62 protein-coding genes and 1 tRNA gene (2 of these 63 cut by a window edge) are annotated in these 57,671 nt (G+C 28.9%); 49 read left to right on the forward strand and 14 right to left on the reverse strand.

Annotated features, from left to right (window positions below; all coding sequences use genetic code 11):
* From BN7997_RS03065 to BN7997_RS03150, 18 genes are all read left to right on the forward strand, one after another.
* Positions 1 to 587 carry the 3' portion of a formate--tetrahydrofolate ligase gene (locus BN7997_RS03065; RefSeq protein WP_071119417.1) on the forward strand. It extends 1,090 nt beyond the left edge of the window, so 587 of the gene's 1,677 nt are visible here — the last part of the coding sequence; its start codon lies off the left edge, out of view; the stop codon is at positions 585 to 587.
* Positions 588 to 668: 81 nt separating this feature from the next.
* Entirely contained in the window at positions 669 to 1,301 is a 633-nt protein-coding gene (locus tag BN7997_RS03070) for a cyclodeaminase/cyclohydrolase family protein (protein WP_071119418.1), read from the forward strand.
* 76 nt (positions 1,302 to 1,377) lie between these two features.
* Positions 1,378 to 2,250, forward strand: coding sequence for a bifunctional 5,10-methylenetetrahydrofolate dehydrogenase/5,10-methenyltetrahydrofolate cyclohydrolase (locus tag BN7997_RS03075; RefSeq protein ID WP_071119419.1), 873 nt, complete (start codon positions 1,378 to 1,380; stop codon positions 2,248 to 2,250).
* A gap of 28 nt (positions 2,251 to 2,278) precedes the next feature.
* The gene (locus tag BN7997_RS03080; protein WP_071119420.1) at positions 2,279 to 2,959 is read left to right on the forward strand and encodes a methylenetetrahydrofolate reductase C-terminal domain-containing protein; all 681 of its coding nucleotides are present in this window, start codon (positions 2,279 to 2,281) and stop codon (positions 2,957 to 2,959) included.
* Between the two features lie 35 nt (positions 2,960 to 2,994).
* Positions 2,995 to 3,876 (forward strand): methylenetetrahydrofolate reductase, encoded by an 882-nt coding sequence (locus BN7997_RS03085; RefSeq protein ID WP_071119421.1) that lies wholly within the window; start codon positions 2,995 to 2,997, stop codon positions 3,874 to 3,876.
* A 44-nt stretch (positions 3,877 to 3,920) separates the two neighbouring features.
* On the forward strand, positions 3,921 to 5,318 hold the full coding sequence (gene lpdA, locus BN7997_RS03090; protein ID WP_071119422.1) for a dihydrolipoyl dehydrogenase: 1,398 nt from the start codon (positions 3,921 to 3,923) through the stop codon (positions 5,316 to 5,318).
* A 59-nt stretch (positions 5,319 to 5,377) separates the two neighbouring features.
* Positions 5,378 to 6,148 carry an ATP-binding protein gene (locus tag BN7997_RS03095; RefSeq protein WP_071119423.1) on the forward strand — a complete coding sequence of 257 codons (771 nt, stop codon included), beginning with the start codon at positions 5,378 to 5,380 and terminating at the stop codon, positions 6,146 to 6,148.
* 19 nt (positions 6,149 to 6,167) lie between these two features.
* Entirely contained in the window at positions 6,168 to 7,112 is a 945-nt protein-coding gene (gene acsD / locus BN7997_RS03100; RefSeq protein WP_071119424.1) for an acetyl-CoA decarbonylase/synthase complex subunit delta, read from the forward strand.
* 28 nt (positions 7,113 to 7,140) lie between these two features.
* A complete protein-coding gene (gene acsC / locus BN7997_RS03105; protein WP_071119425.1) occupies positions 7,141 to 8,517 on the forward strand; it encodes an acetyl-CoA decarbonylase/synthase complex subunit gamma in 1,377 nt (458 codons plus the stop codon).
* Between the two features lie 82 nt (positions 8,518 to 8,599).
* Positions 8,600 to 9,412 (forward strand): carbon monoxide dehydrogenase/acetyl-CoA synthase methytransferase subunit, encoded by an 813-nt coding sequence (gene acsE, locus BN7997_RS03110; protein ID WP_071119426.1) that lies wholly within the window; start codon positions 8,600 to 8,602, stop codon positions 9,410 to 9,412.
* Positions 9,413 to 9,458: 46 nt separating this feature from the next.
* Positions 9,459 to 11,585 carry an acetyl-CoA decarbonylase/synthase complex subunit alpha/beta gene (gene acsB, locus BN7997_RS03115; RefSeq protein WP_071119427.1) on the forward strand — a complete coding sequence of 709 codons (2,127 nt, stop codon included), beginning with the start codon at positions 9,459 to 9,461 and terminating at the stop codon, positions 11,583 to 11,585.
* A gap of 23 nt (positions 11,586 to 11,608) precedes the next feature.
* Positions 11,609 to 11,983, forward strand: coding sequence for a glycine cleavage system protein GcvH (gene gcvH, locus BN7997_RS03120; RefSeq protein ID WP_071119428.1), 375 nt, complete (start codon positions 11,609 to 11,611; stop codon positions 11,981 to 11,983).
* A gap of 116 nt (positions 11,984 to 12,099) precedes the next feature.
* Positions 12,100 to 14,028, forward strand: coding sequence for a corrinoid activation/regeneration protein AcsV (gene acsV / locus BN7997_RS03125; RefSeq protein ID WP_071119429.1), 1,929 nt, complete (start codon positions 12,100 to 12,102; stop codon positions 14,026 to 14,028).
* Between the two features lie 355 nt (positions 14,029 to 14,383).
* A complete protein-coding gene (locus BN7997_RS03130; protein ID WP_071119430.1) occupies positions 14,384 to 14,581 on the forward strand; it encodes a CooT family nickel-binding protein in 198 nt (65 codons plus the stop codon).
* 4 nt (positions 14,582 to 14,585) lie between these two features.
* Positions 14,586 to 15,002: a DUF3842 family protein gene (locus tag BN7997_RS03135; RefSeq protein ID WP_071119431.1), complete on the forward strand. Its 417-nt coding sequence runs from the start codon at positions 14,586 to 14,588 to the stop codon at positions 15,000 to 15,002.
* 29 nt (positions 15,003 to 15,031) lie between these two features.
* On the forward strand, positions 15,032 to 15,328 hold the full coding sequence (locus tag BN7997_RS03140; protein ID WP_071119432.1) for a DUF8180 domain-containing protein: 297 nt from the start codon (positions 15,032 to 15,034) through the stop codon (positions 15,326 to 15,328).
* 270 nt (positions 15,329 to 15,598) lie between these two features.
* Positions 15,599 to 15,691: transfer RNA gene (locus BN7997_RS03145), tRNA-Ser, on the forward strand.
* A 106-nt stretch (positions 15,692 to 15,797) separates the two neighbouring features.
* Positions 15,798 to 16,445 (forward strand): FMN-dependent NADH-azoreductase, encoded by a 648-nt coding sequence (locus BN7997_RS03150; RefSeq protein ID WP_071119433.1) that lies wholly within the window; start codon positions 15,798 to 15,800, stop codon positions 16,443 to 16,445.
* 28 nt (positions 16,446 to 16,473) lie between these two features.
* Here the strand turns inward: BN7997_RS03150 and BN7997_RS03155 are convergent, their stop codons facing one another.
* A complete protein-coding gene (locus BN7997_RS03155) occupies positions 16,474 to 17,388 on the reverse strand; it encodes a ribonuclease H-like domain-containing protein (protein WP_071119434.1) in 915 nt (304 codons plus the stop codon).
* Positions 17,389 to 17,494: 106 nt separating this feature from the next.
* Here BN7997_RS03155 and BN7997_RS03160 point away from each other — a divergent pair, with 106 nt between their 5' ends.
* A complete protein-coding gene (locus BN7997_RS03160; RefSeq protein ID WP_071119435.1) occupies positions 17,495 to 19,537 on the forward strand; it encodes an ATP-dependent helicase in 2,043 nt (680 codons plus the stop codon).
* A 32-nt stretch (positions 19,538 to 19,569) separates the two neighbouring features.
* Entirely contained in the window at positions 19,570 to 19,920 is a 351-nt protein-coding gene (locus BN7997_RS03165) for a hypothetical protein (RefSeq protein ID WP_071119436.1), read from the forward strand.
* Between the two features lie 56 nt (positions 19,921 to 19,976).
* Here the strand turns inward: BN7997_RS03165 and BN7997_RS03170 are convergent, their stop codons facing one another.
* Entirely contained in the window at positions 19,977 to 20,969 is a 993-nt protein-coding gene (locus BN7997_RS03170) for an asparaginase (RefSeq protein ID WP_071119437.1), read from the reverse strand.
* 752 nt (positions 20,970 to 21,721) lie between these two features.
* On the opposite strand from BN7997_RS03170, the gene BN7997_RS03175 reads away from it, so the two are divergent.
* The 4 genes from BN7997_RS03175 to thiI all read left to right on the forward strand — a co-directional run bounded on the left by BN7997_RS03175 (position 21,722) and on the right by thiI (position 25,011).
* Complete coding sequence (locus BN7997_RS03175) at positions 21,722 to 22,072, forward strand: IS630 transposase-related protein (RefSeq protein ID WP_071119193.1); 351 nt, start codon at positions 21,722 to 21,724, stop codon at positions 22,070 to 22,072.
* Positions 21,985 to 22,566, forward strand: coding sequence for an IS630 family transposase (locus tag BN7997_RS03180; protein WP_143023134.1), 582 nt, complete (start codon positions 21,985 to 21,987; stop codon positions 22,564 to 22,566). Before BN7997_RS03175 ends, BN7997_RS03180 begins: the two co-directional genes overlap by 88 nt.
* 79 nt (positions 22,567 to 22,645) lie before the next feature.
* On the forward strand, positions 22,646 to 23,797 hold the full coding sequence (locus BN7997_RS03185) for a cysteine desulfurase family protein (protein ID WP_071119438.1): 1,152 nt from the start codon (positions 22,646 to 22,648) through the stop codon (positions 23,795 to 23,797).
* A gap of 41 nt (positions 23,798 to 23,838) precedes the next feature.
* Positions 23,839 to 25,011, forward strand: a complete 1,173-nt coding sequence (gene thiI, locus BN7997_RS03190) for a tRNA uracil 4-sulfurtransferase ThiI (protein WP_071119439.1) — start codon at positions 23,839 to 23,841, stop codon at positions 25,009 to 25,011.
* Between the two features lie 315 nt (positions 25,012 to 25,326).
* Here thiI and pflA read toward each other — a convergent pair whose 3' ends face one another.
* Positions 25,327 to 26,070: a pyruvate formate-lyase-activating protein gene (gene pflA, locus BN7997_RS03195; RefSeq protein WP_071119440.1), complete on the reverse strand. Its 744-nt coding sequence runs from the start codon at positions 26,068 to 26,070 to the stop codon at positions 25,327 to 25,329.
* A gap of 433 nt (positions 26,071 to 26,503) precedes the next feature.
* The gene (gene pflB, locus BN7997_RS03200) at positions 26,504 to 28,735 is read right to left on the reverse strand and encodes a formate C-acetyltransferase (RefSeq protein ID WP_071119441.1); all 2,232 of its coding nucleotides are present in this window, start codon (positions 28,733 to 28,735) and stop codon (positions 26,504 to 26,506) included.
* Between the two features lie 309 nt (positions 28,736 to 29,044).
* On the opposite strand from pflB, the gene BN7997_RS03205 reads away from it, so the two are divergent.
* The 10 genes from BN7997_RS03205 to BN7997_RS03250 all read left to right on the forward strand — a co-directional run bounded on the left by BN7997_RS03205 (position 29,045) and on the right by BN7997_RS03250 (position 36,495).
* The gene (locus tag BN7997_RS03205; protein ID WP_071119442.1) at positions 29,045 to 30,004 is read left to right on the forward strand and encodes a calcium/sodium antiporter; all 960 of its coding nucleotides are present in this window, start codon (positions 29,045 to 29,047) and stop codon (positions 30,002 to 30,004) included.
* A gap of 142 nt (positions 30,005 to 30,146) precedes the next feature.
* Positions 30,147 to 31,772 carry a DEAD/DEAH box helicase gene (locus BN7997_RS03210; RefSeq protein ID WP_071119443.1) on the forward strand — a complete coding sequence of 542 codons (1,626 nt, stop codon included), beginning with the start codon at positions 30,147 to 30,149 and terminating at the stop codon, positions 31,770 to 31,772.
* Positions 31,773 to 31,977: 205 nt separating this feature from the next.
* Positions 31,978 to 32,313, forward strand: a complete 336-nt coding sequence (gene spoIIAA, locus BN7997_RS03215) for an anti-sigma F factor antagonist (protein WP_071119444.1) — start codon at positions 31,978 to 31,980, stop codon at positions 32,311 to 32,313.
* 13 nt (positions 32,314 to 32,326) lie between these two features.
* A complete protein-coding gene (gene spoIIAB / locus BN7997_RS03220) occupies positions 32,327 to 32,755 on the forward strand; it encodes an anti-sigma F factor (RefSeq protein WP_071119445.1) in 429 nt (142 codons plus the stop codon).
* Between the two features lie 26 nt (positions 32,756 to 32,781).
* On the forward strand, positions 32,782 to 33,549 hold the full coding sequence (gene sigF / locus BN7997_RS03225) for an RNA polymerase sporulation sigma factor SigF (RefSeq protein WP_071119446.1): 768 nt from the start codon (positions 32,782 to 32,784) through the stop codon (positions 33,547 to 33,549).
* Between the two features lie 83 nt (positions 33,550 to 33,632).
* Positions 33,633 to 34,220 carry a stage V sporulation protein AA gene (locus BN7997_RS03230; protein ID WP_071119447.1) on the forward strand — a complete coding sequence of 196 codons (588 nt, stop codon included), beginning with the start codon at positions 33,633 to 33,635 and terminating at the stop codon, positions 34,218 to 34,220.
* Between the two features lie 12 nt (positions 34,221 to 34,232).
* Positions 34,233 to 34,649, forward strand: coding sequence for a stage V sporulation protein AB (locus tag BN7997_RS03235; protein WP_083334994.1), 417 nt, complete (start codon positions 34,233 to 34,235; stop codon positions 34,647 to 34,649).
* A 4-nt stretch (positions 34,650 to 34,653) separates the two neighbouring features.
* Positions 34,654 to 35,094 carry a stage V sporulation protein AC gene (gene spoVAC / locus BN7997_RS03240; RefSeq protein WP_071119448.1) on the forward strand — a complete coding sequence of 147 codons (441 nt, stop codon included), beginning with the start codon at positions 34,654 to 34,656 and terminating at the stop codon, positions 35,092 to 35,094.
* A 12-nt stretch (positions 35,095 to 35,106) separates the two neighbouring features.
* Entirely contained in the window at positions 35,107 to 36,120 is a 1,014-nt protein-coding gene (gene spoVAD, locus BN7997_RS03245; protein ID WP_071119449.1) for a stage V sporulation protein AD, read from the forward strand.
* Positions 36,121 to 36,132: 12 nt separating this feature from the next.
* Positions 36,133 to 36,495 (forward strand): SpoVA/SpoVAEb family sporulation membrane protein, encoded by a 363-nt coding sequence (locus tag BN7997_RS03250; protein ID WP_074010954.1) that lies wholly within the window; start codon positions 36,133 to 36,135, stop codon positions 36,493 to 36,495.
* An 87-nt stretch (positions 36,496 to 36,582) separates the two neighbouring features.
* On the opposite strand, the gene BN7997_RS15180 is transcribed toward BN7997_RS03250, so the two are convergent.
* Positions 36,583 to 39,186, reverse strand: a complete 2,604-nt coding sequence (locus BN7997_RS15180) for a transglycosylase domain-containing protein (RefSeq protein WP_071119450.1) — start codon at positions 39,184 to 39,186, stop codon at positions 36,583 to 36,585.
* A gap of 233 nt (positions 39,187 to 39,419) precedes the next feature.
* Between BN7997_RS15180 and yunB the strand changes: the two genes are divergently transcribed.
* The gene (gene yunB / locus BN7997_RS03260) at positions 39,420 to 40,097 is read left to right on the forward strand and encodes a sporulation protein YunB (protein WP_242873378.1); all 678 of its coding nucleotides are present in this window, start codon (positions 39,420 to 39,422) and stop codon (positions 40,095 to 40,097) included.
* A gap of 50 nt (positions 40,098 to 40,147) precedes the next feature.
* Here yunB and BN7997_RS03265 read toward each other — a convergent pair whose 3' ends face one another.
* Positions 40,148 to 41,137, reverse strand: coding sequence for a SpoIVB peptidase S55 domain-containing protein (locus BN7997_RS03265; protein WP_242873379.1), 990 nt, complete (start codon positions 41,135 to 41,137; stop codon positions 40,148 to 40,150).
* Positions 41,138 to 41,472: 335 nt separating this feature from the next.
* Positions 41,473 to 41,811 (reverse strand): hypothetical protein, encoded by a 339-nt coding sequence (locus tag BN7997_RS03270; protein WP_143023154.1) that lies wholly within the window; start codon positions 41,809 to 41,811, stop codon positions 41,473 to 41,475.
* A 187-nt stretch (positions 41,812 to 41,998) separates the two neighbouring features.
* Here BN7997_RS03270 and BN7997_RS03275 point away from each other — a divergent pair, with 187 nt between their 5' ends.
* The 4 genes from BN7997_RS03275 to BN7997_RS03290 all read left to right on the forward strand — a co-directional run bounded on the left by BN7997_RS03275 (position 41,999) and on the right by BN7997_RS03290 (position 45,800).
* A complete protein-coding gene (locus BN7997_RS03275) occupies positions 41,999 to 42,772 on the forward strand; it encodes an N-acetylmuramoyl-L-alanine amidase (protein ID WP_083334995.1) in 774 nt (257 codons plus the stop codon).
* An 18-nt stretch (positions 42,773 to 42,790) separates the two neighbouring features.
* A complete protein-coding gene (locus BN7997_RS03280) occupies positions 42,791 to 43,498 on the forward strand; it encodes a zinc dependent phospholipase C family protein (RefSeq protein ID WP_071119453.1) in 708 nt (235 codons plus the stop codon).
* Between the two features lie 96 nt (positions 43,499 to 43,594).
* Positions 43,595 to 45,145: an ABC-F family ATP-binding cassette domain-containing protein gene (locus BN7997_RS03285; protein WP_071119454.1), complete on the forward strand. Its 1,551-nt coding sequence runs from the start codon at positions 43,595 to 43,597 to the stop codon at positions 45,143 to 45,145.
* A gap of 25 nt (positions 45,146 to 45,170) precedes the next feature.
* Positions 45,171 to 45,800, forward strand: a complete 630-nt coding sequence (locus tag BN7997_RS03290) for a TIGR01906 family membrane protein (RefSeq protein WP_071119455.1) — start codon at positions 45,171 to 45,173, stop codon at positions 45,798 to 45,800.
* Positions 45,801 to 45,824: 24 nt separating this feature from the next.
* Here BN7997_RS03290 and BN7997_RS03295 read toward each other — a convergent pair whose 3' ends face one another.
* Entirely contained in the window at positions 45,825 to 46,088 is a 264-nt protein-coding gene (locus tag BN7997_RS03295; RefSeq protein ID WP_071119456.1) for a cysteine-rich small domain-containing protein, read from the reverse strand.
* A 130-nt stretch (positions 46,089 to 46,218) separates the two neighbouring features.
* Between BN7997_RS03295 and hflX the strand changes: the two genes are divergently transcribed.
* From hflX to BN7997_RS03315, 4 genes are all read left to right on the forward strand, one after another.
* Positions 46,219 to 47,502 carry a GTPase HflX gene (hflX, locus tag BN7997_RS03300; RefSeq protein ID WP_143023155.1) on the forward strand — a complete coding sequence of 428 codons (1,284 nt, stop codon included), beginning with the start codon at positions 46,219 to 46,221 and terminating at the stop codon, positions 47,500 to 47,502.
* A gap of 8 nt (positions 47,503 to 47,510) precedes the next feature.
* On the forward strand, positions 47,511 to 48,173 hold the full coding sequence (locus BN7997_RS03305) for a HEAT repeat domain-containing protein (RefSeq protein WP_071119458.1): 663 nt from the start codon (positions 47,511 to 47,513) through the stop codon (positions 48,171 to 48,173).
* 256 nt (positions 48,174 to 48,429) lie between these two features.
* A complete protein-coding gene (locus BN7997_RS03310) occupies positions 48,430 to 48,870 on the forward strand; it encodes an NUDIX hydrolase (protein WP_071119459.1) in 441 nt (146 codons plus the stop codon).
* Positions 48,871 to 49,113: 243 nt separating this feature from the next.
* The gene (locus BN7997_RS03315; protein WP_071119460.1) at positions 49,114 to 49,758 is read left to right on the forward strand and encodes a YigZ family protein; all 645 of its coding nucleotides are present in this window, start codon (positions 49,114 to 49,116) and stop codon (positions 49,756 to 49,758) included.
* A 204-nt stretch (positions 49,759 to 49,962) separates the two neighbouring features.
* Here BN7997_RS03315 and BN7997_RS03320 read toward each other — a convergent pair whose 3' ends face one another.
* From BN7997_RS03320 to BN7997_RS03335, 4 genes are all read right to left on the reverse strand, one after another.
* Entirely contained in the window at positions 49,963 to 50,340 is a 378-nt protein-coding gene (locus BN7997_RS03320) for a sulfite exporter TauE/SafE family protein (RefSeq protein WP_071119461.1), read from the reverse strand.
* A complete protein-coding gene (locus tag BN7997_RS03325; RefSeq protein ID WP_143023156.1) occupies positions 50,340 to 50,717 on the reverse strand; it encodes a sulfite exporter TauE/SafE family protein in 378 nt (125 codons plus the stop codon). Before BN7997_RS03325 ends, BN7997_RS03320 begins: the two co-directional genes overlap by 1 nt.
* A gap of 331 nt (positions 50,718 to 51,048) precedes the next feature.
* On the reverse strand, positions 51,049 to 51,405 hold the full coding sequence (locus BN7997_RS03330; protein WP_071119463.1) for a hypothetical protein: 357 nt from the start codon (positions 51,403 to 51,405) through the stop codon (positions 51,049 to 51,051).
* A gap of 5 nt (positions 51,406 to 51,410) precedes the next feature.
* The gene (locus BN7997_RS03335; RefSeq protein ID WP_071119464.1) at positions 51,411 to 52,688 is read right to left on the reverse strand and encodes a DUF1576 domain-containing protein; all 1,278 of its coding nucleotides are present in this window, start codon (positions 52,686 to 52,688) and stop codon (positions 51,411 to 51,413) included.
* A gap of 207 nt (positions 52,689 to 52,895) precedes the next feature.
* On the opposite strand from BN7997_RS03335, the gene nadE reads away from it, so the two are divergent.
* From nadE to BN7997_RS03355, 4 genes are all read left to right on the forward strand, one after another.
* Entirely contained in the window at positions 52,896 to 53,651 is a 756-nt protein-coding gene (gene nadE / locus BN7997_RS03340; protein ID WP_071119465.1) for an NAD(+) synthase, read from the forward strand.
* Between the two features lie 138 nt (positions 53,652 to 53,789).
* Entirely contained in the window at positions 53,790 to 54,512 is a 723-nt protein-coding gene (locus BN7997_RS03345; RefSeq protein ID WP_071119466.1) for a YebC/PmpR family DNA-binding transcriptional regulator, read from the forward strand.
* A gap of 109 nt (positions 54,513 to 54,621) precedes the next feature.
* Positions 54,622 to 54,987 (forward strand): MBL fold metallo-hydrolase, encoded by a 366-nt coding sequence (locus tag BN7997_RS03350; RefSeq protein WP_071119467.1) that lies wholly within the window; start codon positions 54,622 to 54,624, stop codon positions 54,985 to 54,987.
* A 35-nt stretch (positions 54,988 to 55,022) separates the two neighbouring features.
* Positions 55,023 to 55,847: a ComEC/Rec2 family competence protein gene (locus BN7997_RS03355; protein ID WP_242873426.1), complete on the forward strand. Its 825-nt coding sequence runs from the start codon at positions 55,023 to 55,025 to the stop codon at positions 55,845 to 55,847.
* A 136-nt stretch (positions 55,848 to 55,983) separates the two neighbouring features.
* On the opposite strand, the gene BN7997_RS03360 is transcribed toward BN7997_RS03355, so the two are convergent.
* Positions 55,984 to 56,304 (reverse strand): DUF1540 domain-containing protein, encoded by a 321-nt coding sequence (locus BN7997_RS03360; protein WP_071119469.1) that lies wholly within the window; start codon positions 56,302 to 56,304, stop codon positions 55,984 to 55,986.
* A gap of 136 nt (positions 56,305 to 56,440) precedes the next feature.
* Positions 56,441 to 56,761 carry a hypothetical protein gene (locus BN7997_RS03365; protein WP_071119470.1) on the reverse strand — a complete coding sequence of 107 codons (321 nt, stop codon included), beginning with the start codon at positions 56,759 to 56,761 and terminating at the stop codon, positions 56,441 to 56,443.
* A gap of 153 nt (positions 56,762 to 56,914) precedes the next feature.
* On the opposite strand from BN7997_RS03365, the gene BN7997_RS03370 reads away from it, so the two are divergent.
* Together BN7997_RS03370 and ruvC are read left to right on the forward strand one after the other, a co-directional pair.
* A complete protein-coding gene (locus BN7997_RS03370) occupies positions 56,915 to 57,517 on the forward strand; it encodes a hypothetical protein (protein ID WP_071119471.1) in 603 nt (200 codons plus the stop codon).
* Between the two features lie 150 nt (positions 57,518 to 57,667).
* Positions 57,668 to 57,671, forward strand: partial view of a crossover junction endodeoxyribonuclease RuvC gene (gene ruvC, locus BN7997_RS03375; RefSeq protein ID WP_071119472.1) — the start only. Its footprint extends 506 nt past the window's final position; only the first 4 of its 510 coding nucleotides appear in the window; its start codon is at positions 57,668 to 57,670; the stop codon falls past the right edge of the window.

Consider the following 57,671-nt stretch of genomic DNA (forward strand, 5'->3'; position numbering starts at 1 on the left):
AGCATGTTGAAAATATAACTCAAGTATTTAAGTTACCAGCAGTAGTTGCTATAAATGAATTCCCAACTGATACAGAAGCAGAAGTTAACTTAGTAAAAGAAAGATGTAAAGAACTAGGTGTTAATGTTGCCTTATCTCAAGTATGGGCAAAAGGTGGAGAAGGTGGAATTGAACTAGCTAAAGAAGTTATAAGATTAACTAATGAACCAAATGAATTTGAATTCTGCTATGAAGATGATTTAAGTATAGAAGACAAGATAAATGCTATAGCTACTAAGATATATGGAGCTGATGGAGTAGACTTTACTCCACAAGCTAGAAAAGAGTTAGAAAGATTAGAAAAGTTAGGATTCTCACATATGCCAATATGTATGGCTAAAACTCAATATTCTTTAACTGACGATCAAACTAAATTAGGTAGACCAACAGGATTTAGAATAACAGTTAGACAATTAACAGTATCAGCAGGTGCTGGATTTATAGTTGCTTTAACTGGTGCAATAATGAAAATGCCAGGACTTCCAAAAGTTCCAGCAGCTGAAAGAATAGATGTTGATGAAAATGGAATAATATCTGGATTATTCTAATAAATAATAATGTGGAGTGTAAAAATTTTGCACTCCACTACATAGTAATTTAGTATCTTTAAAAGATTTAAGGGGGAAATCATGAAGATATCTGAAAAAACTTGTGTTGAATTTGTAAATCTATTAGCTTCAAAGTCAGCCGTACCTGGTGGAGGTGGAGCAGCAGCTTTAGTTGGTGCTATAGGAATGGCTTTAGGCAGTATGGTTTGCAACTTAACTATAGGAAAGAAAAAATATGCAGAGTATGAAGATAGCGTAAAAGAAATATTAGTAAAAGCAGGAGAAATAGAAGAGAAATTATTGAGTATGATTGATGAAGATGCAAACAATTTCTTGCCTCTTTCAAAAGCTTATGGACTTCCGACTTCAACGGAGGAAGAAAAGAAAATAAAAGAAGAAATTATGGAAAATGCATTAAAGGTAGCTTGTGAAGCTCCAATAAACATAGTAAGAATGTGTTTCGATGCTATAAAATTACATGAGGATTTAGTTGATAAAGGTTCAAGGCTTGCTATAAGTGATGTAGGTGTTGGAATTCAATGTTTAAGATCTGCAATACTTAGTGGTCAGCTAAATATAGTAATAAATATAAACTCTATAAAAGATATGGAGTATGTTGAAAAAGTAAGAAATGAAGTAAACCATTTAGTAGAAGAAGGCGTAAAAATATGTGATGAAGTTTACGCTAAAGTAGAAAAAGCTCTAGGAAAATAATTATTTTAAAGTAGAAAATTAATACAAGCTATACTTGTATATTATATAAATTAAAATTTAAGGGGGCGTTTTTAAAATGGAAGTAACTGCAACTAAAGGTCAAATAATAAAAGGAAAGCCAGTAGCTGATCAAATAAGTGAGAATTTAATAAAAGAAGTTGATGAATTAGTTAAAGAGGGTATAAATCCTAAGTTAGCTATAGTTAGAGTAGGAGCTAGAGGAGACGATTTAGCTTACGAAAGAGGAGCATTAAAGAGATGTCAAACTATAGGTATAGAAACTGAAGTTGTAGAATTAGCAGAAGATATAACACAAGAAGATTATGAAAAAACTTTAAGAAGCTTAAATGAAAATAAAGATGTTCATGGTATATTATGTCTTAGACCATTTCCTAACCAATTAAATGAAGAAGCAATAAAATACGTTATATCTCCAGAAAAAGACGTAGATTGCTTTAGCCCAATAAACTCTGCAAAAATAATGGAAGGTGACAAATCAGGATTCCCACCATGTACCCCAACTGCAGTTGTAGAAATATTAAAACATTATGATGTTGAATTAAATGGTGCTAACGTAGCTGTACTTGGAAGAAGTATGGTAGTTGGTAAACCTGCATCAATGCTTTTATTAAACGAAAATGCAACTGTTACTATATGCCACTCTAGAACTAAAAATTTAGAAAAAGTAACTTCACAAGCTGATATATTAGTAGCTGCTGTTGGTAGAGCTAAAATGATAAAAGAAAACTTCGTAAAAGAAGGGGCAGTCGTAATCGATGTAGGTATAAATGTTGATGAAAATGGAAATTTATGCGGAGATGTTGATACAGCATCTGTACAAGATAAAGTATCTATGATAACTCCAGTTCCAGCAGGGGTAGGTTCTGTTACAACATCTATACTTGCTAAGCATGTAGTTAAGGCTTGTAAGAATCAAAACAATAAATAATAGATTGTAAGTTTTAGGGGGAATAGAGATGATAATTTCTGAAAATAAGCCTATAAATGAAATCTTAGGATTTTTAAAAAATGCAGAGAAAGTAGTTTTGATTGGATGTAATCAATGTGCTGCGATTTGTAAAAGTGGTGGAGAAGAAGAAGTCCTTAAAATGAAAGAAGCTTTAGAAATAGAAGGAAAAACTGTTTTAGGATACCGTATATTAGACCCAGCATGTAATTTATTAAAATCTAAGAAAGATTTAAAGGAATTAAAATCTGAATTAGCAGATGCAGATGCAGTTTTATCTTTAGCTTGTGGAGATGGAACACAAACTATAGTTAAAAACCTTAAGAATATACCTGTTTATCCAGCAAACAATACTATGTTTATAGGGGAAACAAAGAGAATTGGAGAATTTGAAGAAGCATGTAAGGCTTGTGGAGATTGTGAACTTGGATGGACTGGAGGAATATGTCCTGTAACTATGTGTGCTAAAGGATTAATAAACGGTGCATGTGGTGGAGCTAAAAATGGCAAATGTGAAGTAAGTCAAGATAATGATTGTGCTTGGGTAAAGATATATGAACGATTAAAAGATATAGATCAATTAGATAATCTCTTAGAAATAAGACCGATGAAGGATTATTCTAAACAAAATAATCCAAGAAGTCTAAATTTAAAAGAAAAACAAAATCAAAAAACTACTGCTAAAGCATAAGAATTTCTAAAAGGTTAAAAAGGAGGATATTTTTAATGAGCTTATTAAGAGAAACATTAGAAAGTGGAAAGTTTGCAGTTACAACTGAGATGGCACCTCCAAAGGGAACAGACCTTTCACATTTGATCGAATGTGCTAAACCACTAGTGGGAAGAGTGCATGCAGCTAATGTTACGGATTTTCAATCTGCAGTTATGAGAACCACTTCACTTGCTACATGTAAATTATTAAAGGATGTTGGATTAGAGCCAGTATTACAAATGACTGGTAGAGATAGAAATAGAATAGCTATACAAGGAGAAATGCTATCTGCTGGTGTATTTGGAATAAAAAATATGTTAGCTTTAACTGGTGATCATACAGTAGTTGGAGATCATCCACAAGCTAAGGGTGTATTTGATTTAGATTGTATAGGTATACTTCAAACAGCTGAAACATTAATGGGAGGAAAAGACTTAGTTGGAAATGAACTAAAAGGTTCTCCAAAATTTTATTTAGGAGCTTCAGTTACTCCAGAGTATGCTCCAATAGAAATACAATTAATGAAGATGCAAAAGAAAATAAATGTAGGGGCTAAGTTTTTCCAAACTCAAGCTGTATATGATATAGAGCATATGAGAGAATTTAGAAAATTAACTAAGCATATGGACTGTAAGGTATTAGCTGGGATAGTACCTTTAAAATCTCCTGGAATGGCTAAGTTCATGACTGCCAATGTTCCTGGTATATTTGTTCCAGATGAACAAATAGAAAGATTAAGAGCTGTAGGAAAAGAAAACTGGGTATCAGAAGGTATAAAGATGGCAGGAGAATTCATAAGACAATTAAAAGAAGAAGATTTATGTGACGGTGTTCATATAATGGCAATCGGAGCAGAAGAAAATGTTCCAGCTATATTAGATGAAGCTGGATTATAAAAAATAAAGAATTCTAAAATTAATTGTGATATGGGGGAATGGATATGAAAATAGCAGTAATTGGTGGAGGTCCAGGAGGATACGTTGCAGCAATAAAAGCAGCTATGCTTGGAGGAGATGTAACGGTTATAGAGAAAAAGAAAGTAGGAGGTACTTGCTTAAATGTAGGTTGTATACCGACTAAAGCGTTACTTGCATCTTCTTCAATGTTAATGAATATAAAAGAGGCAAAAAACTTTGGAATAAATATAGATGGAAAAGTTAATGCAGATTTTAGTGCTGTAATGTCTAGAAAAGATAAGATAGTAGATCAATTAATAAGTGGAATAGAATTTTTATTTGATAAAAGAGGAATAAATTTAGTAAATGGATTTGGTAAGCTTATAGATAAGAATACTATAGAAGTTACAAAAGAAGATGGAGAGATAGAAATTATAAAAGCTGATAAAATAATATTAGCTAATGGATCTGTTCCAATAGTACCGCCAATGTTTCCATATGATAAAAAGCGTATAATCACTAGCGATGAAGTGCTAGGACTTTCTGAATTACCTGAGTCTATGTTGATAATAGGTGGAGGGGTAATAGGATGTGAAATAGGTCAGTTCTTTAGTACTTTAGGCACTGAAGTTACTATAGTTCAAAGAGGAGAACAACTATTACCATTTGAAGATAAAGATGTTGTAAAACAGTTGCAGAGACAATTTAAAAAGGATAAAATTAAAGTATTACTAAATAGTGGAGTTGATTCTTGCGAAGTAGTGGGGGACGAAGTAGTATCAACTTTATCAGACGGAAAAAAAGTAAATACTCAATATGTATTAGTTGCAATAGGTAGAAGACCTAATATTGAAAACTCTGGAATTGAAGAATTAGGAATAGAGTTAAACAGAGGTAAAATAGTGGTTAATGAAAATCTTGAAACAAGTGTAGAAGGTATATACGCAATAGGAGATTTAATAAACACTCCAATGCTTGCACACGTTGCATCTAAAGAAGGAATAATTGCTGTAGAAAATGCTTTTGGTAAATCTAAAACAGTAGATTATACAGCAGTTCCAAGATGTGTATATACTGAACCGGAAGTTGCTGCTGTTGGAAAAACTCAAAAGCAGTTAGATGCTGAAGGTGTTGAGTATAATGTAGGTCAGTTTGAATTTAGAGGATTAGGTAAAGCTCAAGCTATAGGTCATACACAAGGATTTATAAAAGTTCTTGCAGATAGTGAAGATAAAATAGTAGGGGCATCAGTAGTAGGTCCTCACGCAACAGATTTATTAACAGAATTATCACTTGCAGTACATTTAGGATTAACTGTAGAGCAAGTAGGAGATGTTATACATGCACATCCAACATTATCAGAAGGTCTAATGGAAGCTCTTCATGATGTTCATGGTGAATGTGTTCATGCAGCTCCAAAATTAACTAAGGCAAAGGCTTAATACAAAACAGAGTAAATTAAAAGCTCTGTTTTGACAAATAAAAAGGGGGAAGTCTTAATATGGGATATAATATAGCAGTAGCAGGTAAAGGTGGAACTGGAAAGACTAGTCTTACAGGGCTTTTAGTTAATAACTTAACAACTAATAACAAAGGGCCAGTACTAGTTGTTGATGCAGATGCAAATGCTAATATAAATGAAGTATTAGGTATAGAAGTTGAAACTACTATAGGTTCAATCAGAGAAGAAGTTAACCAAAGAGAAAAACAAGGGAATGCTTTTCCAGGTGGTATGACTAAAGCTCAATACTTACAATATAGATTAAATACTTGTTTAGCAGAAGGTGACGGATATGATCTAATAGTAATGGGACGATCTGAGGGGGAAGGTTGTTACTGTTACGTAAATGGAATATTAAGAGAGCAAACTGATAAACTATCAGATGCTTATGAGTATTTAGTTATAGATAATGAAGCTGGAATGGAGCATTTAAGTAGAAAAACAACTAAACATATAGATAAACTTTTATTAGTTAGTGATTGCTCAAGAAGGAGTGTTCAGGCTGTTGCTAGAATTAGAGATTTAGCAAGAGAATTAAATTTAAGTGTAGGAGATATATACTTAATTGTAAATAAAGCTCCAAATGGAGAATTAAATGAGGGAATAAAAGAAGAAATAGATAAACATAATTTAAATCTTATAGGTGTAGTACCTATGGATGAAATGATATATGAGTATGATTCTTCAGGAATACCATTAGTTAACTTACCTGAGGATTCAAAGGCTAAGATAGCTATAAATGATATAATGGCTAAATTAGAGTTAAATTAGGCTTAAGGGGGAAAAAACTATGGCATTTAAGATGTCTGTTCAAAAATATTCTGGAAAGATATCAGAAGTAGAAATAGGGAAAGGGGAAAAAGCGATAAAAATAGGTGGAGAAAGTACTTTACCATTTTATAGCTTTGATGGAAATACTGGAAATACTCAAAAAGTAGGAGTAGAAATGTTAGACGTTTATCCAGAGGGATGGACTAATGAATTTAAAGAAATGTATAAAGATGTTTGTGATTGTCCAGTAAAATGGGCTAAATACATAGAGGAAAATTTAAAAGCAGACTTTATATGTTTAAAGCTTGAAAGTTCTGATCCAAATGGACTTGATAGAAGTCCAGAAGAATGTGCTGAAGTTGCTAAAAATGTAGTTGAATCAGTTAGCCTACCTGTTGTTATAGCAGGGTGTGGAAATCATGAAAAAGATGCTAAGGTATTTGAAAAAGTATCTCAAGCTGTTGATGGAAATAACTGTTTATTTTTAGCGGCTACAGAAGATAACTATAAGGCAGTTGGAGCTGCAACTACTATGGCATATAGTCACAAAGTAGTAGCTGAATCTTCTGTTGATATAAACCTAGCTAAACAATTAAACGTATTATTAACTCAATTAGGTGTTAAACCTGAGAATATAGTTATGCAAATTGGATGCTCTGCTGTTGGCTATGGATATGAGTATGTTGCATCTACTATGGATAGAATTAGACTTGCTGCATTTGGTCAAAATGATAAAACATTACAAATGCCTATAGTAACTCCGGTTTCATTTGAAACTTGGCATGTTAAAGAATCTATAGCAAGTATTGAAGACGAACCACAATGGGGTCCGGCAGAACAAAGAGGTATAAATATGGAAGTGTCTACTGCAACAAGTGCTTTAGTTGGTGGAGCAAATGCAGTTATACTTCGTCATCCAAAATCAGTAGAAACTATAAAAGAATTAGTTAGTGCATTATCTTAATTAAATTGTAAGGTTAGGGGGAAAAATAATGGCATTAAAAGCTTTAGATATATTTAAATTAACACCAAAGAAAAACTGTAAGGACTGTGGATTTCCAACTTGTATGGCTTTCTCTATGAAAGTTGCTTCAGGAGCGGTAGAAGTAAGTAAGTGTCCACATATGTCTGATGATGCAATAGCAAAATTATCAGAAGCAACAGCTCCTTTAATGAGAGCTTTAAAAGTAGGAAGCGGAACTTCTGAATATGAATTAGGTGCTGAAACAGTATTATTTAGACACGAAAAAACATTAGTAAATAGAAATAGATATGCAGTAGCATTTGATGATTCTATGACTAATGAACAAATAGATTTTAAAATAGCTAACATAAAAGCTGTTAACTATATAAGAATAGGCGAAGAAATGAAAGCTGAAATGATAGTTTTAGAATACCGTGATAATAAAGAAGGATTCTTAAACTTAGTAAATAGAGTTAATGAAAGTGGATTAGATGTAACTCACATAATAGTATGTGAAGACGTAGATATATCTAAAGAAGCTATAGAAATATTAAAAGATAAAAAACCAGTAGTTTATGGAGCTAATAAAGAAAACTACAAGGGAATGGTTGAATTAGTAAAAGACCTTAAATTAGCTTTAGGTGTAAAGGCTGCTAACTTAGAAGAGTTATATGCTACAATAGAAGCAATTCAAGGATTAGGATATAGAGAGTTAATATTAGATGTAACTGGAGAAAATATAAAAGATACATTTACAAATGCTGTTCAAGTTAGAAGAATAGCTTTAAAAGAACAAGACAGAACATTTGGATACCCATCAATAGTATTTGCAAATAAACTATCAAATAATGACCCACAAATGGAAGTAGCCCTATCATCAATGTTTACAATAAAATATGGATCTATAATAGTAATAGATGACATAGATTACTCAAAAGCATTACCATTATTCGCATTAAGACAAAATATATATACTGATCCACAAAGACCAATGAGAGTAGAACCAAAAGTATACCCAATGAACAATGCAGATGAAAATTCACCAGTAATGGTTACTGTTGACTTTGCATTAACCTACTTCATAGTATCTGGAGATATAGAAAGATCTAAAGTTCCAGTATATTTAGCAATACCAGATGCAGGAGGATATTCTGTATTAACTGCTTGGTCAGCAGGTAAATTTAGTGGAAGTAGCATAGCTAAATTTATAAAAGAAAGTAAAATAGAAGATATGACTAAGAATAGAGATTTAATAATACCAGGAAAAGCTGCTGTATTAAAAGGAGATATAGAAGATAATTTACCTGGATGGAATGTAATAATAGGAACAGAAGAATCTATGGAAATACCGAAGTTCTTAAAAGAGTATAAAGCTAAGCAAGATGAAGCTGTAGCAAATGCATAGTATATAAATTCTAATTGTAATTAAATATTATTTAACTACTGTTACAAAGTATAATAAGTAATTTATAGGGGGGATAAATCAAATGGAAAAGTTTATGATAATAGGTGAAAGAATACACTGTATATCACCAATAATAAGAAAAGCTTTAGCTGAGAGAAATCCTGAACCAATATTAAAAAGAGCTAAGGAGCAATTAGAAGCTGGAGCACACTATATAGATTTTAACATAGGTCCTGCCGAAAGAGATGGAGAAGAGTTAATGACTTGGGGAGTTCAATTACTACAAAAAGAGTTTAATAATGTTCCTTTAGCTTTAGATACTGCAAATAGAAAAGCTATAGAAGCAGGGCTTAAAGTATATAATAGAACTCATGCAAAACCAATAATAAACTCAGCTGATGCAGGCTCAAGATTAGATTTAATAGATTTAGCAGGCGAATATGAAGCTAAGGTTATAGCTTTATGTGCTAAAGAAGGTATACCAAAAGATAACGATGAGCGTATGGCTTACTGCCAAGAAATGTTAGAGAGGGGTCTAATGGCGGGATTAGAGCCTGAAGATATGCTATTTGATCCATTATGCTTAGTTATAAAAGGAATGCAAGATAAGCAAGTAGAAGTTTTAGAAGCTATAAGAATGATGACTGAAATGGGATTATTAACTACAGGAGGATTATCTAATGTATCTAATGGATGCCCAAAACATGTAAGACCAATACTTGATAGTGCATTTTTAGCAATGGCTATGGCAAATGGATTTAGTTCAGCTATAGCAAATCCTTGTGATGAACAATTAATGAGAACAGTAAAATCTTGTGACATAATAAGAGGAGCGTCTCTATATGCAGACTCATTCTTAGAGTTAAATGAAGGTTCATTTGCATTTAACGTATAAGATATAAAAATATAATTGAAGAAGTCTAAAAAGGGGGAAATATAGAGTGAACTTATATAATATAATTTTTACGGGATCAGAGCAAGCTTTAGAAGCTGCAAGGGGATTATTAAATCAAGCCATAGAATCAAATGGAAGAGATCATAAAGTAGCATTCCCTGATACTGCATACTCATTACCTTGCATATATGCAGCTACAGGAAAAAAAATGAACTGTTTAGGAGACTTAGAAGGTGCTCTTGAAATAGTAGAAAGCTTAATAAATAAAACTCATTTATTAGAACATGCATTAAATTCAGGTTTAGCTACAGCGCTTGCAGCTGAAGTTATAGAAGCTATAAAATATGCAACTAGTGATGCCCCATACAGTGAGCCGTGTGCAGGTCATATAACTGATCCTATAATAAGATCACTTGGTGTTCCACTAGTTACAGGAGATATACCAGGGGTTGCAGTTATTCTTGGAGAATGTCCAGATTCTGAAACTACAGCTAAAATAATAAAAGATTACCAATCTAAAGGTTTACTTACTTTCTTAGTTGGTAAAGTAATAGATCAAGCTATAGAGGCTGGAGTAAAAATGGGGCTAGAACTAAGAGTTATACCTTTAGGTTATGATGTAACATCTGTTATACATGTTGTATCTGTTGCAGTAAGAGCAGCATTAATATTTGGAAATTTAACTCCAGGAGATTTACCAGGATTATTAGAATATACTGCTAAGAGGGTTCCAGCATTTGTAAATGCATTTGGACCACTAAGTGAATTAGTTGTATCTGCTGGAGCTGGAGCTATAGCTTTAGGATTCCCAGTTATAACTGATCAAACAGTTTCAGAAGTACCAATGAAATTATTAACTCAAAAGGATTATGATAAGTTTGTAGCGACTTCATTAGAAGCTAGAGGAATAAAAATAAAAATAACAGATATACCAATACCTGTATCATTTGCAGCTGCATTTGAAGGTGAAAGAATTAGAAAGAACGACATGTTTGCTGAATTTGGTGGAAATAAAACTGAAGCTTGGGAACTTGTTATAAAGAGGGAATTAAGTGAAGTTGAAGACCATAAAATATCAGTAATAGGTCCTGATATAGATGAAGTAGAAACAAATGGAGTAGTAAGACTACCACTTGCTATTATAGTTAACATAGCTGGTAAATCAATGCAAGATGACTTTGAACCAGTTCTTGAAAGAAGATTACATTACTTCTTAAACTATATAGAAGGTGTAATGCATGTTGGTCAAAGAGATATGTCTTGGATAAGAATATCTAAAGATGCTTATGAAAAAGGATTTAGATTAGAGCATATAGGAGAAGTTTTATATGCTAAAATGAGAGATGAATTTGAGTCTGTTGTTGATAAGTGCGAAATAACAATAGTAACAGATGCTCAAAAAGTTTCTGAATTAAAACCTCAAGCTATAACTAGATATGATGCTAGAGATGAAAGATTAGCTTCATTAGTAGATGAAAGCGTTGAAGAATTTTATTCTTGTAACCTTTGCCAATCTTTCGCACCAGCACATGTTTGTGTTGTCACTCCTGAAAGACTTGGACTTTGTGGAGCAGTTAGTTGGTTAGATGCTAAGGCTACTAAAGAATTAGATCCAACTGGACCTTGCCAACCTATAGTTAAAGGACAATGTCTAGATGATAGATTAGGAAAATGGAAAGCAGTTAATGATACAGTATCTAAAATATCTCAGGGAGCTGTTGAAAATGTTACATTATACTCTATACTTGAGGATCCAATGACTTCTTGTGGATGCTTTGAATGTATTTGTGGTATAATGCCTGAAGCTAATGGATTTATTATAGTAAATAGAGAATTCTCTCAAATAACTCCTGTTGGTATGACATTTGGTGAACTTGCTTCTATGACAGGTGGAGGGGTTCAAACTCCAGGATTCATGGGGCACGGAAGACATTTCATATCTTCTAAAAAGTTTGCTTATGCAGAAGGTGGACCAGAAAGAATAGTTTGGATGCCAAAAGAATTAAAAGACTATGTAGCTGATAAATTAAATGCTACAGTTAAAGAAATGACTGGTATAGAAAACTTCACAGATATGATATGTGATGAAACTATAGCTAGTGATTCAGAAGGAGTATTAGCGTTCCTAGAAGAAAAAGGTCACCCAGCATTATCAATGGAATGTGTAATGTAATTTAGTATACTAGGAGGATTACTATGAAAGTTATACCAAACTTAAAATATACTGACAAACATGAATGGGTTAAAATTGATGGAGAATTTGCCTACATAGGAATAACAGCTTATGCTCAAAATCAATTAGGAGAAGTATTATTTGTTGAAATGCCAGAGGTTGGGGATGAATTAAATCAAGGTGAAGAGTATGGAGTAGTTGAATCTTCAAAAGTAGCATCAGATTTAATAGCTCCTTTATCTGGAGAAGTTGTTGAAATAAATGAAAGATTAGATGATGAACCAGAATATATAAATGAAGATCCATATGATGCATGGATAGTAAAAGTTAGGGTAGCTGATGAAGATGAGTTAGAAAACTTATTAAATTCAGATAGTTACGAAGCTAGTATAGACTAATTTAAATAAGAGTATGAAAGGGTTGAGTGCACACAAACCTTTTATGCTCTTTCTTGATACCTGTGATATAACATATGCTAAAATTATATTAGAAAAGCATATTGGGGGATTTAGATATGGTGAAAGTGACTTTTACATCACATAATAAAGAGATTTATTGTAATAAAGGGGATAAATTACTAGATGTTGCAAGGAATGCAGATATATTTATAGATGCACCTTGTAATGGAAATGTATCTTGCGGTAAGTGCAAGGTAAGGCTAATTAAAGGTAAAGTTGATACAGAGAAAACTCATCATATAAAAGATGAAGAATGGAATCAAGGATATATATTAGCATGCAATACAAAAGTAATAGAAGATATTGATATAGAAGTACCTTCAAAACTATCATCATCTATGTATGGAATGAAAATAGAAGGTAGTGATAATAGAAAAGATAAGGAAGTTTTTGATAGAGCAAAAAAAATAATTAAAGAAAATAATTTTAAATTTGAGACTAATATTGAAAAAACTTACATAGAGTTAGATGAACCAACACTAGATGATAATATAAGTGATATTGATAGAATAGAAAGACATATAAGAAACAGTTTGGGATATAATGAAATAGACTTTACTATAGATTTATTAAGAAAAGTACCAACAGTTATAAGAAAAGATAATTTTAAAGTAACTATAACCTACATTAAAAAGAAAAATAAAATAACTATACTTAATATAGAATCAGGAAACACAGAGAATAAACTTTATGGAGTTGCTATAGATATAGGAACAACATCTGTAGTTGTATGTTTAGTTGATTTATATACAAAAGAAATTTTAGATAAAGCTTCATCTGGAAATGCACAGATAAAATATGGGGCAGATGTTATACATAGAATTGTATACTCAACAAAGAAAAATGGATTAAAAGAATTAAATGAAGCTATAGTAGAAGATACTATAAATCCATTATTAAATTCTATATATACTAAACATAATATAGATAAAGATAATGTGGTTAGCCTTGTAGTAGCAGGTAACACTACTATGAGTAGTTTATTTTTAGGTGTATACGCAGATTTCTTAAGACAAGAACCATTCATACCACCATTTTTAAAATCTCCTAAATTAAGAGGAAAAGATGTAAGATTAAATATTAATGACAGTGCACAGGTATTTTTATCACCTTCTGTAGCAAGTTACTTAGGAGGAGATATTACAGCAGGTGTATTATCTTCTGGTATTTGGTCTAGCGAAGAAAATGTGTTATTTATTGATTTAGGTACTAATGGAGAAATAGTATTTGGAAATAAAGACTATATGATGAGTTGTGCTTGTTCTGCAGGTCCTGCATTTGAAGGTGGAGGAATAAGTTGTGGAATGAGGGCTTCCAATGGAGCTATAGAAAAGGTAAAAATAGATGAAAAAACTTTGAATCCAACTCTTACAACGATAGGTGATACGGATCCAATAGGAATATGTGGCTCAGGTATAATAGATTTAATATGTCAAATGATACTTACAGGAATAATAGATAGAAGAGGAAAAATACATAGAGATATAGACAATAGAAGGATAAGATTTAATGAGTATGAAATGGGAGAATATGTATTAGCATTTAAAGAAGAATATAACTTAGAACAGGATATAACTGTAAATGAAGTTGATATAGATAATTTTATAAAAGCTAAAGGAGCTATATACTCAGGGGCTTCAGTTTTAATAGAAAGTTTAGGCATGGATTTTAGCGTAATAGACCAGCTATATATAGCTGGTGGAATAGGAAATAACTTAAATATAGAGAACTCGATATTAATAGGTTTACTTCCAGATATAGAAAGAGAAAAGTTTGTATATATAGGTAATAGTTCATTAGTAGGTTCTTATCTTGCATTAATAAGTAAAGATGCAAAACAAAAACTTCAGGATATAGGTAATGAAATTACTTATGTAGAATTAAGTGTATACCCTACATATATGGATGAATTTATATCAGCATGTTTTTTACCACATACAAACATAGAACAATTTCCAACAGTTAAAGCAATACTAGGAGAGTAAATTTTAAAAATACGGTTGAATTATAAATGGTTAAATTTGATTGACTTTTTATAAAATAGGGTGCTATACTCAAGGTATAAATGAATAATAAAAACGAAATCATGAAGGTTTCTTTAGTGTATGGAAATACCTGAAGAAACCTTTTTTGCTTACTATAACTTTTTATGCATCAAAGAGGTGTAAATGGTTTTAGAGGAGTGAAAAAATATGTTTTTGAGTGACGGATGTATCCGAAATGATTCACCAACACGTTGCTCAAAGTGAGAGCGAGGATATATCGTTGGTGAAATGAATTGTTTCGTCGACACGTCGCTCAAGCGAAGCGAATTTTAGTATAATTTAAGGGGGAAAAAATATGTGTGAATCTGCAGCTTATATTTTAAAGGAAGATGGAATGGAGAGGATAATGGATAATGTTGTTAGTGTAGATCCATTTGAAGGAAAGGTATATCTAACAGATTTATTAGGAGAACAAAAAATAGTGGATGGAGAAATAAAAGAAATAAGGCTAATGGATCATAAGATAATAATAAAAGAAAATAATAGGGGATAAATATATGGTAATAGCAGTTATAGATGGTATGGGTGGAGGAATAGGCGCTCAGATAGTATCAAATCTTAGAGAAGAACTACCTACATATATAGATATATATGCACTTGGAACAAACTCTATTGCAACTAGTGCTATGATGAAAGCACATGCAAATAAAGGTGCAACAGGAGAGAATGCTATTATAACATCAGTGAAGAAAGCTAATATAATTGTGGCACCAGTTTCCATAACTATGCCAAATTCGATGATGGGAGAAGTAACAAGTAAAGTTAGTGAAGCTGTCGTTGAATCTGAGGCTTTAAAAATACTTTTACCAATTATGCCAGAAAATATAGAGTTAGTAGGACTTGAGAATAAACCACTAGCATTACTTATTAAGGATTCAATAAAACTAATAAAAAATGAATTTAATATAAAATAAATAGAGTATAAATAATGGGGGATAAATAAATGATATTTAGGAAAAAAAGGGTAAGATATCATCATGGACATGATCATAATAGTGATCATATACATGAAAGTAATCATTCTCATGGCGATTCTATAGAAAGTAAAGATGAGAAAACTTTAAAAATTCTTCTAGTTCATTGGGTAAATCATAATGAATCGCATGAAGAAGGATTTAGAGAATGGGTAGATAAAGCTAGAAATATGGGAAAAGATGAAACGGCAAATAATATTGAAAAAGCTATTGAGTACTTACAAAAAGCTAATGAAATGTTAATAGAAGCTAAAAAACATATGTAAAAAATTTATGCCATGAAGGTAAAATATTAATATACTTCATGGTTTTTTGATGCATTTTATATATTATATTTTAAAAAGATTTTTAATAACATTATCTATAGAAGGAAGTGACCATAAGAAGTTAACAATCATCATTAGTAGGATCAATATTTTTAATATGGTCAGATGTTTTATCTAGAACTTTATAAGTGTAGTAAAATTTTAAAAAAATTATATAAACTATTGACTATATTGTGATTAGATTGTATAATTAAATTGTAAATTAAATAAGGAGAAGTACTCAAGTGGCTAAAGAGGAACCCCTGCTAAGGGTTTAGGCTGGGTTATACTGGTGCGAGGGTTCGAATCCCTCCTTCTCCGCCAGTTAAAAGACTATGAATTTCATAGTCTTTTTTATTTATAACGAATAAAAAAGTATCTTACAGAAAAACTATATCAATAGATATAATATATGAAGGAAGGTACTATTATGAAAAAGTTATTATATATAAGTGTAAACTCTAAGCCTGAAGATTTATCTGCAAGTAAAACAGTAGCTAGAAAATTTATAAATAAATTCTTACAAAAAAATAAAGATTTTCAAGTAGAAGAAATAGACTTATATAAAGAACATATACCTAGACTTGAGTATCAATACTTTGAAAAGAGAAATTGTATAGTAAATGAAGATGATGCTAAGAAATTAAATGATAAAGATCAAAAAGAAGTGCAAAGAATAAGAGCGTTATGCGACCAATTTATAAGTGCAAATGTTTATGTAATTGCAGCACCTATGTGGAGTTTATCATTTCCAGCACCCCTTAAAGAATATATAGATTGTATAATGCAAGATCAAAAGACGATAAAATTTGAAGGTAAGAAAATAGAACCACTTTTAAATGATAAACCAAGAACAATGGTATATATTCAATCTTCAGGTGGAAATGTACCTTGGATGTTAAGACCAATTCTTAATAAAGGTCTTAACTATGTAGAAGATATAATTAAATTTATGGGAATTAAAAAGTTTGAAGAATTATTAGTTGATGATACTGGATTTACAGAAGAAGAAAAACAAGAAGCGATAAATAAAGCATCTGAAAAAATAGATGATATTATAGATTCAATGAAATTTTAAATGAATACTAAAAGGGCTATAGTCCATATTACAAGGACGATAGCTCTTTTTTTAATATATAATTGCATAAAGAATATATATTATCTTCTAAATATAAATCATTAAATTTTAATGGAATTATTTTAGATAAATTATAAAATAAAATTATATTATTATTTGAGTCAGTACCTTTATTTAATAATATATCTAATGTTATATTATTTTCATCAGAGATTATAGAGTAAGAATCACTATATATATTTATATTAGATATATTACCTTCAAAAGCTATATATTTAATGGACAGTGTATTTTTAGATATTTTAAATGATATTGGAACTAATTCTAATGATAAATTATTTGTACTTATGCATAAAACATTTAACTTACCTTTTAAAATATCTTTTATTTTAAAAATAATACCTAGATAATAAATATCTTCATAATTATGAAGAAGTATTTTTTCTTTTAAGTCTATATCCTGACTAACAGAGTATTCTTTATATAAATCAATACTTTCTTTACCGGAAATGGTATCTTCTCTATAAATACCAAGGTATTTTTCTATAGTTTTTAGTTTACAATCAGATAGAGAGAGTTTTTCCTTAAAGGGTCTTATTAGTTTAAGTATATCAATATCATCATTTTTTGATAGAGAAAAATCGATATTATGCTTTTTTAGTCTAGTATTTAAAAATGGAATATCAAAAGTTAATCCATTAAAAGTAATATGATTTTTATAATTTTTTATATCATTAATAAAAGAAAGTAGAAGTTCTTTTTCGTCATCTTCTGTATTAGCAAAATATTGCTTGATAACTGTTTTATTATCTTGATTAAACAGAATTCCTATCAAAATAACTTTACAATAATTTGAGTTAAGACCTGTAGTTTCTATATCAAATACAAAATGATTAGGAGGAATATCTATTAATTCATCTAAAACTTTAGTTATTACTTCCATAAAATTTCTCCTTTTTTAGATTATATATTATAATAATTATTAGGTTAAGCGAAGATGCTTAACACTATTATAAATGAAATAAATAATACTTCAAGGTAGGTAGTATATGATAAGTATAGATAAATTAAATGAAAATCAATTAAAGGCTGTAAATCATTTAGATGGACCTTGTATGGTGCTTGCAGGACCAGGTTCGGGAAAGACTAGAGTTATAACATATAGAATAGCTAATATGGTTGTAAATAAAAATATAAAGCCTACAAGCATACTTGCAATAAGTTTTACAAAAGCTTCATCTATAGAAATGAAAAATAGAGCATTATCTTTAAGTAATGACTTTAGAATGAATAAGGTTACATATGGGACGTTTCATTCTGTATTTTTTAGGATATTAAGATATTTTGAAAATTATAATATTGAAAGTATCTTAGATGAAAAGACAAAGAGAATAGGGTTAAAGAATATATTAAAAGGATTGAATATAGAAAATGCCGATGATGATGAAACCATTGGACAAGTTATAAATGAAATTTCATATGTGAAAAATGAATTGATGGATAAAAGAGACTTTAAATCAGAGGTATTAACTAACGATGAGTTCATAAAGGTATATAATTTTTATGAAGAGTATAAGCAACAAATGAATAAAATAGACTTTGATGATATGTTAATTAAAACATATGAATTATTAAAAAATAATAAGGCAGCTTTAGATAGAGTTAGAAGTGTATATAGATATATTCTTGTAGATGAGTTTCAAGATATAAACAAGGTTCAATTTGAGGCATTAAAGTTAATAGCAAATCCAAGTAATAATATATTTGTAGTAGGGGATGAAGATCAAAGTATTTATGGATTCAGAGGATCTAGGCCAGATTTTCTATTAGAATTTGAAGAGTATTTTTCTAATACAAAAAAAGTATTGTTAGATATTAATTATAGATCTAAAGGTGAGATAATAAACATAGCTAATAGATTAATAGAGAAAAATACAAATAGATATGAGAAAGTTATAAAATGTGGACAAGGTAATGGAGCTAAGGTAAATTATATTTCACCTGAAGATTCAGAAGAAGAAGCTGTATATATAGCAAAAGATATAAAAAATAAGGTTCAAGAAGATTATACGGAGTATACTGATTTTGCTGTAATATATAGAACTAATATACAATCAAGAGCTTTAGTTGATGTATTTATGGATATGAGAATTCCGTTTGTAGTTAAAGATTCAATAGTTACAATATATGATCATTGGGCTGCCCAAGACATACTTGCTTATTTAAGAATAGGAGTCAATCCAAATTCTAATAAAGATTGGATAAGAATTATAAATAAACCTTTTAGATATATTTCTAAAGATAATTTAAATTTGATAAAGGATGAACCTGATTTTATAAATTCATTGATTAATAAATGTGACTTACATCCTAAACAAGTTAAAACTATAAATGATTTAGATATAGATATAAGTTATGTAAAAGGGTTAAATCCTAAAAATGCAATATCCTATATAAGAACTACTTTAGACTATGATAGATATATTTTGGATTATTGTGCAAATAGAAAAATAAAGACAAATGGTCTTATAGAAATATTAAATGAACTAGAAAGTTCAGCTACAAATTTTAAAACGATACAAGAATATTTAGAGCATATAGAAAGAGTAAAATCTGAGATAGTAGATAATAAAAACAATAAAGAAACAGATGGTGTTATTTTTACAACTATGCACAGTGCGAAAGGATTAGAGTTTAAAAATGTTTATATTATAGGTGCTAATGAGGGGACAATACCACATGAAAAATCCTATGAAATAGATGATGAAGAAAAGAAAAACGATCAAATTGAAGAAGAAAGAAGACTTATGTATGTAGCAATAACAAGAGCGGAAGAAAATATATGTATAAGTTCGCCAATTAATAAATATGGTAAAAGAGTTTCAAAATCAAGGTTTGTAGAAGATATAAAAGCTCCAACAAAAAAAGAAATGGACAGTATAACTATAGGAGATAGAATATATCACAAAAAATTTAAAGAAGGTACCATAGTAGAAAAGAATGGTGATTCTATCGAAATAAGATTTAAAGATAGAGATAGAGCTCTAAATTCAAAGGTATGTTTAACAAAACGAATAATATGGAAAATATAGAGAAATAGTAAAATATAATTAAGGGGAGATTTATGAAAAATACAGTTATTAAAGGGGACTATAAAAATTGGTATTTATCCATACATAAAGAGATGGATAAATTAATATTAGAAGGAATAAATGATAATATTGAAATTTCTAATAATACAATAATTGATTATGATATAAAATATACTGAATTTAAAAGAGATATAATAGATATAGTTATAAGAATTATTATAGGAGTTTTGCTTATTGGACCAATTGGAATATTAGCAGGATTTACAGCCAATAAAAGTTTTATATCGTATAGATTAATTTCTATAGAGTTTAAGAATGGAAATAAATCTTTGGTTAAAATTGATAATAGAACATTTAAGTATTTAGTAGAAAAAGTATATTAAAAATTAATATGAAAATAATAAACCTCTCTATTTTAAATATTAGAGAGGTTTTATAATTAATAATATATTCCTTTTTCAAAGAAATCTTTTATTTCGTCTAAATTATCAGTTTTTCCAAGCGCTAACATAAGTTTTATTCTAGCTTTTTGCCCTGGAAGTTCTCCACCAAATATACAACCTATATTTCTTAAATCTCTACCAGAACCTAAATAACCGTAGCTATCAAAAACTCTACCTGAATGGCATCTAGAAACTATAACAACGGGGATATCTTTTTCTCTAGCATATTTAACACCTTCATACATTTTAGGAGGCACATTACCTCTACCCATTGCTTCAATTATAATTCCTTTATAACCACTGTCAGCTGCAAACTTTATAAAGTCATCATTCATTCCAATTCCAGATTTAATTAAAGAAACTTTTGTTTCAACTTTATCAGTATCTATTATTGTTCTTTCTTCAGTACTCTTAAATAGTACTAATTCATTGCAGTCAATTAAACCTAATGGGCCTTTACTTAATGATTTGAAAGTATTTAATGCTAATGTATCAGTTTTAGTTGCTTCAGAAGCTAATAAAACCTCATTGTTTAAAACTATAAGTACACCCTTTCCAACAGCTTTATCAGATATAGCTGTACAAACTGCTGCAGATAAATTGCTAGGCCCGTCATATCCAAGTTCAGAGCTACTTCTCATAGCTCCTGTAACGATAACTGGTTTTTGACTAGAAATAGTTAAATCTAAGAAGTAAGCAGTTTCTTCTAAACTATCAGTACCATGAGTTATGACAGCACCACAAATATCTTCTCTTTCAAGTAAATTATTAACATAATGTTTTAATTCTATCAATCTTTCTGGTGTCATATGAGGTCCAGGTATTTCAGCAAAATTACATACTTCGATATCAGCAACTTTGTCTATGTTAGTAACCATTGACATTATTTGTTCTCCTGATAGAGTAGGAATTGCTGCACCGACCTTTTCATCTACTGTCATAGAAATAGTACCACCAGTAAATATTATAGCGACTTTTTTCTTGTTCATTACAATATCACCCACCTTTTATATTAAAAAACAAATACAATTGTTTTACACTTTACTATTTTAAAACATTTATATATATATTTATATAAATTATATCAAAAAAAAACTATGCAAGTCTAGATTTAAAAAAATATAAAAAAAAAGAGCTTGGGGAAGCTCTTTTTTCGTTAAATTGACTTCCGTTGTCAACTTAACAATAATGGATATAAAGTCTATCCGTTCAAAAGGGGTATTGGGAATAGAGATTTTAATTAAGGTTATCAGGGGGATAACCATGTATTAATAATAACAATATTCGACATTAAAATCAATAGTTTTTTTAAAAAAAATATAAAAAATATAAAAATGTAAAATAAAAAACCTACTTCGCATCCGATCGTGAAGTAGGCTATAAATGAATATAAATTATTCATTTAAAGGGGTATTGGGAATAGAGATTTTACTAAGGTTATCAGGGGGATAACCATGTATTAATAATAACAAAGTTCGACAGTTTAATCAATAGTTTTTTTACAAAAACATCAAGAATATTACATTTTAACGGTATAAATAATTTTTTATGTAGTGAAAAATTTAATTTATACTATTAAGCTATTATATGTTAAAAAATAAAAAAATTAATGATATAATAAATAGATACTATTTTATAAATAATATTTATAGATATTGAATTTTTAATCTTTTTGATAATTATAGTAAACGAACTTAATAATAAAGGTATGAAAATTATTAAATAAGTTAACAAATATAATATGAGTTATGATATAAAGTTTAAACAAAGAGCAGTAGAATACCAAAGAGAAGGCCATACTTACAAAGAAACTTGTAAAGTATTTAAAATATCTGAAACAACACTAACTAGGTGGATAAATAAAGAAAAGGAAGGTAAATTAGGTGAAGTAAAAATACAGGTTAGAAAACCAAAAAAGATTTATCCAGAAAAGTTAATTAAATATATAGAAAAACATCCAGATGCATATTTAGTTGAGATTGCAGAGGAGTTTAATTGTAGTGAGTGTGCAATAAGAAAAGCATTAAAGAAATTAAATATAACACGAAAAAAAAGACAACTTCATACAAAGAACAATGTAAGGAAAAAGTAAATAAATATTTAAATGAGATAAAAAACTTTAGCGAAGAAGATATAGTATATATTGATGAAACAGGAATACAAGGTTATATTTATAGAGAATATGCAAGAGCTATAAGAGGTAAAAAAGTTTACGATAAAATACCAGGTAAAAAATACAAAAGAACAAATATAGTAGCAGGAAAATGTGGAGATAAGATTATCTCTCCTTTAGTGTACGATAAAATAATGGATAGTAAGTTTTTCGAAAAATGGTTTAAAGAAATGTTTTTAAATGAAGTAGAAAAAAATAAAGCTATTGTAATGGATAATGCAACATTTCATTGTAAGAGTAGATTATACGAATTATGTAAAAATGCTAATAAAAATCTAAAACTAATATTTTTACCACCATATTCTCCAAATTTAAATCCTATAGAAAAGTATTGGGCAACATTAAAGAAAAATTTGAAAAAAATAACTAAAAATAACAAGAGCCTTGAAGAATCTATTTACGAACTTTTTTAAGTTCGACTACTATAATAGATGAAGTTGGTAAAAATAGAATAAATAATAAAATGTACATAATAGAAAGTTGGTGAAATGTATGGAGATATATTTAGATAATAGTGCTACAACGAAGCCGTATAAAGAGGTTATAGATAAAATGGTTTATGCACTTGATACAGACTATGCAAATCCATCTTCTTTACATAGAAAAGGTGTAGAAGTTGAAAAAAATATAAAAAATATAAGACAAAGTATAGCGAAAACATTAGGTGCAAAAGATAAAGAAATATACTTTACATCTGGAGGAACAGAGTCTAATAATACTATAATAAGAGGTATTGTTGCTTTAAATAAAAAAAGAAAAAATCATATAATATCAACTACTATAGAGCATCCATCGGTATTAAATACTCTAAAGGATTTAGAATCTGAAGGTTGCGAAGTTACATATTTAGAAGTTGATAAAAATGGTAAAATAGATATAGAGGAGTTTAAAAATGCATTAAAGCCTACAACTTGCTTAGTTACAATAATGCATGTTAATAATGAGATTGGTAGCATACAGCCGATACAGGAGATAAGTAAGCATCTTAAAACATTAAAAGATAAAGTATACTTACATGTAGATGCCGTTCAATCTTATGCTAAGATAAACTTTAGACCATCAAGATACAATATAGATTTTATGAGTGTTAGTGGACATAAGGTACATGGACCAAAAGGAATAGGATTTATATATGTTAAAGAAAATAATAGAATAAAGCCTATTTTAACTGGTGGAGGACAAGAAATAGGAATAAGATCAGGAACAGAAAATACACCAGGTATATATGGCTTAGGAGAAGCTATAAGAATAATAAATGAAGACTTAGATGGTAAAATAGAAAAAATGAAAAATCTAAGGGATTTATTAAAAAAAGAAATAATCGAAAATATAGAAGAAATAAAGATAAATTCTCCAGAAGATGGAGTTTGTCATATATTAAATGTTACTTTTTATGGAATAAAGGGAGAAGTGCTACTTCATTACCTTGAACAAAAAGGTGTGTATGTATCTACTGGATCAGCTTGTTCATCTAAGAAAAAAGGTAGCCATGTATTAAATGCTATAGGACTTTCTCCACAAGAAATAGAAGGAGCAATAAGATTTAGTTTATCTGATTTAAACACAGAAGAGGAAATAAAAGAAGCAGTTAAAATAGTCAAAGAATCAGTAAGTGATTTAAGAATGATAATGAGAAGAAGATAATCAATTTAAGAATGACAAAATTAAGTTAAGAGGTGGAAAAATTGTACAATATATTAATTGTTAAGTATGGAGAAATAGGTGTAAAGGGTAAAAATAGATATATATTTGAAAACAAACTTATAAAAAATGTAAAAAATATATTAAAGCCTATAGGAAAGTTTAATGTATATAAAGAATATGGAAGAATATACGTTGATTTAGATGGATATGATTATGAAGAAGTAGTAGAGGAAGTTAGAAAGGTATTTGGTATAGTTGGAGTTTGCCCAGCTGTAAGAGCAGAAAAAGACTATAATTTATTAAAAGAGTTAGCATTAAAAATGTTAGAAGAAAAAATAGAGCAGGGATATAAGTCTTTTAAGGTTGATTCAAGAAGAGGAGATAAAGATTTTAAATTAACTTCTCAAGAGATGAGCTTAGATATAGGTGGATACTTAGTATCTCAAGTAAAAGATAAAATAGCAGTAGATGTTAGAAATCCAGAAGTAAAAATACACTGTGAATTAAGACAAAATCATGTAATGGTATATAGTGATACAATTCCAGGTTATGGTGGATTACCTCTAGGAACTAATGGTAGAGCAATGTCACTTTTATCAGGTGGTATAGATTCTCCAGTAGCATCATGGATGGTAGCTAAAAGAGGTATGGAGTTAGAATGTATACACTTCCATAGTTATCCTTTCACTAGTGAAAAATCACAAGAGAAGGTTAGAGATTTAGCTCAAATTTTAGCTAAGTACTGTGGTAGAGTAAGATTACACAAAGTAAATATGTTAGAGATACAAAAATCTATAGGTTTAAATTGTAAAGATGAAGAGATGACTATAATATCAAGAAGATTTATGATGAGAATAGCAGAAAGAGTAGCTGAGAGCAGACACTGTGATGCATTAGTTACTGGAGAAAGTATAGGACAAGTTGCATCTCAAACAATACAAGGTTTAACTTGTACAAATGCTTCGGTAAAAATGCCTGTATTTAGACCACTTATAGCTATGGATAAAACTGAAATAATAGAAGTAGCTCAAAAAATAGGAACATTTGAAACATCTATATTACCAGAAGAAGATTGCTGTACAGTATTCTCTCCTAAAAAACCAGTTACAAAACCTAAATTAGATAGAATAGAGAAGTCTGAAAATAAATTAGATGTAGAAAAATTAATACAAGATGCAATAGATAATATAGAAGTTGAAGATATAGAGTTTTAATATAAATAAAATCCGTTATAATGGTAATTCATTATAGCGGATTTTTTCGTATAAGGAAACTATAGCATGAATATATTTGTGGATAACCTATGAATATAAATAATATCAATAACTTTATAAATGAAAAAATGACATTTTGAGTAACGGATATGTGCATAACGATAGCCTGGATATATGATTGGCTAAATGAGTGAAGCGAATTTTTTATTATAATAATTATATCATGAAAAATTATAAAACTTAATAGTAGTTTATAGTAAAGAAAAGTATATTATAAAAGACTATCTTAAGTTCAAGATAGCCTTTTATTGATATTTATTTAGATTTACTGTTAAATACTTTAACACCGAATTTTTCTACTATTTCACTAGCTTTAGCAACATCTTCACTAGTAGCATCTTCAATATCCTTTAATTCATAATTTAACCCCATACTTTCCCATTTATGAACACCTATAGAATGATATGGTAAGAACTCAAATCTTTCTACGTTGTTAAGTTTAGATACAAATTCACCTAGAGCTTCTAAGTTTTCTTTATTATCTGTTATACCTGGAAGTAATACGTGTCTTATCCAAACTGGTATATTTCTTTCATCTAAATGTTTAGCTAACTTAAGCGATTTTTCAACTCCAACACCAGTTAACTCTTTAGATTCTTCTTCTATCATATGTTTTAAATCAAGTAATACAAGATCAGTATTATCTAATATAGGATCTATAACATCAATATTTACGAATCCAGATGTATCTAGACAAGTGTGTATTTTATTTTCTTTAGCTTTAATAAATAGTTCATTTAAGAACTCAGGTTGTAAAGTTGCTTCACCACCAGATACAGTTATTCCGCCACCTGAAGCATTCATATATGATTTGTATTTTAAAGCTTGAGTAATCACTTCATCTGTTGTATATTCTTTTCCTGACTTTGTATCCCAAGTATCTCTATTGTGACAATACTTACATCTTAATGCACATCCTTGCATAAATAATATAAATCTTATTCCTGGACCATCTACTGTTCCAAATGTTTCTATTGAATGAACTCTTCCTTTTACCATAATAGTCACCTCTAAGTTGATTTTAATTAAGTTTATTCCGCTATAATTTAATATACTGTATACAAAACAATATAATTAAATTATATGATATTCCTTATTTTAAGTCTATATAATCTATATAAATTGATAATTAATTATTTCATTTTTATATTATAATAATACCCAAAATAAAAAAGGCTAAAAATAAATTTAAATATTTTACAAAAATATTAATTATATAATGTGATAAATAGAGAAGTAGAAGAGAAAATATAAAATAATAAAGGATAAATATATTAGATTTGGATAGAATAAGATTATAAGAATAAAAAAGAGAGTGTAAGTTGATGAGACTTACACTCTAAAAAATATATATACTTTGATTGTTGATGATTAAATCTTACTAGTGAGCGGGGGTAAGATTTAATTAATAAAATTTATTTTTAGTTATAAATTAAGCCATTTTTCCGTGGAATGTTCTGTTTATAACGTCTAATTGTTGTTCTTTAGTTAATTTTATAAAGTTAACAGCGTATCCTGAAACTCTTATAGTTAATTGAGGATATTTTTCTGGATGTTCCATAGCATCTTCTAGAGTAGCTCTATCAAATACGTTAACGTTTAAGTGATGAGCTCCATCTGTGAAGTATCCATCCATCATGCAAGAAAGATTTCTAACTCTTTCATTCATATCTTTTCCTAAAGCACCAGGTACTATAGAGAAAGTATTAGATATACCATCTTGAGAATGCTCATATGGTAATTTAGCAACAGATGATAATGAAGCTAAAGCACCGCTATTATCTCTTCCGTGCATTGGGTTTGCTCCTGGAGCGAATGGAGCACCAGCTCTTCTACCACATGGAGTGTTACCAGTTTTCTTACCGTAAACAACGTTTGAAGTTATTGTTAATACTGATTGAGTATGAACTGAATTTCTATAAGTTTTGTTCTTTCTTATTTTGTTCATCATAGACTCAACTAAGTATATAGCTATATCGTCAACTCTATCATCGTTGTTTCCGTATTTTGGATAATCTCCTTCTATTTCGAAGTCAACAGCTACACCAGCTTCGTTTCTTATAGTTTTAACTTTAGCGTATTTTATAGCAGATAATGAGTCAGCAGCAACTGATAATCCAGCTATACCACAAGCCATAGTTCTGAATACATCTCTATCATGTAAAGCCATTTCTAATGCTTCATAAGAGTATTTATCATGCATGTAGTGGATTACATTTAATGTATTTACATATAAGTTTGCTAACCAATCAGTGAATGGTTCGAATCTTTCCATTACTTTATCGTAATCTAAGTATTCATCCATTATTGGTTCGAATCTTGGTCCTACTTGAGCACCTGATTTTTCGTCAACCCCACCGTTTATAGCGTATAATAAAGTTTTAGCTAAGTTAACTCTAGCTCCGAAGAATTGCATTTGCTTACCTATTCTCATTGCAGATACACAACAAGCTATACCGTAGTCATCTCCCCAGTAAGGTCTCATTAAGTCGTCGTTTTCGTATTGAACTGAACTTGTATCTATAGATACTTTAGAACAGAAATCTTTGAATCCTTGTGGGAAATCTTTTGACCAAAGTACTGTTAAGTTTGGTTCTGGAGAAGGTCCTATAGTGTAAAGAGTATTTAAAACTCTGAATGAGTTTTTAGTTACTAATGTTCTACCATCTACACCCATACCACCGATTGACTCAGTTACCCAAGTTGGGTCTCCAGAGAATAATTCGTTGTAATCAGGAGTTCTTAAGAATTTAACCATTCTTAATTTCATAACGAAGTGGTCCATTAATTCTTGAACTTCTTCTTCAGTTATAGTTCCAGCTTTTAAATCTCTTTCGAAGTATATATCTAAGAAAGTAGAAGTTCTACCTATTGACATAGCAGCACCATTTTGGTCTTTTATAGCTGCTAAGTAAGCAAAGTATAACCATTGTACAGCTTCTCTTGAGTTAGTAGCTGGCTTAGATATATCGAATCCGTAAGATTCAGCCATTCTCTTTAATGCTTGTAAAGCTTTTATTTGATCAGATATTTCTTCTCTTAATCTTATTGTATCTTCATCCATGCAAGAAACTTCTAAAGAAAGTTTTTGCTCGTTTTTGTCTTCTATTAATCTATCAACACCGTATAAAGCAACTCTTCTGTAGTCACCTATTATTCTACCTCTTCCGTAAGCATCTGGAAGACCAGTTATTATACCAGATTTTCTAGCAGCTCTCATTTCAGTAGTATAAGCATCGAAAACACCTTGGTTATGAGTTTTTCTATACTTAGTGAATATTTCACTTACTAATGGGTCACACTTGAATCCATAAGCTTCACAAGAACTTTCAACCATTCTTATTCCACCTTCTGGCATTATAGCTCTTTTTAAAGGAGCATCAGTTTGTAAACCTACAACTGTTTCCTTATCTTTATTTATATATCCAGGTGCATAAGCATCTATAGCTGATACTGTTTTAGTATCAACATCAAGAGTACCACCATTTTCTCTTTCTTTTTTGAATAATTCCATTACCTCTTCCCATAATTGCTTAGTGTTTTCAGTAGCACCAGCTAAGAAAGAGTCATCTCCTTCATATGGAGTGTAGTTTGCTTGGATGAACCCTCTAACATCTATTTCCTTAGTCCATCTACCTTCTTTAAATCCTTGCCATGCATTCATTTGAATAGCCTCCTTAGTTAAGGTTTTAAAATTTTTTATTTGTTATATTTATATTAAATCTAGCTAGATAATTTTTAACAATATAATAATAACATATGAGTCGTATTTTGTATACATAAAAAATATATAGTATTATTTTATAATGATTAAATTTATTAAGTGTTCTTATATTGAGATATATACCAGAGTATTATATCTTTAAACTCATAATTATAAAAAAATATAAATTATTTTTAAATTTTTAAAAATTAAAAGATAGCATATATATCTATCAACTGAATACTTATTAGTATAAGGGGGTGCTTGTATATGTTTATTACAATAATATTATTTTTAATTGGATTTGTATTGATTACAAAAGGGGCTGATATTTTTATAAACTGTACAGTAGATATAGGAAAGAAAACAAATATATCAGAAATTATATTAGGAGCTACTATAGTAAGTTTTGCGACCACATTACCTGAACTTACAGTATCATTATTTGCATCTTTAGATGGTCACACTACAATGAGTTTAGGAAATGCGGTGGGGTCTATTATTTGTAATACAGGATTAGTTTTAGGGCTAGTAGCGTTTATAAGTCCTTTTAGAGTTGATAAAAATATGTTTTTCTCTAAATCTGTATTGCTACTAATTTGTGTTGTATTGTTGCTTTTATTAGGAATAGATAAGAAGATAACAAAAATAGATTCAATACCACTTTTAGCTATGCTTGCTATATATATGTATTCAAACTATAGAAGTGCAGTTGGAAATGGGAGTAGATCTAGAGGAAATAATACATTGAAAGTTAAAGGAAATAATGATTTTAGAGAATGGGCGAAGATAATTTTAATTTTTGTTTTAGGACTAATTATGATGGTGATAGGTTCTAGGTTATTAGTAGATAATGGTGTAATAATAGCTGAGTGGATAGGAGTACCTCAAGGGGTTATAAGTCTTACAGTTATAGCACTTGGAACGTCTTTACCAGAATTAGTATCATCATTAACAGCAATAAAGAAAAATCATCATGCTATATCTGTTGGAAATATATTAGGTGCAAATGTATTAAATATAGTATCTGTAATAGGAATATCTTCTATACCAAACGATATACCTATACTATCTCAAAATATGAATATAGATTTTCCATTTATGATACTTTTATTACTTACATTAATATTACCAACTATTAAAAATAACAAGTTATATAGATTGCAAGGTTTAATAATGCTTATTATTTATTTCATTTATATAGGAACTTTATATACTATGTATATATAAATAGGTAAGAAATATATTTTATATCATCTTGAATATTATACATATGTGAAGGGTAAAATATTAATTGCATATTATCTCAAATAAATATATAATGGATAGGATGGATAGGTTAGATAAACTGATAACGGAAAGGAAACAACATATGAATATAATAAAATTTGAAGATTTACCAATAAGTGATGATATAAAAAGAGCTGTAATAGAAATGGGATTTGAAGAACCATCTCCGATACAATCACAGTCTATACCTGTGATTTTATCGGGAAAAGATGTTATCGGACAAGCTCAAACAGGAACGGGAAAAACAGCAGCATTCAGTATACCACTATTAGAAATGATTAATCCTGAAGAGAAAAATGTACAAGCGGTAGTACTTTGTCCGACTAGAGAACTTGCAATACAAGTTTCAACTGAAATAAGAAAAATAGGTAAATACATGCACGGAATAAAAAGTTTACCTGTATACGGTGGACAACCAATAGAAAGACAAATAAAAGCATTAAAGAGTGGAGTTCAAATAGTAATAGGTACTCCAGGGCGTGTTATAGACCATATAAACCGTAAAACATTAAAAATGGATAATGTAAAAATGGTTATACTAGATGAAGCTGATGAAATGTTAGATATGGGATTCAGAGAAGATATAGAAATGATTCTAAGTAAAACTCCAGAAGAAAGACAAACTACTTTCTTCTCAGCAACTATGCCAAAGGGTATATTAGAGTTAACTAAAAAATATCAAAAGAATCCAGAACATATAAAAGTTGTTAGAAAAGAACTTACAGTTCCTAATATAAAGCAATACTATATAGAAACAAGATCGGCTAACAAATTAGAAGTATTAAGCAGATTAATAGATGTATACAATCCTAAGTTATCTGTAGTTTTCACAAATACTAAAAAAGGTGCAGATGAGTTAGTTAGTGATTTACAAGCTAGAGGATACTTTGCAGATGCATTACATGGAGATTTAAAGCAAACTCAAAGAGATATAGTAATGGATAAGTTTAGAAATGGAACAATAGATATATTAGTAGCTACAGATGTTGCAGCTAGAGGTATAGATGTTGATGATGTTGAAGCTGTATTTAACTATGATTTACCACAAGATGAAGAATACTATGTACACAGAATAGGTAGAACTGGTAGAGCAGGTAGAAGTGGTATATCATTCTCATTTGTATTCGGAAAAGAAATGAGAAAAATGAGAGATATAGAAAGATATACTAAAACAAAATTAATTAAGCATGATATACCATCAGTTGCAGATGTTGAAGAAAAGAAAGTAAATACATTCTTCAATCAAGTTAAAGAAGTTATAGAAGCAGGTCATTTAACTAAGCAAATACAATGGTTAGAAAACTTCTGTTCAGAATCAGAAACTGAGTATGGTGTAGTAGATATAGCAGCAGCTCTTTTAAAGATAGCTTTAGGAGATGAAGAAAAACAAGAAATAGTTGAAGAACCATCAAGATCTCGTAAAGAAGGTCGTTCTAAGTCAAAAGATACTGGAGCTAGTGAAGGTATGATAAGACTATTTATAAATGTTGGTAGAAACCAAAGAGTTCAAGCTAAAGATATATTAGGAGCTATAGCTGGAGAAGTTGGAATACCTGGTAAATTAGTTGGAACAATAGATATATATGATAAATATACTTTCGTTGAAGTACCTAAGCAAAATGCTAAAAAGGTATTAGAAAAAATGAAAGACATAAAGATAAAAGGAAATAAGATAAATATAGAAAGAGCCAACAGAAAAAGAAAGTAATTAATTAGGAGCACCTATTTTAGGGCTCCTTTTATTTTGCAAAGATACAATTGGAGAAAGGTTGTATAGGTATTTAAGTAACATACAATTAAACCTTTATAGACACAATAAAACAAAAGTAGTTAAATTTCATTGAAGGATAAGAGTTAGTTCTATAGAATTCATAATATGTTAATACTTTTATAGAAGATAAGGGGGAATACTAATGATAAGATGTTCTTTAGAAGAAAAAAATTTAATCATAGAGTTTTTGACTAGTGAATTGGATCATCATATAACTAATGAAGTTAGAGATGAGATAGATATAATATTAGATTCTAAATCAATAAAGAATATAGTATTTGATTTTAAAAATATTAGATTTATGGATTCATCTGGTATAGGTGTAATTATAGGAAGATACAAGAAAATTTCCAGTGAAGGTGGAAAAGTATCAGTAGTAAATGTAAATGACAGAGTAAAAAAAATATTCAATTTATCAGGTATGAACAAAATAATTAACATTTACGATACATATGAAGAAGTAGCAAGTTCTTTGTAAGGGGGAATATATTATGAATAATATTATGGAAGTAAAATTTTCTGCCAAGTCTGAAAATGAAAGCTTAGCAAGAGTTATAGTTGCATCTTTTGCTGCTAAATTAGACCCGACATTAGATGAACTAGCAGATATAAAAACTGCTGTGTCAGAGGCTGTTACAAATTCTATTATACATGGGTATGATGAAGATGATTCAAAGTTTGTATATTTAAGATGTGAAATAAATGAAAATACTATAAAGGTAGTAGTAGAAGATAGAGGACATGGTATAGAAGATATTTCGATGGCTATGCAACCACTTTATACATCAAAACCAGAACTTGAAAGATCAGGAATGGGGTTCACTGTTATGGAAAGTTTTATGGATGATATAACGGTAAGTTCAATAAAGGATGAAGGGACAAAAGTAGTTATGACAAAAAAAATAAACTTGCCTGAATAAAGACCAAAAAGAATAGAGGTTTTATTATGGGGATAACTGCAAAGAAACAAGAAAAAAGAACATTACTTAGCCATGAAGAAACGCTTGATTTGATAGATAAAGTTCAACGTACAGGTGATGAACAGGCTAAAGAAATATTAATAGAAAATAATTTAGGTTTAGTTAGAAGTGTTGTATCAAAATTCTTAAACATAGGTTATGATAGAGATGATTTATTCCAATTAGGATCTATAGGATTAATTAAAGCTATATATAAATTTGATCCAAGGTTTAATGTAAAATTCTCTACATATGCAGTTCCTATGATTCTAGGTGAAATAAAAAGATATTTAAGAGATGATGGTATGGTAAAAGTATCTAGATCTCTAAAGCAAATAGCAATAAAAGCAAAAACAACAAGTGAAATTTTAAGTAAAAAGCTAGGAAGAGAACCAAGCATAGAAGAATTAGCAAAAGAATTAGACGTAGAAAAAGAAGATTTAGTAATGGCGATGGAATCTAATTTTTCTGTTGAATATTTACATGGCGTAATTCATGAAGAAGAAGGGTCTCCGATATGCCTTATCGATAAGATAAGTCAAAAAGGTGAAAGTGAAGAAGAGAAAGTTGTAGAAAATATCTTACTTAAAGAAGTACTTGGAAAACTAGAAAAAAGAGAAAGACAAATAATAATGTTAAGATATTTTGAAGATAGAACTCAAAGTGAAATTGGCGAATTATTAAATATATCTCAAGTGCAAGTTTCTAGAATAGAGAAAAAGGTATTGTCTAAGTTAAAATCATATATTAGTTAGTTAAAATAAATCCTTAATTTAAGTTTAGATTAAGGGTTTATTTTTTTTTATTTAAGAAATAATAAATAAAAGGGAGGTTTTATATGGAAGATATTTACTTAATACCCATAAGGTTAAAGCCGCTTAACTTTACTATTCAAAATATTTATTTAAAAGATATTTATTATATATATCCAAAAGAGTATGAAGAAAAAATAGGAAATATATGTATAAGAACCTATAAAGAAAAAGATTCAAATTATGATGTTATCCATATAGGTGAAGTAATCGATAAAATAAAGGAAAAGCTATCTACAGCACATATAACATTTTTAAAAACTGATGATGTAGTAATATTTTTCAATGAAAATAAAAAAGATAGAACTAAGTATCTAAGGGTTTTACTAGTCTCTATAGTTGTCCTTATGGGGTCTATAATGGGAATAATGAACTTTCATGCAGATGTAAATATGATACATTCTCAAAGTACTATGGTAAACGCATTAACTAAAAATCCTAAAAAGTATCTACCGTACTTTCAAATACCATATTCTATTGGTATAGGATTAGGGGTTGCCCTTTTTTTTAACAAATTTATTCCTACATATGCAAAAAATGAACCTAGCCCTTTAGATTTAAAAATGAAATCTTTAAACAAAGAAATTGAAAATGAGTTACGTAATACTAAGTAAAGAGGATTAAACGTGAAATTATTTTTAATTATCTTTGGATTATCATCAGGAATAATGGTTGGTGCAGGAGTGATTTCACTATTAATATTAGTTGGAATCATACCACGAATGGCACAACTAAGTAATACAAGGTCATTTATAAATTTTTATGAAAAAATACTAGTTATAGGTACTTTCCTTGGAGCTTTAATATCGATTCAAAATATATCAATATCAATAGGTAAAATTGGTGTTATAGTATTTGGATTATCATATGGTATATTTGTAGGATTTTTAAGTTCAGGATTAGCTGAAATATTAGATTATATACCAATAGCCTCGAGAAGATTAAAGATACCAACTCTATACTTAAAATATATAATAATATCTTTGTTGATAGGAAAAGTTATAGGTTCCTTTATAGGATGGGAAATAATACAAGGAGGGTAAAAGCGTGGGTGAAAATTATAAAAAATATGTAGATGAAATTAGCCCTAAGCCAAAATATTTAAAAAATTATACATTAGCATTTATAGTTGGTGGAATTATTTGTGTAATAGGACAAATAATAAATGATTTATATTCAAAAGTTGTTAATTTAGATAAAATACCAGCATCAACTGCGACTTCTATAACACTAATATTTATAGGTGCTTTTTTAACTGGATTAGGAGTATATGATTTGATAGGCAAGAGAGCAGGTGCTGGATCAATAATACCTATAACAGGATTTGCTAACTCTATAGTATCTCCAGCAATGGAGTATAAAAGAGAAGGATTTGTTTTAGGTGTTGGAGCTAATTTATTTAAAATTGCAGGACCAGTATTAGTATATGGAATAGGATCATCTATTATATGTGGATTTATCTATTATATTTTTACTCTTATAAAATAAGGAGATGAAAATATGGCAAATAAGAGAGTAGGAAAAAGAACTGTAAAGTTACAAAATAACCCGACTATAATATCAGCAGCATCTGTAGTAGGTCCTAAGGAAGGACAAGGACCTTTGAAAGAATACTTTAATCTTATCTTACAAGATGATTTATATGGAGAAAAATCATGGGAATTAGCAGAAAGTAAAATGGTTCAAACTGCGATGCACATGGCAGCACAAAAAGCTGGTAAAAAACTAGAGGATATAAACTATCTTATTGGTGGCGATCTAATAAATCAAATTGTTCCATCATCTTTTGCAGCTAGAGAGTTAGGTATACCTTTTTTTGGTATATATGGAGCTTGTTCAACTATGGCAGAAGGAATGTGCTTAAGTGCAATGCTTATTGATGGAGGATTTGCAGATTTAATTTTATCAGGTGCATCAAGTCATTATTGTACAGCAGAAAGACAATTTAGATTTCCACTAGAATTAGGAAATCAAAAACCTATGACAGCACAATGGACTGTAACAGGTGCAGGATCAGTATTAATTGCTCCAAATAAAGAAGGTCCAAAAGTTAAGTATGTAACAGTTGGAAAGGTAATAGATGAAGGAATCGATGATGGAAATAATATGGGACCAGCTATGGCACCAGCAGCTGTAGATACAATATATTCTTATTTTAATGATACTAAGGATGACCCAAATAGTTTTGATTTGATTATAACAGGGGATTTGGGTAAAATAGGAAAACAGATAACAGAAGACTTTTTAAAGAAAAAAGGTATTGATATATCAAATGTATATACAGATTGTGGTTTAAAAATATTTAATTTAGAAGAACAAGATGTTCATTGTGGAGGCAGTGGATGTGGTTGTTCTGCTACTGTATTTGCTGGATATATATATCAGAAGTTATTAAAAAAAGAATTTAATAAGGTGATGTTAGTATCTACAGGAGCATTACTATCTCCAACTAGTACACTACAAAAACAAACAATACCATGTGTTGCACATGCAGTAGTTATTGAAAATGATTAGGAGTGAATTAAAGTGCTATTAGATTATGTAAAGGTATTTTTTGTAGGAGGCATTATTTGCCTAATTGCACAAATAATGATGGATTACTTTAAAGTGCAAACACCTTATGTAATGGTTACTTATGTTACAAGTGGTGTAATTTTAACTTTCTTAGGTATTTATGAACATATTGTTAATTTTGGAAGGGCAGGTGCAACTGTACCTATAATAGGATTTGGATATTTATTGGCTAATGGAGTAAAAACAGCAATAGCTAAAGATGGACTATTGGGTGTTTTTACAGGAGGAACAGTAGCTGGTGCAGGAGGGATAGCAGCAGCTATATTCTTTGGATATATTATGGCAGTAGTATTTACTCCAAAGGCAAAGCCTTGATGAAAGATAATATATAAACTTTATACATTTTAAGTAATAAAAAATGGGCAAGCTTAAAATATAAGTTGCCCATTTTTATATTTAATTTTATTGAACTGGAGCTTCCGGTGTAGCCGGAGCTTCCGGTGTAGTTGGATTTACTGGTGTAGTTGGAGTCTCCGGTGTAGTTGGAGTCTCCGGTGTAGTCGGAGTCTCCGGTGTAGTCGGAGTTTCCGGTGTAGCCGGAGTTTCCGGTGTAGTTGGAGTTTCTGGTGTTGTGTTTTCTGTTTGTGAATTATTATTCTCAGTTTTTGATGGCTTAGTTGATTGAGAAGTGTATCTACTTGGTCCTGTACCTTTTATAAAAGCAGCATTAGAACCAGAAGAAGATCTTCCACCATCTATTAAGTTTATTTTTGCAAAGTATATATTTTTAGGTACTTTAAAATCAGTTTTAGTTAAATTCTTGTGTATTTTATTCATTACTGTAGACCATAACTTCGCTGCAGATGAACTACCACCAGAAATACTTTTTCTAGAAATTGTATTACCATTTGTATCTTTTCTACCAGCATCATCTCCAATATAAGTGGCACCAACGTAGTAAGGAGTATATCCTACAAACCAAGCATCTAAAGACTTATTAGTTGTACCTGTTTTACCAGCAACAGGCATACCATTTGATAAGGCTGCTCTTCCTCCAGTACCTTCTGTAACAACTGCTTGTAACATATCAGTTAATACATAAGCTACTTCAGAATCTACAACTTTATGTTCTTCTGGTGTATTTTTTACTATAAGTTGACCATCATAACTAGATATTGTAGTAAATATTGTTGGTTCAATATAAGTACCTCCATTAGCTAAAGTACCATAAGCTGCAGCCATTTCAAGTGGAGAAACACCTTGAGACATACCTCCAAGAGTTAAAGATGCGAATGATCTATCTTTTGAATCTGATTGAAGAGTTGTTATACCAAAGTGTCTTAAATAGTCAATCATTATATCTACACATTCTTCATAAGTGCTACCTAACATTTCAGCAGTTTTAGCAGCAATTGTATTAGAAGAATACGCTAAAGCTTTACGTAAACTCATAGAACCTGAACCACTTGTAGTAGTGTTAGGATTCCATCTATTATTATCTTTAAACTTATATCCACCCTTAGCATCACTTACAGCTGTAGATTGAGTTATTTTTAAAGTATCTATAGCTGGAGTATAAACTGATAGAGGCTTTATAGTAGAACCAGGCTGTTGAGGTGTAGTTGCTCTATTTAAAGTTTTTCTACCTGTAATATGTCTACCACCTACTAAAGCTTTTATTTGTCCTGTTCTATAATCTAAAATAACCATAGAAGATTGAGGTTGATGCGACCCATCAGAATCAACTCTACTATTAGGGAAGTTACTATCATTTTCATATTCTTTTTCTAATATTTCTTGCATAGTTGGATCTATTGTAGTGTCTATTCTTAATCCACCATTATAGAACATGTTATAAGCTTCATCTCTTGTATTTCCTTGTTCAACTAAAGCATCTATTACGTTATATTCTATAAGGTCTTCTACTGAAGAAGCTACCTTATCTGCAGCCTTAGGAAGCTTTATATTTATAGGTTCAGCTATTGCTTCACTATATTCTGATTGAGAAATATATCCAAGATCTAACATTTTCTTTAAAACAATGTTTCTTCTTTCTATTGCTTTTGGATTACTAACGGCTTTTCTTACAACCATAGATCCAGACTTTAATTGTTTATATGTATCTTGATTTGGTATTAATCCCCATTTATTTAATTTATCAATCATATCAAGTTCAACTTGCGTAGGATCATCAAGATTATCATCAGGAGTATTTATAAAGTATAAAAGTCTATTTTCTACATCACTTTTCTCTTCTGTTCCATCAAGTTTTGAACTTATATAAGCAGCATAACGTGATGGATTTTTTGTAGCTCCTGCAAGTAATGCACATTCTGCAAGTGTAAGATCTTTTGCATCTTTGCTAAAGTATCCATTTGCTCCAGCTTGTACTCCTGCAAGACCTCTACCTACGAAGAAATTATTTAAGTAAGCTTCAAGAATTTGATTCTTAGTTAAAGTTTTACTCATTTCATAAGCATAATATATATCCTTTATTTTACGAGTTAAAGTTTGCTTATCAGTAGTTAGTAACATTTTTGATACCTGCATAGGTATTGTACTACCACCTTGTTTATTACCCGTTAAGGTTTTGACAACAGATCTTAATAAACCTTTTATATCTACACCATTGTGTTCATAAAATCTTTCGTCCTCAATTGAAACAACTGCATTTATTATGTCTTTTGGCATTTGATCTATTTTAATAGGATCTTTTTTATTTACACTAGGAGCATTAGATAATAAGTCTCCATTGGCGTATCTAATTTCAGTTGTTTGGTAAGTCTTTTCATCTAAGAGAGCTTTAGTAACTGGTTGTACATCTCTTAAAGATGCAAATACTAGACCTGTTCCTGCTGCAGACAAGCATACTAACATTACTAAAAGTACGATTCCTGTTACTCTAAGTGCTTTAAACTTATCTTTCTTTTTAGAAGATTTCTTTTTAGAAGACTTAGTTCTAGGAGAACTAGAGTTAGCACTTTTAGAAGTAGTACTCTTATTAGCAGAAGAACTTACTTTTTTTCTTCTTATTTTATTGTTATTTCCATTATTATCATTACTCATTAAGCTTAACCTCCTTACCTAATGCAATATTATACCACATATACTCATTATTTTCTAATTAATACATAAAATTGAATGTATATAACTTTATATAGCTATCCTAAATTTATAGTATTAATTATTTTTTACTTATATACTAAAAATATGTGAAAGATGTATAAAATATATAAAATCTTAAAAAAATAAGAAAATACTATAAGATATTTTAACATAAAATAATAAGGGGGATTATTTTGAGTAAAAGATTAATAGACTCCAAATTAGGAGATTTTAAAAGAATTGTAGTTACATTTATAATGATATTTATAATGTCTATATTTATAGGCAGCTTTATATATGTTGATAATAGTCTTAGGCCAACTATTACAGTGTTGGCTGAAACAAAAGCTATAGAGCTTGCTAATAGATCTATAAATAAAGCAGTTGGGGAAATCGTCAAAGACAAAATAGACTATTCAGACTTAATATACACAAAGTTGGATTCAAAAGGTAAAATATCAATGATACAATCAAATACTATTTTAATGAATCAAATAGCATCAGATGTTGCATTGGAAATACAGAATGAATTAAAGCAAGTAAAATCTACTACTGCATACATACCAATAGGAACTGCTTTAAAAAGCCCTATACTAGCTAAATATGGACCACAGCTAAAAGTATCGATAGAGCCAATAGGAACAGTATCTGTTGATTTTAAAACTAGTTTTGAATCAGCAGGTATAAATCAAACTAGACATAGAATTTATTTAGAAGCTAAAACACAAGTAAAAGTAGTCATACCTCTTACAACATCAACCAAAGAAGTAAAAGCACAAATTCCAATATGTGAAACAATAATAGTAGGAGAAGTACCAGAAAGTTATGTTAATGTACCAGCAGAAATTGCACCTAATATGTTACCAAAATAATCAATTAAAAAGTGACTAAAAGTTTATTAGTCACTTTTTAATTGATTTGATTATTCTTCAATCATCCATTTAATAAAAACAGCATATCCAGTAGTTGGGTCATTTTCTACTGCGTGTGAAATAGCACCTATAATTTTATCACCTTGAACTATAGGAGTGCCACTCATACCTTGAACAATACCTCCTGTAAGTTGTAAAAGTTCTTTATCAGTTATGTGTATTTTAAAAGTTTTAGATTTTGGTGTTTTTTGATTTTCGATATTTAAAATTTCAATATCAAATTTTTTACAACCTTCATTACTAGTTTGTAAAATTATTTGAGCATTTCCCGTTTCAACTTCATTTAATGAAGCTACTTTATATTTTTCGTAATTAGATGTATCAAATTTTACTATATCTCCTTTTATTCCGAAATCTGTATTATCTGTAAATTTACCTATATAGTCTTTTGGCTTAGCACTAATACAACCAACACTTCCTCTATATGATTTTTCTATATTTAAGTTAGTAGTAGTTGAAATATATCCATCTTTTATTTTAATTTTTCTGGAGCTTCCTAAACTTATTGGATGAGCTACAGCACCGAATTTATTATTAATGGGGTCTATATAAGTTAAAGTAGCAAATCCAGATATACTATCAGTAGAATTTACTTCTTCTAATTTACTTTTTAAAGTTTTTATATTTGTGATATGATTATTTCTTTTCAATGTAACATCAATAACATTTGTGCTATCTGGTAAGCTATTTAGTACATTTGAAAAATCACTATAACTTTTAATAGTATTGTTATTTATACTTATTATCTCATCACCTAAAGTAAAAGGTGAATCTTTTATATTACTTCGAACAATTACATTTTCTAATTGAGCTTCTATATGAAGTACATTACCTACAGGAATTAAAAAATCATTTTCAGTTTTTGTAAGTGATGTTGCATAAATTAAATTATTTGAGAAAAAATATAGTAAAAATAATAAACAGACAACTAATGAAAATTTTGTATTGATAATTTTTTTACTATTATTTTTATAAAACATAAAACACCATCCTTTCATCAAATATCTAATAAGTCATATTTTTAGTCACAGATTTAAAAAGTCGTGGTGCTTTTCTTTGGTATTATATTTTGCATTAATAATATTTTGATGCTTGGAAAACAGAAGAAGTATAACCGTAGATTACAAAAATAATAAATAAGTTAGAAAATTAGAAATTATATCTTGAAAAAACTGAATTAAAAATTAAGAAATTCTATATTTAGTTAATAAAATACTGAATTATATTAATAAAATATAAAAAATAATAAAATATAAAAATGAATAGTAGGAAGAAAATGAAATATAAAACAAAAAAACACTTAATAAAATTAAAATCAATCAAGTGTTTTTTTTCGTTTTATTCTTTTTTTAATAATTTTTTTCTTATAGGGATTACTTTTACAACCTGTCTTATTTACTTTAGTTCTAGTTACAGCAACATCCGGAGTTGGTGCTGTAAATGTTTCTTCCTCTTCAGAAGAGGAACATACATCAACAGCAGCTATTAAAGCAAGTTCATCTGATAAAACCGCAAAAAAGGTAGCCAATATATTTATATCATTAGAGCTGAGTTCTTCACCTAATGCAACAGCTAATGTAGATGCTAAAACAATATAATCTAATGAGCTAAAAGCACATAGTTTAGAATTAGAAGAATTCTGATTTCTGCCCAAATTTTTTGAGATTACCTTTTTCATAAAACCTCCTAAAAATAATATATAAAATATATATGCTTGTATTTAAAAAATAAAAACTATAACAGATTCTAAATTTTGTCTATTATTTATAAAAATTATAGATAATGGAGATAATATTCTATAAATTATGTTTAAAATTTTATAACAAGAAGGGAACGATTATATGAAAAAATATAGAATATTAGTAGGAATTATAATGGCATTATCTATAATAATTATAGGAACTTCAGAGCCTGCTAAAAATCTTTATAAGGCTAGCAACTTAATTAGTAAAGGTATAAAAGTAGATGATAAAAAGAAAATAGAAAAAGATATACTAATCTGTATTGACCCAGGACATCAAGAAAAAGGAGATAGTAATTCAGAGCCTGTAGCACCAGGTTCTTATGTTAAGAAGGCTAGGGTATCTTCGGGAGCTACAGGGGTAGCAACTAAAAAGCCAGAATATATATTAAATTTAGAGGCATCTACAGTTTTAAAACATATATTAGAAGGTAAGGGATATAAAGTAATAATGACGAGAGAAAGTCATGATGTTAATATAAGTAATTCAGAGAGAGCTATATTTGCAAATAATAATAAAGCAGATATGGTAGTAAGAGTACATGCAGATAGTTTAAATAACCCAGGAAAAACAGGTGCATCTATTCTAATACCAGCTAAAGAAAGTAAATATACAACGGCTATATATGAGGATAGTCAAAATTGTGCAAATCTAATTAGCAGTAAGATGAAGGAAGCAGGAATAAAAGTCAATGGAGTATTTGAAAGATCAGATTTAACAGGTTTTAATTGGTCTCAAGTTCCGGTAGTTTTAGTTGAAATGGGATTTTTAAGTAATTATACGGAAGATCAAATGATGTCAAACCCAGAATATCAAACAAAGTTAATGCAAGCTATATCTGATGGACTTGATGAATATTTTGCAAATAAATAAAATATATAGGTGATGTCAATGAAAAGTAAGCTAGAAAGTGCCTATGCAAAAGCATTAACTGGTACATTTAAAGTAATAAATCCTATAAAAAAAACAATAAAAAAAACTGAATGTGAAGTGCACTTATATATACAAGAAAATGCTTTAGAAATTTTAAACTGTAATGGTTATAATGATGAATATAAACTATTCAAAGAATATAAATCGAAGATAGATGAAGGTTTGGTATGGGCAGATCAAGATTTTAAATGTTATCATCATTTTTACAATCCGAAAGAAGAAAAAGGTATGTATGGATATGATGATAATGCACTTACTGTAGCTAGAGGTTATTATTTAAAAGCTTTAAAATACTTTACACTAGAAGATTATGATAAGAGTATGTTTTACTTTGGAGCTGCATGTCATATAATCCAAGATTTAACTGTACCACAGCATGCTAAGGGAAAACTATTTGATAATCATAGACAATTTGAATTATATGTTAAGGAGAACTATACAAAAATAAATAGATTTAAGTGTAGAGAAGAGCCTATAATATTAAATTCAGTTGCAGATTATGCAAATTATAATTCATTAAGAGCTCTTAAGATAGATTATATATATAAAAATATAAATGATTTAAATACAAAGTTTTATTTAACTGCTTTAAAAAGTTTAACTTTAGCTCAAAGAACTAGTGCAGGGTGTATGATTATGTTTTACAATGATTTGCTTTATATTTGATTAAGACTATGTAACATATGTAGTATACTTGATTTAAGTCAAAAAAGAATATATTATAGTATAGAATATAGATAAAAATTATGAAGAGGTGTCAAGATGCTAGTAGTAGAAAATGTAAGTCATGGCTTCGGAGCTAGAACTATACTAGAAAATGTTTCATTTAGACTTAGAAAAGGTGAACATATAGCGTTAGTCGGAGCAAATGGAGAAGGTAAATCAACTTTTTTAAATATAATAACAAAAAAACTTATGCCAGATGCAGGGAATATAAAGTGGTCATCAAGAGTTAGTGTAGGTTACTTAGACCAACATACAGTTCTTGAAAAAGGAAAGACTATAAGAGATATATTAAGAGATGCATTTAAATCAATGTTTGATTTAGAGCAAGAGATGTTATCTATGTATGATAAAATGGGTGAAGCTAATGATGATGAAATGGCTAAACTTATGGAAGAAACAGCAGAAATACAAACAATTTTAGAAAATAGTGGATTCTACATGATAGATGCTAAAATTCAGGAAATAGCAAATGGATTGGGTCTTGGAGAAATAGGATTAGATAGGGATGTAACTGATTTAAGTGGAGGTCAAAGAACGAAAGTTCTTCTTACTAAATTATTACTAGAAAATCCTACAATATTAATATTAGATGAGCCTACTAACTATTTAGATGAAGAACATATAACTTGGTTAACAAGATATCTTCAAGAATATGAAAATAGTTTTATATTAGTATCACATGATATACCATTTATAAATAATACTTGTAATGTAATATACCATATGGAAAATGGAGAATTAAACAGATATAAAGGAAACTATGATGAGTTTGTAAGACTTAATGAAATAAAGAAACGTCAAGAAGAACAAGCATATGATAAACAAGTTGAAGAAAGAAAAAGACTAGAAGATTTTATAGCTAGAAATAAAGCTAGAGTTGCTACTCGTGGGATGGCGAACAGTAGACAAAAGCAATTAGATAAGATGGAGATTTTAGAAAGACCAAAAGAGAAGATAAAGCCTACTTTTGGTTTTAAGGAAGCTAGAACTCCAAGTAGATTTGTATTTGAAACAAATGACTTAGTTTTAGGTTATAATGAAGCTTTAACTAAGCCTTTAAACTTCATATTAGAAAGAAATCAAAAGATAGCTTTAAAAGGTATGAATGGTATAGGAAAATCAACATTGTTAAAAACATTACTTGGAATAATAAAGCCATTTGATGGAGAAGTAAAACATGGAGATTATTTAGAAGTTGGTTATTTCGAACAAGAAAGCTCAAGAGATAACTATAATACTCCAATGGATGAAGTATGGGCAGAATTCCCAGGGCTTACAAACTTTGAAGTTAGACAAAGCCTTGCTAAATGTGGTCTTACAAATGAACATATAACAAGCCAAATGAGAGTTTTAAGTGGTGGAGAAGCAGCTAAGGTAAGGTTATGTAAGATAATGTTAAAAGATATAAACTTACTAGTTCTAGATGAACCTACAAACCACTTAGATGTAGAGGCAAAAGATGAGCTTAAAAAGGCTATAAAAGAATTTAAGGGAACTGTACTTTTAGTATGCCATGAGCCAGAGTTTTATATGGATATAGTAGATGATGTATGGAATATAGAGGACTTTACGACTAAAATAGTATAATAAGATACCGTGGAGTATTTAACATATGAAAAAAATTATTAATGTAATATTCTCAGTTATTTTTAGTGTATTAATTATAAGCACAATAATCAAATTCACGGTAGGATTTAAGCAACTTTATTATTTTGATATAGAGTATTTAAATATACCTGTTTTGTCGGGATTGTCTAAAGAAGATATAAAAAAGAACTATGATTATATGATCGATTATAATTTGGATAAAGATAATAAAGAATTTGAATTGCCAAGTATAAAATCTTCAGAGAATGGTAAAATTCACTTCGAAGAAGTTAGAAATATATTTCAAATTTTAAATAAGATATTTAAGATATCACTAGTACTTTCCATAATAGGATTAGTAATAAATATATTAAATAAAAATATTGAATTTTTGAAAACTACATCTAAAGCACTAATAGTAATACCCTTAATATTAATGTTGCCTATAGTTGTAAACTTTGAAGGTAGTTTTGTACTATTTCATAAAATTATGTTTAATAATGATTATTGGATACTTGATCCAAACTTAGATCCTGTAATAAATATTTTACCTGAAGAATTTTTCTTTCATGCAGGTCTTATGATTTTGATTCTTATAATTATAGCTAGTTTAACTAATTACTTAATATATAGATTTTTAAAAAGAGAGCAGTAAACTGCTCTCTTTTTAAAAAATATATTAATCATTAATTTTAGTAATCTTAATAATATCTTGGAATTTACTCATAATATAATCATAATTATTTTTATTATGAGGTAATAAACAATCAGAACAGTTTTTTATACCTTTGTCTGTATATTTAAAATTACCACCGCAATTTTTACCTAAGGTATATAACGGACAGTAGCAAAATAAGCAGTTAAATTCATCAGGATTATTAGTTTTATGACAAGGAAAAAATTCACATTCTTTATGGTTAAAAAATTTATAATTATCACTCATATTATTATCTCCTTAGTTTTACAGTATTAATATGATTATACTAAATATTAACATTAATGGTATAATAAGAAAAATAAAAGTATAATACTATACTAAAATATTATATAAATCTATGAACGAGGTGTTACTTATGGAAGAAAAAAAGGAAAAAGCCTTGCTTGTAGGGCTTAATATCACATCTACAGCAAGAAAAATTGATGATATAGATATAAATGAATCAATGGAAGAATTAAAAGAACTAGCAAAAGCTGCAGGAGCAGAGGTTGTAGGAAGTTTAATTCAAAATAGACAATCTAGAGATGCTGCATTTTATGTAGGAAAAGGAAAAGTAGAAGAAATAAAGGCGTATAGTGATTCATTAGGAGCTACAGTAGTTATTTTTAATGATGAGTTATCAGGAGCTCATATAAGAAATATAGAAGAAGTAGTAGGAATAAAAGTTATAGATAGAACGACACTAATTCTTGATATATTTGCTCAAAGAGCGCTTAGTAAAGAAGGGAAACTACAAGTAGAATTAGCTCAATTAAATTATAGATTACCTAGATTATATGGAATGGGCGGTCAAATGAGTAGAACTGGAGCAGGTATAGGTACTAGAGGTCCAGGGGAACAAAAGCTTGAAATAGATAAAAGAAATATACTTAACAAAGCAGCTGATATAAGACGTGAACTTAGAGAAGTTAAAAAGATAAGAGAGACTCAAAGGGTTCAACGTTTAAAGTCTAGTATACCTATAGTAGCACTTGTTGGTTACACAAATGCAGGTAAATCAACTTTATTAAATGAACTTATAAAGACTCATAAAGATTATGATGTAGAAAAAGAAGTAATGGCAAAAGATATGCTATTTGCAACTCTTGATGTAACTTTAAGAAAAGCTTTATTACCTAATAAAAAAGAATTTTTAGTTGTAGATACAGTTGGATTTGTAAGTAAGCTTCCTCATGATTTAGTAGAGGCATTTAAAGCAACTTTAGAAGAAGTTCAATATGCAGATTTAATTTTACATGTTATAGATGCAACAAATTCAAATTATGAATTACAAAAGAGCACAACAGAAAAAGTTCTTAAGGAATTAGGTGCAGATACTAAGCCAACTATACTTGTGTACAATAAGATAGACAGATTAGAGTTAGATATTTATCCTAAAAATCATGATGATATAGTATATATATCTGCTAAAAAAGGTATAAATATGGATAAGTTAATAGAAATTATACAAGATAATATAATGAAGAATACTTATGCTGTAACTTTAATGCTACCTTATGAAAGAGGAGATATATTTAGTAGGCTAAAGAATAAATATAATATAGAAAACTTTGAATATATAGAAAGTGGAATAACACTAGATGTAAATTTAGAAGAAGAAGACTATAATATATATAAAGAGTATATTTTAGAAAAGTAGGGAGTATTATGAATATAAGTTGGGATAATATAGACAAATTAGAAGATCACTATATAACATATCTTCTATATAAAGAATCTAGGACGGTATCTCAAATCAGTAAAATAAGAAATCTATCAACGTCTCAAGTAAATGATCAATTAATAAAGGCTAAGTTAGAAATAAAATCTATGCTTAAGGATAAAGTAGAATTATCTAAAGATGTTATAGATAAATTTTTAGTTCTTAATAAAAATGACAGACTAAAATTTATGGATAGTTTAAATGAAGAAAGAATGCTAGATTTTAAAAGAAAGTTATATAAAAGAATAATTACGGAAAAAAATGCAGAGGACTTAATGATATTAATATGGGCTACTGGTGAATTAAAGGATGATAGATTTTTAGCATTATTACATCCTCTTACAAGCCATAGACACTCTGATGTAAGGAGAATAACATATTCAGCTCTTAGAAAAATAGAATCTCCAAGTAGTAGAGAATATTTACAAAGAGGGCTTTATGATAGTAATCCTCAAACAAGGCAATACTGCGCTAAAGCTCTTGCAAAAATAGGTAATAAAAATAGCTTAAAAATGTTAAAACAGCTAAGAAATAAGAAAAATTTCGAAAAAGAATATGTACTAAGAGCATATGAAGAAGCAATCAGTATATTGGAAGAAGATATTTAACATATTTAACTTTATTTAACATATAATTCAGTAAATAAGATATTTATAGTGCATCTCCAGAAGTTAACATTAAAATTCGCTTAACTTGAGAGCTAGAGAGCGAAGAGAATTTATAAGTATTAAGAAATACATAAATTCTTCTAGTAACATCTTAGAAAATATGTCAGGTGTAGCGATTGAAAATTATAGTACAACTAAAATCAGATAAATCGTAAATTTCTTAAATCCAAAAAGATGGTTAATAGGAGGGGTTTAAATGATAGTAAGATATTGTGCAGGTGGAGTAGTATTTTATGCTAATAAGGTGTTACTTGTTAAGAATGATAGAGGAGAATGGACTTTACCAAAAGGAAAAATACATCAAGATGAATTAAAACATTCTAGTGCAGTTTCAAGGGTTAAAGATGAAACAGGAGTAGAGGCTAGTATTTTAGAAACTGCGGGTAATACAATGTATCAGTTTTTTTCAAGAAGTAGACAACAAGAAGTATGTAATGCCATTACATGGTATATAATGCAAACTGATAGCAATAATTATGTATTAAAGGATGAATTTACTGATGGTGGTTTTTATAAAGTTAAAGAAGCTATAAATATGTTAACTCATAGTCAAGAAAAGTCTTTAGTTGATATTTCATATAAGAAATATAAAGAGCTAAGAAAAAATAATATCGAAGATGGATTGGCTACAAATTAATATATTAATAAAGAAGAAAGGAGATTTCCTTTCTTTTTTTATATACTAAGATATTATAAAATATATATGATGTGGATAACTTAAAATATAATAATTGCTTTGAGCAAGAATATACTGTTGGAGAAATGAAGTATTTAATTGATATATAGTTAAGAAGAATAGAACTTCATTTAAAGTTGTACCTAAAAAATATATTGGATATAATAACAATAGAAGTTTATTTAGATAAGTTGGAGGATACAAATGAGTACATATAAAACACTACATGAGTTTGGAATGGATGAAATTATAATAGAAAAATCTACTTTTATTGGATATGCAAAACCTATAAAAACAGAAGAAGAGGCTATTGAATTTGTAAATGAAATAAAGAAAAAACATAAAGATGCAACTCATAATGTATGGGCATATACTGTTGGAAAAACTATGAATATACAAAGATATAGTGATGATGGTGAACCACAAGGAACAGCAGGGATTCCAACTTTAGAAGTGATAAAAAAAGAGGATTTAAGAGATGTTGTAGTTGTTGTAACGAGATACTTTGGTGGAGTTAAGTTAGGTGCTGGAGGATTAGTTAGAGCATATACTAAGGGTGCTAAAATAGGAATAGATGCTGCAAAAGTAATAGAAAAAGTAATGTACAAAGAAGTTAGAATTAAAATAGATTATAATCAACTTGGAAAAGTACAAAATGAAATAATGAATATGAATTATTTTGTTAAAGATACAATATATGAAGACAATGTAGAAATAATAGTATATTCAAGATTAGAAGAAGTGAAAGTTTTAACTGATAAAATAATTGATATAACTAGTGCTACAGCTGAAATAAAACTAGGTGAAGAATTTTATTTATCAGAGCAAAATGGAAATATAATATTATAAAATAAATTAGAAATGACTTATTTTTAGTTATTAGAAAATTATAATATATCCTAAAAATTATATTTATTATGTATATTTAAGTAACATCATAATATAAGAAAAGTAAAAATCATATTTTTAATAAGGAATATACAATAAAAACTAAAATGTACGTATTAAAGTATATTTTAGTTTTTATTGTATAAACATTTCAAATTCTGTTTATTATTTACCACATTTTTCTTTCTTATGGTTGCAAAATCCTTTCTTAATTTCTATACAACCAACTATTAATAAAAATACGCCAAAAACTTTTCTTAAAGTTTCAGAAGACAAGTAATTAGCTACAAAAGAGCCGCATATTGCGCCTAAAATACCAAATAGAGCTATTGGTATAACTAATGAAAATACAACATTTTTATTTTTTATATGTATTATTAAAGCAAATATAGTCATAGGTATAGAGGAAAGTAAATTTACACTTTGTGCTATTTTAGGATCGATATGTGCAAATAGTATTAACGCTGGAATCAATATTGTTCCACCACCCATTCCCATACCACCAATAATACCTGAGAGAAATCCTAATATAGTTAAAAACATTAAAACACCATCCTTATAGCTGCGATTATCATTATTGTACCAAATGTAACTCTAAGAAATTTTCCAGTTACCTTTGATAAAAGCTTAGCACCTAAAATGCCTCCAATAATACTACCGATAGCAACTTTTAAAGTTAATGAAATATCATATGTACCTTTTGAAATGTAAATTACTGAGCTAGCACTAGTTAAAAATACTATTATAGCGAGAGCTGTGGCATGAGATTTATGTTCTTCTATTTTGACTATATTATTTAGTATAGGTACAAGTAAAGTACCTCCACCAGATCCGAATATTCCATTAACGAAACCTGTAAAAAGACCTATTATAGAGTTTTTAATATTAAAGTTAAAATATTTATTTTTCAATTTAATCACCTTCTTCTAATAGTGTTTGCATAAATATGAAAATATATTTATATAATTAATCATAAAATTTGTACAGGAATCAATTAATAAGCAATATAATTTAAATGTGAAAAATATGCTGATTATATAGTATTAGAGAGACTATATATGAGTGAATCAGTTGATTTGATATTATGTAGTGAATAAGTTATAAAACAAATTATAGATATAACTAAAAATACAAGTGTAAAAAATTTTCTATTGGTGAAGGTGAGTTATAAATTTTGAATAAAAAAGTTAACTCCGTATAGAAGTTAACCTTTTTATTTTTATATAGTTATTATACTTGGACCAATATAATTTACTTCTTACATTTTGTTAAGCATCGATACATAACTATATGTAAATCTTTATCAATTTTATTTACTGTAGCTTTATCGACCATGGAACCTACTAAGAATAATTCATCTTCATGGGAATCATCACCCATTAATTCCCAATAGAATTCTTCAACTTCACATTGTCTTTGAATATTTAAAACATCATTAAGAGATGAAATTTCATCATCTGGATAAGCTGAATTATAATCTATTATAGTTATAGTTGATAATTCTGAATCTCTTTTTATACGAACATTTATATCATTTGATCCGCTTCTCATTAATAAAGATGTCACTTCATCAACTAATCTTGTTATCTTTTTTACTTCGTTTTGCAATTAAGCTACCTCCTTTTTACAAATGCGTCGAGTATAGGTAATAAGAAACCTGCAACTAGTCCACCTGCAAATCCATTATTATATAAATTTACCCCACCGTGTATTATACCAACATTTGTTGCTAAAAGGAAATGTAATATTCCAGCGATAAATCCTATTTTATAACCATATACCCCAGCTATAGGAGCTAAAGTTGTTGAAAATAATACAGTTATAATAACTCCTGTTGATGATATATCACGTCCTAAAAATAATGCTGTTACTATTACACCTAATACAACAGGCAAACAGTTCTTTATATGCTTTCCGAAGGCGCTAAATCCGACAACTGTAAATATACCTGCTATTACAGGGCCATTTACTACACCACCTATTAAAAGTACAAATGATAGTGAAAGTAAACCCATAAGACCCATATTAAAGAAAGTTACTCCATATCCCATTAAAAAAGTGTAATCTGTAACTACTCTTCCACTATAGTTGAAGATATGTTTATATTCATTTAAAGTATTTTTATTTACTGAAATACCTATGCAAATCAAGTAAATAAACATTGCTACCAATGTTAATATTAAAAATAGATTATTTTCTAAATATAAAATATTTACAGATTCTATTTTAATATCAAGGCTTTTAAGAGCACTTGTTAGTATAGTACCTAATATACCTGCTGTGAATCCAAGGTTATAAATATTATAACCATCATAAAACTTTACCATATGAGATGCTAGGGGTGTAATTATAAATCCTATAAATATACCAACACCAATACCTAATAAAATAGCTATTTTACTTGGTAACATATTGGAAAAACTAATTTCACTAATTACAGGTGCAAGAGCTGTAGCAAACATAATTGATACTATTATATCTTTAAAATCTATTTTTTTATGATAACTATATAAATAACCTCCCATATATATTGGGATAATGTTAAATATATTTTTTCCAAAAAATGAAAATCCCATAACTGTCATAAAAGCAGCTAAGATAAGTCCATTGATTCTTAATTTATATTTTTTTAATAAATATAGATTATAAAAACTAATTAAGGCAACATTAACAAAAGTAGGACCGATTCCACCAACAGATAGGAAATCTGTAATTAATATGGATGGTGAAATCAAAATATTTTTTAATCCAGATGATAATGTTAGGTTTGTTTCACCATCAAAATATGAAAATAGTATTCCTAAAATCATAAATGTTAGTGGAAATATAAATAATATTTTGAGTTTTTGTTCTTTATGCAATTCTTTTTCTTGGTACTTGTGTATATACATTCATATCCTCCTCTTTAATTTTAAAGCTATTTAAATTTATTTGGGTGAATGTAGTAGATTTACATAGATTATATCATTTATAATATATAAATGTAAAAGATTATATAAATAAAACACATTAAAGACACTAATTATATAATAAAATTAAAAAATAGATTATGATATAATATAATTATTGATATTTTTTAATCAAGAGAGGAGAAGGACATGAGTGAAATAAATTTTAAAATAGACCAAATAGTTGAGTGGCTAAGAGGAAAAGTTAAAGAAGCAAATTGTAATGGTCTTGTAGTTGGAGTATCAGGTGGGATAGATTCAGCAGTAGTTGCGTATTTAATAAAAAAAGCATTCCCAAAAAATTCTATGGGAGTTATTATGAGTATAAAAAGTAATCCAAAGGATAGAGAAGATGCACTTAAAGTTATAAATGGATGTAACATAGATTATATTGATTTAGATCTTACTTCTGAGCAAAGTATGATACTTGAACAAGTAACATCTAAATTAAAGAATAAAAATTTATATAAAGAAGATAATTTAAAGATGACAGATGCAAATTTAAGAGCAAGAGTTAGAATGAGTACTGTTTATACAGTAGCTAATAATTTAGGGTATTTAGTAGTAGGAACAGATAATGCAGCTGAAATACATACAGGATATTTTACTAAACATGGTGATGGTGGAGTTGATTTAATACCTTTGGCAAACCTTACAAAACGAGAGGTGTATGAATGGGCTAAAGAACTTGGAGTTCATGATGATGTAATAAATAAAGCACCATCTGCTGGACTTTGGGAAGGTCAAACTGATGAAATAGAAATGGGAACAACTTATGATATGATAGACGCGGTACTTGAAGGAAGACTAGATGAGGTTCCACAAAAAGATCAAGATATAATAGCAAGATTGCATAGAATAAGTGAGCACAAAAGACATACAGCAGCGGCACCACCTAAGTTCTAATTTACTAAAATAAATATTTATGCTAAAATTTACAATGGAAAGATAAAATATCTAAAGATTAATTAATAATATGGGTAAATATGTAAATAATAACCCTAAGATATATGAATTAATTATACGTATTAAGGAGTGGAATTTATGGGACGTATAGGAAACATAATAAACAAAAAAGGTAAACAAGATGCTAAAAGAGCTAAAATATTCACTAAGCATGCTAGAGCTATAGCAGTTGCAGCTAAAGAAGGTGGAGGAAATCCGGATTACAATGCAGCATTAAAAACAGCTATAGAAAAAGCTAAAGCTGATAACATGCCAAATGATAATATAGACAGAGCAATAGCAAAAGGTGCTGGAGCTGGAGCTAACGAAAACTATGAAACAATAGTTTATGAAGGATACGGACCAGGTGGAGTTGCTGTTATAGTTGAAACTTTAACTGATAATAAAAATAGAACTGCTGGTAATGTAAGATACTACTTCGATAAAAATGGTGGTAACTTAGGAACTAGTGGATGTGTATCATTCATGTTCGATAACAAAGGACAAATATTAATAGAAGCTAGCGACGATGTATCAGAAGATGAATTAATGGAAGCAGCGTTAGAAGCAGGAGCAGAAGATTTCATAACAGAAGAAGATGGATATGAAGTAGTTACTGCACCAGAAGATTTTGCAGCAGTTAGAGATGAATTACAAGCTAAGGGATATGAATTCATATCTGCAGATGTTAAGTTAATACCTCAAACTACTACAGAATTAACTGACGAAACTCAATTAAAAATGATGAATAAGTTAGTTGACATGTTAGAAGACGATGACGATGTTCAAAATGTTTATCATAACTGGGAAATAGCTGAATAATAAATATTATTAAGATACATTTTTATATATAAAAATGTATCTTTTTTATGTATAAAAATATAATATTTTTAATACTAGAGTTTAGTAAATTTTAAAAGGGAGAAAGATTATGAATAAGGCATTAAAAAGCATAGTAATGATGTTTATTATATGTGTTTTAGGATACACTAAAATAGGCTGTAAAGCAGACAATATAAAAAATGAGAATCCACAAGCGATAAAAGATTATAGTAACCAAGTTCAGAGTGAAGACAAGAGTAATCAAAATAGTAATGAAAGTAAAGATGATAACGGTAATTTAACATCTCAAGTGGAAAAGTTATCATCAAATGCAGAAATTCACTTTATAGATACAGGAAACTCAGATGCTATATTAATAATAAAAGATAATAAAGCAGCACTTATAGATGGTGGCGATAATGACGATGAAGCCTTAGTTTCATCATACATAAAAAACAAGGTATATCTGAGTTAGAATATGTATTTGCAACACACCCACATGCAGATCATATAGGTGGATTAGATAGAGTTGCAAAAGAAATAAAAATAAATAACTTATATGTAAGTAATGGAGAAGCAGACACTAAAAGTTATAGGGATTTTATAAATGAGGCTGCAAACAAAGGATTATACCCAAGTGTTCCATTATTAGGGAGTAAATTTGATTTAGCAGGCTCTACATTTGAAGTGTTATCAGTAGCTAATACTAATGATCCAAATAATAACTCTATAGTACTTTTATATACTAATGGAAATGATAAGATATTATTAATGGGAGATGCAGAAAAAGAAATAGAACAAAAACTAAATATAAGAGATGTAGATTTATTAAAAGTTGGACATCATGGTTCCCATAGTAGCTCATCAAAGCCATTTATAGATAAAATTAATCCTGAATATGCAGTTATATTAGTTGGTGAAGATAATAAATATGGTCATCCTCATAAAGAAACTATGGATATACTTAAAGAAAAAGGTATAGAGGTACATAGAAGTGATGAGTGTGGAGATATAGTATTTACATCAACTGGAAATGGATTAGAAGTAGATTGTAAAAAAGGAAGTTATAACACAGGTGCTAACTCTAAATATAATAAAACTGAGAACACTGTAAAAATAGAAAGTAATACTTCATCTATTAAAAATGAAAATATAAACAGTTATAATAACAATTCAAATGAAAGTGAAAATATAGAAAATAACAAGTCTGATGTTGTATACTGGACTAAATCAGGAAAAAAATATCATAGTGATCCAAACTGTTCAGGAATGAAGTCACCTATATCAGGAACAATAAAAGAAAGTCAAAGAACACCATGTAGTAAATGTTATTAATAATAAATAAAAAGTATCTCTAAGAAATTTCTTAGAGATACTTTTTTAATAGAAAAATTATTTTTATCAGTGGATTAAAATTAATAATATTTAAAATTTGCTTGAAGATTTATTGTGTATTCAAGCAAGTTATGTACTATTTACATTTAAAGCTAGAACAATAAGTTTCTGATGCTGCGTTAGTTCTTGGAGCAGATGTAGTTACACCTATATTACTAAGAACACATACTGTTCCAGCATTATTAACACAAGTTTTTACATTACATCCAATGAATGTATTATTGCTAGAATTATCAGCACTATTAGTAAAACTTCCATTTGATTCCTCTACAAAAGTATTACAACAAGTATGAGTGCTTGTACGAGATTTCTTACCGTTTATAGAAATTTTACTAGCATAGCACATACCACCATCGTTATGACCGCAGTTATTTACGTTACAGTTTATACTAGACATATAAATTACCTCCCAATAAATATTTTAATCTATAAGGAGTATGGACATATTTAAATAAAAATATAGCAAATAAATAAAAAAATATATTTATATAAAAACAGAGGAAAGTATAATACTGTTCCTCTTTATAAAAAGTTTAATTTGAAGAAGAGAAAAGAGAATTAAACACATCTTCACTCATGAGTACTTTTGCTATTAATGTAGATGCTGATGGATAAGTTTTTACTAGTGGACATATTTCAAAAAGTTCACTTTCATAATCTGAAATTGATGTTCGTGCTCCTGATTTGATTTGATTTTCAAAATTAAGTGTTAAGTCCCTTATTTTAAGGAAATCATCTAAAGTAAGTTTATAAAATACAGATGCTTTATGCTGAGGTTGTTTTAAAAGAATTAAGTTTTGTTTAAACTCAATAAAATCTAATCTATCATAAATTACTCGAATATATGAACTCAAATTATCACCCCCACTAAATTATATTAAAAATATACCTAATAATATGTACAGATTATTAATAATGGAACGATAAAATAAAAATAGTAATATTTGGATAAAATGTATAAAAAAATAAGGTATGGCAACAATATTTGATATAAGGAGGTTATATATATGTTCGAGAGAAAAGAGCCCTTCCAATGGAAGATACCTATATTAATACTAACAGGGATATTAGTACTAAGTGGAGGTATTTATATAGGAGTAAAAACTAGAAAAGTAGAAGAGAAACCAGCATTTAATAATGAAACTATAAATGAAGAAAATGAAGAAACTAAAGATTCATTTGGATTAAGTGAAAATTGTGAAATTTGGTTATATAAACGTAGTGAAGAAGGAAGTTTAATAGACTCAGAGCCTAATATGATAGGATTTGCTCCAAAAGAATTACTTGATAAAACTAAAGAAGAAATACGAACATATTTATCTGAGCAATATCCAGATAAAGAGATTGATAGTATAACACAACATCAAATAGTATTATCGGAAAAAGCTCCTTTAAAGGACACATCAAGAAGTAATAAATATTCTTTAGAAGTAGAAAATGGATTTATAGGACTTTATAAATATGATATAAATGGAAATAGAGAGTTAATAGAAAATACAGAGATTAAATTAGATTCCTTACCACAGTCAGTTCAAGAAGAAATTCAAAAAGGAGTAGTAGTTGATACTCAAGATGATGCATATTCAAGACTTGAGAGCTTTGGAAGTTAATAAAAACAACCTAATATATAAGGTTGTTTTTTTGTGTATACAAAAACTTATGATATAATGTATTAGAACATAAGTTTTGCATATTTTGTAAAGTATATATATCATTATGGATATAGATAAAATGAAATTTTTTAGGAGGAAGCGGACAGTTTGA

The sequence above is a fragment of the Romboutsia timonensis genome, assembly GCF_900106845.1.
Taxonomy (GTDB): domain Bacteria; phylum Bacillota; class Clostridia; order Peptostreptococcales; family Peptostreptococcaceae; genus Romboutsia; species Romboutsia timonensis.

Bases quoted from the DNA above. Each gene is read 5' to 3' on its own strand.
- BN7997_RS03360 (WP_071119469.1), bottom strand. From the start codon at position 56,304: ATGTCTAGTATAAACTGTAACGTAAATAACTGCGGTCATAACGATGGT.
- BN7997_RS03160 (WP_071119435.1), top strand. From the start codon at position 17,495: ATGATAAGTATAGATAAATTAAATGAAAATCAATTAAAGGCTGTAAAT.
- BN7997_RS03070 (WP_071119418.1), top strand. From the start codon at position 669: ATGAAGATATCTGAAAAAACTTGTGTTGAATTTGTAAATCTATTAGCT.
- BN7997_RS03080 (WP_071119420.1), top strand. From the start codon at position 2,279: ATGATAATTTCTGAAAATAAGCCTATAAATGAAATCTTAGGATTTTTA.
- BN7997_RS03095 (WP_071119423.1), top strand. From the start codon at position 5,378: ATGGGATATAATATAGCAGTAGCAGGTAAAGGTGGAACTGGAAAGACT.
- BN7997_RS03130 (WP_071119430.1), top strand. From the start codon at position 14,384: ATGTGTGAATCTGCAGCTTATATTTTAAAGGAAGATGGAATGGAGAGG.
- BN7997_RS03075 (WP_071119419.1), top strand. From the start codon at position 1,378: ATGGAAGTAACTGCAACTAAAGGTCAAATAATAAAAGGAAAGCCAGTA.
- spoIIAA (WP_071119444.1), top strand. From the start codon at position 31,978: ATGATAAGATGTTCTTTAGAAGAAAAAAATTTAATCATAGAGTTTTTG.
- BN7997_RS03170 (WP_071119437.1), bottom strand. From the start codon at position 20,969: ATGAACAAGAAAAAAGTCGCTATAATATTTACTGGTGGTACTATTTCT.
- lpdA (WP_071119422.1), top strand. From the start codon at position 3,921: ATGAAAATAGCAGTAATTGGTGGAGGTCCAGGAGGATACGTTGCAGCA.
- acsV (WP_071119429.1), top strand. From the start codon at position 12,100: ATGGTGAAAGTGACTTTTACATCACATAATAAAGAGATTTATTGTAAT.
- BN7997_RS03275 (WP_083334995.1), top strand. From the start codon at position 41,999: ATGAAAAAATATAGAATATTAGTAGGAATTATAATGGCATTATCTATA.
- acsC (WP_071119425.1), top strand. From the start codon at position 7,141: ATGGCATTAAAAGCTTTAGATATATTTAAATTAACACCAAAGAAAAAC.
- nadE (WP_071119465.1), top strand. From the start codon at position 52,896: ATGAGTGAAATAAATTTTAAAATAGACCAAATAGTTGAGTGGCTAAGA.
- BN7997_RS03350 (WP_071119467.1), top strand. From the start codon at position 54,622: ATGAATAAGGCATTAAAAAGCATAGTAATGATGTTTATTATATGTGTT.
- BN7997_RS03310 (WP_071119459.1), top strand. From the start codon at position 48,430: ATGATAGTAAGATATTGTGCAGGTGGAGTAGTATTTTATGCTAATAAG.
- BN7997_RS03140 (WP_071119432.1), top strand. From the start codon at position 15,032: ATGATATTTAGGAAAAAAAGGGTAAGATATCATCATGGACATGATCAT.
- BN7997_RS03305 (WP_071119458.1), top strand. From the start codon at position 47,511: ATGAATATAAGTTGGGATAATATAGACAAATTAGAAGATCACTATATA.
- BN7997_RS03230 (WP_071119447.1), top strand. From the start codon at position 33,633: ATGGAAGATATTTACTTAATACCCATAAGGTTAAAGCCGCTTAACTTT.
- BN7997_RS03150 (WP_071119433.1), top strand. From the start codon at position 15,798: ATGAAAAAGTTATTATATATAAGTGTAAACTCTAAGCCTGAAGATTTA.
- BN7997_RS03155 (WP_071119434.1), bottom strand. From the start codon at position 17,388: ATGGAAGTAATAACTAAAGTTTTAGATGAATTAATAGATATTCCTCCT.
- BN7997_RS03290 (WP_071119455.1), top strand. From the start codon at position 45,171: ATGAAAAAAATTATTAATGTAATATTCTCAGTTATTTTTAGTGTATTA.
- BN7997_RS03185 (WP_071119438.1), top strand. From the start codon at position 22,646: ATGGAGATATATTTAGATAATAGTGCTACAACGAAGCCGTATAAAGAG.
- BN7997_RS03165 (WP_071119436.1), top strand. From the start codon at position 19,570: ATGAAAAATACAGTTATTAAAGGGGACTATAAAAATTGGTATTTATCC.
- BN7997_RS03295 (WP_071119456.1), bottom strand. From the start codon at position 46,088: ATGAGTGATAATTATAAATTTTTTAACCATAAAGAATGTGAATTTTTT.
- BN7997_RS03320 (WP_071119461.1), bottom strand. From the start codon at position 50,340: ATGTTTTTAACTATATTAGGATTTCTCTCAGGTATTATTGGTGGTATG.
- sigF (WP_071119446.1), top strand. From the start codon at position 32,782: ATGGGGATAACTGCAAAGAAACAAGAAAAAAGAACATTACTTAGCCAT.
- BN7997_RS03345 (WP_071119466.1), top strand. From the start codon at position 53,790: ATGGGACGTATAGGAAACATAATAAACAAAAAAGGTAAACAAGATGCT.
- BN7997_RS03370 (WP_071119471.1), top strand. From the start codon at position 56,915: ATGTTCGAGAGAAAAGAGCCCTTCCAATGGAAGATACCTATATTAATA.
- pflB (WP_071119441.1), bottom strand. From the start codon at position 28,735: ATGAATGCATGGCAAGGATTTAAAGAAGGTAGATGGACTAAGGAAATA.
- acsE (WP_071119426.1), top strand. From the start codon at position 8,600: ATGGAAAAGTTTATGATAATAGGTGAAAGAATACACTGTATATCACCA.
- BN7997_RS03210 (WP_071119443.1), top strand. From the start codon at position 30,147: ATGAATATAATAAAATTTGAAGATTTACCAATAAGTGATGATATAAAA.
- BN7997_RS03285 (WP_071119454.1), top strand. From the start codon at position 43,595: ATGCTAGTAGTAGAAAATGTAAGTCATGGCTTCGGAGCTAGAACTATA.
- spoVAD (WP_071119449.1), top strand. From the start codon at position 35,107: ATGGCAAATAAGAGAGTAGGAAAAAGAACTGTAAAGTTACAAAATAAC.
- spoIIAB (WP_071119445.1), top strand. From the start codon at position 32,327: ATGAATAATATTATGGAAGTAAAATTTTCTGCCAAGTCTGAAAATGAA.
- BN7997_RS15180 (WP_071119450.1), bottom strand. From the start codon at position 39,186: ATGAGTAATGATAATAATGGAAATAACAATAAAATAAGAAGAAAAAAA.
- BN7997_RS03315 (WP_071119460.1), top strand. From the start codon at position 49,114: ATGAGTACATATAAAACACTACATGAGTTTGGAATGGATGAAATTATA.
- BN7997_RS03265 (WP_242873379.1), bottom strand. From the start codon at position 41,137: ATGTTTTATAAAAATAATAGTAAAAAAATTATCAATACAAAATTTTCA.
- BN7997_RS03205 (WP_071119442.1), top strand. From the start codon at position 29,045: ATGTTTATTACAATAATATTATTTTTAATTGGATTTGTATTGATTACA.
- BN7997_RS03135 (WP_071119431.1), top strand. From the start codon at position 14,586: ATGGTAATAGCAGTTATAGATGGTATGGGTGGAGGAATAGGCGCTCAG.
- BN7997_RS03280 (WP_071119453.1), top strand. From the start codon at position 42,791: ATGAAAAGTAAGCTAGAAAGTGCCTATGCAAAAGCATTAACTGGTACA.
- BN7997_RS03335 (WP_071119464.1), bottom strand. From the start codon at position 52,688: ATGTATATACACAAGTACCAAGAAAAAGAATTGCATAAAGAACAAAAA.
- pflA (WP_071119440.1), bottom strand. From the start codon at position 26,070: ATGGTAAAAGGAAGAGTTCATTCAATAGAAACATTTGGAACAGTAGAT.
- gcvH (WP_071119428.1), top strand. From the start codon at position 11,609: ATGAAAGTTATACCAAACTTAAAATATACTGACAAACATGAATGGGTT.
- hflX (WP_143023155.1), top strand. From the start codon at position 46,219: ATGGAAGAAAAAAAGGAAAAAGCCTTGCTTGTAGGGCTTAATATCACA.
- BN7997_RS03085 (WP_071119421.1), top strand. From the start codon at position 2,995: ATGAGCTTATTAAGAGAAACATTAGAAAGTGGAAAGTTTGCAGTTACA.
- BN7997_RS03175 (WP_071119193.1), top strand. From the start codon at position 21,722: ATGAGTTATGATATAAAGTTTAAACAAAGAGCAGTAGAATACCAAAGA.
- acsD (WP_071119424.1), top strand. From the start codon at position 6,168: ATGGCATTTAAGATGTCTGTTCAAAAATATTCTGGAAAGATATCAGAA.